Consider the following 55,928-nt stretch of genomic DNA (forward strand, 5'->3'; position numbering starts at 1 on the left):
CTGCTCAGATGGACTCTTTCAAAATCGGCAGCGGCCGAAGTCGGCCAGAAATAGCGGCCTATTTCAGACCTTCCTTAACGCTTACATCACCCAGTGGGAAGTCTCGACAGCTAGTGCAAGCAAACTCGGCACCTACAATGAATAGCCCTGTTGGTCCGCCTCTTCCTCAGGTTCAAGTTAAGACTGGGGAGAGATTTTCTTGGGCCAACGGCTTTGTACAGTACGACAACCAAGTTCAGCAACTGGCTGCGAGTGCTTTGCAGGAGTTACAGTCAAGCCAAGAGTTTAGACGGTATGGCCCTAGCGTCGGGAAACAATACCTCTCGCAAGAATTAACGCGTGCGCTTCAACAATCGCTATTGACTAATTGGTTCTGGGAAGAGGGCTCAACGTCGATACGGTTAGCATTCAGCGCGAATGGTTCCAAATATGAATGGCTCCGTAATGTAACGCTATCTAAAGATCAAGTGGATGCAATGCGGCAGAGCGGAAAATACTACGGTGCGGGATATGGAGTTGTCTTCGGCTCTGAGCTTGTTCCGGTTGGCTCTGCGCAGCCGGGACATAAGGTTGCCGTAGATGGTTCATAGTTACCCAACCTGGCGGTGCAGGGTGCAATTGGCAGTGAAGCTGCATTGAAATGGATTGTTTTAGCCTTCTGCTATAGGTTGTGAACCATTCTTAGCCATATCGGCCACGAAAAAGTGACTGATCAAGAAGGTGGCCGATTCATTTTAATCTTAGGGATGCATATGCGCCGCCCCACCTACTCAACCGAACTGATGAATAATACAAAGTGGCGTGAGATCCTAAGTCTAGTTGGGTGCATGGGTGAAACATTCGAGGTGGCTTATGTCTGGGAGGAGCGCTTTCAGCTCGCATTGCCACCTACGGAAGAACAGCTAAAAGAAAAATATATTGCCGACCCTGGAATAGCAGGTGGCCCGGCTGAATATAGTGAGATTTACTCCATACGTATTCCAAGAAAAATCTGGAGTCAAAACCCGCGAACAGGCGAAAAACTACAAAGCACTGAAAAAAGCGACCGTTTTCTAGTAGAGGCAGCAAAGCTGGGCTTGCTGCCTCTCGAAATAGAGGATGACTTCATATATGTATATGGCTATAGCAAGTAGCCTGGGTTGAACGCAGCGATACCCAGGGGGCAGGGGCATGATGGGTTTCGTTGTACTCAACCCATCCTACGAATGGGCAAGACCGGGCCTGAATATCAAGGAGTGAGTGATGGTGAATTTTGACTGGCACAGCGACCCAATTACCGCCGAAACCCCGGTGACCGAAGGCTATCGGAATACCCAGAACGTGCGTCGATTCCTGACGGCGGCTTGTGGCCCTGGCTTCAAGTTCGATCGTGAGTTCATGGCCTGGATCAAGGATGGAAGGCCCAAGACCATGGGTGAGGTGGCAGCGCAGTGGCGGCTGCGCAATCGAGACTGAACATGGAGGCTCTGGTGCGATCCCGCGAGCTGTCACTGCTGCGGTGGCAATCGCTTTCTTCATTTCAGCAGGCCGTGGTTCTGAGTCTGAGCGTTACGGCGCAGCAGATCGAGTTTGCCGGCACGGTCGAGCGTTCGGTTCAGGTGTGCCAGGCGGATCAGGTCGATGAGATTGCCGGCCTGGCGATCATCGAGGCGAGCAGTGTGATCGGTTTTCTGCTGCTCAAGCGCGGGGCCAGCGCACCCGCCTGGACAGGAGCGAATGCTGTTGCGGTCAGCGCCATGCGTATCGATCTGTCCAGGCAGGGCCAGGGGGTGGGGGCTGCCGCTCTGTGGGCTGTGCCTGGCTGGTTGGCTGAGCATTGGCCTGGGGCAACCGAACTTATCCTGTCCGTGGATGAAGAGAACCAGTTGGCGCGTAACGCTTATGCCAAGGCGGGTTTCGTCGACCTCGGCAAAAGGGAAGAGGGCCGTATTGGCTGGGTGCGCTATATGGCCAGGCCGCTTCGGGGCATTTCGAGTTAGCCATACTGGTTATGACAGTAACCGGCAAATCTCAGGTGCTGCCTGCTGCAGGCAGGAGTAGTGGGATAAGCCTTCCATCCAGTGAACCTGCACCTTGTCGGTCATGACGCGCGCCAGGTAGCGGCTCATGCCGGGTGGTGACCAGTTGTCTGCGCTGCCATGCCAGAGATGAACAGAAGCCGGTTCGTCGAATATGCCTGCGGGCCATGGCGCCAGAAACTGCTCGATATCCCGCGCATAGCCGCCAATTCCCTCGGCAAAGCACTCGGCCAGAACGCGTTGCATGGTCGCCTTGAACTCGGGCTGTTGCGCCAGCTTGGCGTCCGCACCCTGGGCGCAGGCAAATAGCATGCGGTACAGAAGGCCAGGTGAGCGTCTGGCCAGAACGGCCTGAAAACGGCTGAGCAGGCGAAACAGGCTGGGCTGATTGCGCGCCAGGTTGAACACGGCTTTGCCTGCCATGGCTGGCAGAAAATCACCTCGGTCGAGCGGCGCCACGGCCGAGACGAGATGCAGGCTGCTCACCTGGCCAGGCAGGTAGCGGCTGGTTTGCAGGGCGACATGGGTGCCCAGGGAAAAGCCGATGAAGTCGACTGGGGCGCTCGAAGAGGCAGCGTTGATGGCTTGGGCGAGATGCCGGTAGTAAGCCTCGCCCTGGAGGCGCTGCTCGATGGCGAATCTGTCGAAGCAGAGCACGCGCAAGCCGTGCTGCCTTGCCGGGGCGTCGAGCATGCAGGCTTCATGAGGGGAGCCCGGTGCGCCATGGAAATAGACGACGGGCTTGCCACTCGGCTCTCCATATTCCCTGACTTTCATCCCTGTGCTCCGTGATGGGCCGTGCCCGCCCATGCTAATTCAGGCCCCCAGTCGACGGGTGACTTCGCCCAGCTCGCCAGAGAGTTCGTGCAGATTTTGGCTGGCAAGCTGGGTGCGCCCGACGTTCTCCTGGTTGGCACTGGCAATCGCCGTCAGCTCGGTAAGGTTGCGCGAGATGTCTTCGGCCACCGAGGTCTGCTCTTCGGCTGCCGTGGCGATCTGCTGGTTCATGTCGCGAATGGCTTCCACCGCTTCGGTGATGCGCTGCAGCATGGCGCCAGCCTCGGTGACCTGGGTGACGCCCTGTTCGCTGCGTTGCTGCCCGCTTTCGATGGCGCGTACGGCATCCAGGGCACCGGTTTGCACGGTGCTGATGATCTGGTTGATCTCGGCGGTGGACTCGGCGGTGCGTTGCGCCAGATGGCGAACCTCGTCGGCGACCACGGCGAAACCGCGCCCCTGGTCTCCCGCGCGAGCGGCTTCGATGGCGGCGTTCAGAGCCAGCAGGTTGGTTTGTTCGGCGATGCCGCGAATCACTTCCAGCACCTTGCCGATACGGCCACTGTCGCTTTCCAGGCGACGAATGACTTCTGCAGTGTTGGCGATCTCGCCCCGGATGTCGGTAATGGTGGCGATGGTCGACTGCATCACCGTACTGCCCTGGCGTGCCGAGTCGTCGGCATCGTTGGCGGCATGGGCGGCATCTGCCGCATGGCGCGCTACTTCCTGTGCGGTGGCGGACATCTCGTGCATGGCGGTGGCGACCTGATCGGTACGCTCGAACTGTTCGGTCACGCCCTCGTGCATGCGTGCAGCGATGGTGTTGAGCTCGCTGCTGGCGCCGTCGAGATCCTCGGTGCTTCGATGCAGGCGTTCGGTGGTGCTGGCGAGGAAGTCGCGCAGGGTGTTGGCAGCACGAGCCAGCATGCCCAGCTCGTCCTGACGGCTGCTGTCCACGCGTTGGCCGAACTGGCCGTGGCTGAGCTGGTCGACGTGGCCGATCAGGTGGCGGATGGGGATGATCAGGTGGCGATTGACCAGCCACAGGCTGAACATGGCAATGGCCAATGCGGCGACCAGCATGATCAGTGAGCCATTGAAGATGGTTCGCTCGGCACTGGCATTGATCCGGTCTGCCTGCTGCAGGCTTTGTTGGCGGAGCTGTTCGACCAGAGCCGTCATCTGTTCGCTGGCGGCTCGGTCGATGCCTTTGACTGCCTCATCCCCGGCCTGGGGGTTGGCACCGGCCTCGATGAAGGCATCGCGGCCCTGGCGATAACGCTGCCCCAGGTCACGGTGTTCGTTGCGCAGCCGCTCGACCTGAGCTTTCAGCGCTGGGTCGTCGCTGCTTTGCGCCAACTCATCGAGTATGGACTGTACCTTCTGTTCCTGTGCCTCGAACTGGCTCCAGTAGCGTTGCAGGTTGGCTGCATCCTTGCCACGCAGCAGAACGTTCTTCCATTCCTGCACCTGAATCTTGAATTCGAGGTTGGCCGCGTCGATCAGGCGTGTGTACTGCACCGGCCCGTCGAGCAGGTCGCGATAGGCATGAATGCCACTGGAGAGAAAGCTGAAGCAGGCCAGCGCCGTGAGCAGAATCAGCGCCAAGCTGCCACCAATGAGGGACAGAATCTGTGCGCGTAGGGACTTTTGCAGCATGGGAAACACCGTTGAAATGGAAGAAGGGATCAGGCCGACTCTGCCCATAAGCAGTGCCACCATACGGATATCCATTTCGCCGCACCGACTGCATGTTGCACGCACTTGTGCCGGTTATTGGAGCGTAGGTCGGTGTAGAGTTACTGGCCAGGGGACATTTGATAACAGTTTGATGACAAAAATATTTCAATTTGGTGATGCGCAGAACATCGTGTGTACCCGCGCCTGCCGTTCCTGATCAGCAAATGGCCTGGGGGCCAGCGCAGCGATAGCCCCCGGCGTTCGTCATCTTCAAGCGAGTGAGCTTCGAGTCGTCCTGCTGTCGCTCCTACACAAAAGCAGCATCAGGCCAGGCGCAGGTGGTTGTCCCACAGGCCGGCAGGCAGTTGCAGGGCGCTGGCGGTGATGCGTTCGCTGCGGCAGTCGTACAGGCGACAGCGGCCCTGGCCGGAGGTGACGACGAAGCCGTCACGCACGGCGCCGACGCCGGCGCAGTCCGCCAGGGGCACGTCCAGGCGCACTTCGGCGCTGTCCAGATCCCAGACGAAGAAGCGGTTGCCGCGCGGCGCGGTCATGGCCAGCAGGCGCAGGTCGTCATGGATGGCAACGCTGGCGGTGTACTGGTTCATGGCCACGCGCTGCGCTTCGCCGAGGGGGAAGGGCTGGTAGGGCTGGCCGGGGCGCTTGATCGCCAGCAGCGGCACCTTGTCGTGCAGGTCGCCCATGTATTGCTGGCCGCTGACCACGGTGCCGTCGCGGGCCACGGCGAGGTGGCGGATGCTGTTTTGCTGGTCGGCCAGGCGCTCCTGGCTGAGCAGGCTGCCGTCGCGTTTCATCAGCACCAGGCTGGCCTGCATGGCATCGAGGTTCATCTCCACGCGGCTCTCGGCTTCAGTACGGATGCCGCCATTGGCCACCACCAGGGTTTCGCCGTCGGGCATCCAGAGTAGTTGGTGCGGGCCAACGCCGTGGGTGGAGTATTCGCCGGTGCGTTCCAGACGCTGATCCTTGAGAGCATAGGTGCCGAGCACACCACGGCCGGGCTCGCTGGTGTCGTTCTCGGTGGTGTAGACCCACTCGCCGCTGCCATGGAACACCGCATGGCCGTTGAAGTGGCGGCCCTGCGGCGAGTGCAGCGTTTGCAGCAGGCGGCCGTCGCGAGTGTCGATCAAGTAGCTTTCGGTGCTCGGACGGCGACCGACGAACAGCGCCAGCGGCAGGCTGGGGTGCGGCACCACGTCGTGGCAGCGTTCGTTCACGGCGGTGGCGAAGGCGCGTTCACCATCGAGGCGATAGCCCACCGCATAGTGGCGGCCATCGTTGTCGTCACGGGCCGAGAGCAGCAGCGGCTGCCCGCTGGGGCCGAACAGTGTCCAGCCGGCGAAGGCACCGGCGGTGCTGCCGACGCCGAGCAGGGCGGCGAGGCCGAGGAAGGTTCTGCGTTGCATCCGTCAGTCCCCATCGTGAGCATTGAAGCCGATCTGTACCCCGAGGGCTTTGGCTAGGTCGCTTTCCTGCAGGCGATGCAGGCGGTTGAGGCTGTCGTACAGTTCATTCAACTGGCTGCGGCCCTCTTCGTTGGCGAGCAGTTCGCTCAGCGGCAGGTCGAGGGCGGCCAGGCGCTGGCGGGTGTCGAGGTAGGCGGCGTCGATACGCTGGGCCAGTTCCGCCTGGTCGCTGCTCAGCAGCGCTTGCAGACCGTCCTTATTGCTGCCGTGCCAGAGCAATTCGGCGCTGGCCAGGGCCGAGGCGATATTGGCCAGGCTGGCACCACTGCGCCAGGCCTCGGCCTGGTAGGGCTGGGGAATGCCCTTGCTCTGGCGGCCGAGCGGTGCGCCGAGTTTCTTCTTCAGGCCGTCGATGCCGCTGACCTGCACGCGCAGCAGTTCGGCCACGGCTTCCTTGGCATCGGCGTAACGGTCATTGGGAAAGGTCTTGAGCTGGGCGGCCATGCCATTCTTGTCGGCCTGCCATTGCGCGACGATATCCGCGGCCAGGGCCTGCTGGTGTTGCCCGATGCCTTGCAACAGTGGGCAGTAGCGAGCTTTCTGTGCGTCCTGGCTGAGGTCGATGCCATTGTCGAACAGCACGTATTCCGCAGCCGTCAGGCCTTGTACCACGACGCTGGCGCTGGCGAGGTCGGCCTGGTTCAGTTGCGGCTTGCTCTTGAGCAGGGCTTCCACCTGGCGCTGCACCAGGTTCTTCTTGTCCGGCCAGAACTGCACCTGCCAGGCGCGGTTGCCTTCGGCCATGGGGCCGATCATCAGAGGTTGTAGCGCCGACCAGGCGCTCATGGCACCGAGGAAGGCCTGGCGTGCGGCAGGCAGATCCGCCGTGCCGGCGCAGAAGGCCGCGCTACGTTCGGCCAGTTGCCGATCGGCTTCCTGCCAACTGGTATAAGCCGGCAGCAGCACGCCGTCGGCGAGGGCGCCGGTGACCTTGGCGGTCTGATCCTGCTGGCCGCAGCCGACCAGGGCCAGGCCAAGCAGGGAGGCGATCAGGCTCTTGTGCAACATCTCGGGCTCCTTAGAGGGAATTGAGGAAGGCGAGCAAGGCGGCTCGCTCGTTGGCATCGAATTGCAGCACGCGCTGCTTGGCCGCTTCGGCCTCACCGCCGTGCCAGAGTATGGCCTCCAGCAGGTTGCGCGCGCGACCGTCATGCAGGTACTGGGTATGGCCGTTGACCGCCTGGGTCAGGCCGATGCCCCACAGCGGTGGCGTGCGCCACTCGCGGCCAGTGGCGAGAAACTCCTCGCGGCCATCGGCCAGGCCTTCGCCCATGTCGTGCAGCAGCAGGTCGCTGTAGGGGCGGATCAGCTGGTTGGCCAGCTCGGGTTCGGCGGCATCGGCGGCGGTGGTGAAGCTCGGCGTATGGCAGCCCTGGCAGCCGGCCTGATGGAACAGGCTCTTGCCCTCGAGCACAGCGGGCGCATCGACATCGCGGCGCGCCGGTACGCCCAGGTTGCGGCTGTAGAACAGCACGCTGGCGAGGATGTTGTCGCTCACCTCCGGCTTGCCGCCGTTGACCGCCGCCTGGCAGTCGGCCTGGGCCTGGGTGCAGTTGTCATGGGCGATCAGGCTGGTGGTCAGGGCCATGTCGTTGGCGAAGGCTTCGGCGTTCTGCTGGTTGAGGCTGGGCTGGCCAGCCTTCCAGCCGAAGCGGCCGAGCACGGTGCGCTGCAGGGCGCGATCCCAGACCTGATTGGCACGACCGGAAATGCCGTCGCCATCGGCATCGTCCGGGTCGGCATTGGCCAGGATGTCGGCCTCGGGGATGGCCTCGAGCAAGCCCAGGCCGATCATCGGCGGAGCGACACGGGCGGAAAAACGGGTGTCCGGGTGCATCGGGCCATAGCCGAGCTGGCTGATCTGCAACTGCGGTTTGCGCAGTTGCACCTCGCTGCCATCGGCGAACTGCACCAGCACGCTGCTGTAGCTCAGGCGCACCTTGCCTTCGGGGGCGATGCCGGGGTTGGCCATGTCCTGCAGTTGGCTGCCGTAGGTGGGTTCGGGCACCACGCCCTGATGCAGCAACCGTTCGTCATCCTCGGCGGTGGCCGGAATCGACAGGCGCACCAGCATCGATGCGGCGCTGTTCGCATCGGCTTCCGGGGGATGGCCCCGACCGTCCTTGATATGGCAGTTCTGGCAGGCGTTGGTGTTGAACAGCGGGCCAAGACCGTCACGGGCGGTGGTGGAAGCCGGGGCGGGCACCCAGGGATTGCGGAAGAAACTGTTGCCCACCGCGAAGTCCAGGCGCCGGCTTGGCGCCAGGTTGGCCGAGGGCTGGGAAAAGGCGTTGTGATCGAACCTGCGCACCGTGGCGGCACCCGCCGAGAGTGCCTCGCCAGGCTCGGCGGTGGTGAAGCGCGGTTGTTGGTCACAGGCGCTCAGCAGCACCAGCAGAGGGAAGAGACGGAGCAAAGGCGACATCGGTAACGCGATCCGGGTGGCGGGGCGTCAAGATTAGCAGGCTAACTTCATTTAAATAAGATCAATTAGCGTTAACCGCCAGGGCAAAAGGTCGCGCCAGGAGCCTGTGAGGCTGCCAGGGCCGCGCGCCTGTGAGGTCGCGCGGCTGCTGTGGCGGGTTAGTTGATGCGAAAGCGCGCGACCTGTTGCTGCAGGTCGCTGCCCAGGCGTGCCAGGTCGACGCTGGCAGCGGAGGTTTCCTCGCTGGCAGCGGCCGATTGCTCGGCGATGTCGCGGATATTGGAAACGCTGCGGTTGATCTCCTCGGCCACCGAGCTCTGCTGTTCGGAGGCGGTGGCGATCTGCTGGTTCATCTGCTGGATGCGTGACACTGCCTCGTCGATACGGGTCAGCGCGGTACCGGCCTGGCGCGCCGCCTCCACGGTTTCACCGGCCATGCCGCGGCTTTGCGCCATCACGCCCACGGCGTTCTCGGCACCGCTCTGCAAGGTGACCACCAGTTGCTCGATCTGCTGGGTGGATTCCTGCGTGCGCCGTGCCAGGGCGCGGACTTCGTCGGCGACCACGGCAAAGCCGCGGCCTGCCTCACCGGCACGCGCCGCTTCGATGGCAGCGTTGAGGGCCAGCAGGTTGGTCTGTTCGGCAATGCTCTTGATCACATCGAGCACGGTGCCGATGTTGGCGCTGTCGCCCTTGAGACGGGCGATGGCTTCGGCGGAGGCTTCCACGGTGCGCGCCAACTCTTCGATACGGCTGACGGCCTGCTGCACGATGGTGCTGCCCTGGCGGGTCTGGTCTTCGGCGTCGCTGGCCGAGCTGGCGGCGTTTTCGGCATTGCGCGCAACGTCCTGCACGGTGGCGGCCATCTCGTGCATGGCAGTGGCTACTTGGTCGGTTTCCATGCGTTGCTGAGTGACGCCGGCACTGGTCTGCCCGGTGACGGTCGAGAGTTCCTCGGCCGCCGTGGCGAGCTGGGCGATGCCGGAGCCGAGCTTGCCGATCAGGTCGCGCAGACTGAGAGTCATGGCATGCATGGCCTGCATCAGTTGCCCCAGTTCGTCGCGACGGTCACTGTGGATGTCTGCCGTGAGGTCGCCACTGGCCACCTGCTGGGCGATACCCACCACACGTTGCAGCGGGCCGACGATGGCCTGGGTGATGAACAGCGCGCAGGCGACGCCGAGGACGAAGGCGACCACTGCGGCCAGCAGCAGGTTGCGCCTGGCCATGCTGGAGTCGCTCTGCATCAGGTCGCGTTGCATCTGCAGCGACTGCAGTGAGGCGGCGGCGACTTCGCGCGCGCGGTCGGTCATATCCTGCTCGCTCTGCTGCAGTTGGTTCAGGCTGTCCTGTAGTTGAGCGAATTGGCTGCGGTAGTTGGCCATTTGTTCGAGGGCATTCTGCACGTCGGCGCGGGCACTGCTGTTGCCGAGTTCGTCGAGCAGTTGCTGGCCTTTCGCTTCGATCTCGCTGAAGTGCGCTTCGAGTAGCTGGGCGTACTGAGCATCCTTGCGCAGCAGGAAGTCCTTTTCCCGGCGGCGGGCTTCTAGCAGCTCCCGGGCCAGAGTGCTGGCCAGGTTGGCGCGATCGAGCATGGCGATACCGTTCTGGTCGCCTGTGCCCTGAATCTGCACCACAGCCTGCTGACGCAGGGTGGTTTCCAGCTCGGTGAAGAGCTTGAGTGCCGCGCGGGCCGAGTTTTCCATGGCATGCAGGGCATCGTTGCTGAGCTTGCCGGCGGCCTGGAGCTGTACCAGCTCGTTGCGGTAGCTGTCGGCGTCTTCCTGAATCTGGCGCATCAGCGCCTTGTTTTCCGGGCGATCGAGTTCCGCTTCTTTATCGGCCGCCTGTTCATGGAGCTGTTGCGACATCGACAGGGCATCCTGCAGCGCTTTTTCGTCCTGGCGTAGCAGGTAGTTCTTTTCCTGCTGTCGAGCCAACAGCAGATTGGTATTGATTTCGCCGACACCCATCAGGCTATCGATGCGTTCGAGCGTGGTATTGAGGCTGGAGCTGCCAATCCAGACGGTGGCAAGCGTGATGAGCAGAATCAGACCGAAGCCGCCGAGTAATTTCTTGCGCACACTCAGGTCGAGCAGGAGAGAAGTGAGGACGTTCATGATGCTTCCTTGTGCTGTCTGTCGTCTGGCAATGCAAATTGTTTGACGACATTCCCGGTTGGGGGATACCTCTGCGTGGTTGTTGCCTCTTGTCGTTGCGATTGGAGTTTGAAGCGGATGTGACAGTGCTGTGATGACTAGGATCAGGATAGCAGTCGGCGTGCCACCAGCAATTCAGGCCCGTCTTTTTCGACAAGTGGTACTGGAGTGCTCGGTGGGCTCAATCTGGCTTCAGGGAAGGCGGATCCACTACATGCTCCTATGAGGGCGCCTCTAAAGAACTGCCTCGGCTTGGGCTTCAGGCTTCAGCCGTTTATTGCCGCAACGGCCAGCTCACCACGAAGCAGCTACCGCCGTGCGCAGATGGCTGCCAGAACGCCCGTCCGCCGTGGGCCTGGGCGATGGCCTTGACCACCGCCAGGCCCAGGCCGCTGCCACCGCTCTTGCGTGAGCGTGAAGGGTCGCCACGGCGAAAGGCCTCGAAGATGTCGGCGGCCAGGGCACCGTCGATGCCGGGGCCGTCGTCCTCTACGCTCAGCCGGCAGTCGCCGTTGACCTGCTCGAGGCGCACCTGCAGCGTGCCTGGATCGGCATGGCGCAGGGCATTCTCCAGCAGCGCCATCAGCGCCTGGCGGATGCGCACGGCATCGCACTCCACTTGCAGCTCGGCGTCCAGTTCCTGCAGCAGGTGAAAACCCTTTTCCGCCAGCGGCGTGGCGAAGGCCTGTAGCACGCTGGCCAGTTCATCGGCGAGGCGCACGCTGGCCCGTTGCACTTCCAGGTGGCCGCTGTCGTTGAGGCTCAGTACGCGCAGGTCTTCGATCAGGTGGTTGAGGCCTTCCACCTGACGCAGCAGGCCCTCGAACAGCTCGCTGCTGGGGCTGAACACACCTTCGGCCAGGCCCTGCAGGCGGCCACGCAGTATGGTCACCGGGGTACGCAGTTCGTGAGCTATGGCGGCATTCCAGAACTCGCGTTCACGGGTCATGCTCTGCAGGCGTTCGGCCATGGCATTGAAGTCGCGCACCAGTTGCGCGGTTTCGCCCATGGCCTGTTCGTCCAGCGGCGCACGTGCATCGAGCCTGCCCTGGGCCACTTCACGCAGGCTGTGCGCCACCGAGTTCAGCGGGGTGATCAGCCGTCGCGACAGGCGCACGGCGACGAGCACCGCCATGCCCAGCGCGGCGATGATGGTGCAGCCGATCCAGATCATTTCCACCCGCGAGGGCATCCAGGTTTCCGAGATGCTGCCCGGCAGATAGGCCATCGCGATGGCGTAGAACACGTAAGAGCCGAACACCGCGATGAAGATGATGCTCAGCGCCATCACCGCCAGGGACTGGATGAACTGCCGGCGCAGGCCCGGAGTCGGCTTCATGATTCGGCGCCGAAGCGATAGCCCACGCCCCAGACGCTGGCGGGCACGCCCTGGATGTCGATGGCTTCGAGCTTCTTGCGCAGCTTGCTGACGTGGCTGTCCACGGTGCGCTCCAGGGTGTCGCCTTCGGGCAGGCAGTTCTCCAGCAGTTCGGCGCGGCTGAATGCGCGTTTCGGCGCGCGCATCAGGCAGGCCAGCAGCTTGAATTCGGTCAGGGTCAGTTCCAGCGTGTGCGCCTGGCCATCACGAAAGACGCTGGCCTCGTGGCTGTCCAGGTCGATCTGGAACGGGCCGACGCGCAACACCTGAGTGGTCGCTGGCGTGCTTGCCCGCGTGCGCCTTAGCACCGCTTGCACCCGCGCCACCACCTCGGCCGGGTTGAAGGGTTTGACCACATAGTCGTCGGCGCCCAGGCGCAGCCCCATCAGTTTGTCGATGTCCTGGTCGAGCGCGGTGAGCATGATCACCGGGGTGTCGCCACGGGAACGGATTTCGCTGAGCACCTTCCAGCCATCGACGCTCGGCATCTGCACATCGAGCAGCAGCAGATCGGGCTTGAGCGCCTGGTGCAGGGCCAGGGCCTGCTGGCCGTCGCTGGCATGCTGGGTACGCAGGCCGCTGCGCTGCAGGTAGGCGATGAGGATGTCGGCGATCTCGGCTTCGTCTTCGGCGACCAGCACCAGCGCGGAGGTGTCGGGGCTGACGCGTGCGTGGGGATCGGACATGGGCAGGCTCGCAGACGGTGGCTGCGAATGTTATCGCGCCCTCCATGCTTTCTCCACAAAGCCTCGAATCATTCGCAACAGCCGCGCTTCAGACTGCCGCCTCGATCAGCTCCGGCCGGCATCAGGTCGTCCGGGCGTAGCGTGCAACGAGGAGTGGGTCATGGGCAGTAAACAACGGCATCTGGGCATCGTGCTCGCAGGGCTTGCCGTACTGGTACTGGCAGGTTGCGACGCGCAGCCAGAGCAACGCGAAGCAGCCGCGCCGCTGCAGGTGTCGGTGCTGACGCTCGAGGCGCACGAGCTGGCGGTCAGCGAGAACCTGCCCGCGCGTGTGGCCGCCGTGCGCAGCGCCGAGATTCGCGCGCAGATCGGCGGCATCGTGCAGCGCCGCCTGTTCGAGCAGGGCGCCGAGATCGAGGCCGGTGCCGTGCTCTTCCAGATCAACCCGGCGCCGTTCAAGGCCGAGGTCGACAGCGCAGCCGCTGCCCTGCAGCGCGCCGAGGCGACCCAGGCACGGGCGCGGGTACAGGCCGAGCGGCTGCAACCGCTGGTAGCGGCCGAAGCGGTCAGCCGCCAGGTGTATGACGACGCCGTGGCGCTGCGCGAGCAGGCTGCCGCCGACGTGGCTCAGGCCAAGGCGACGCTGGCGCGGCGCAAGCTGGATCTGCAGTTCGCCAGTGTCGAGGCACCGATTGCTGGTCGCATCGATCAGGCACTGGTCAGCGAAGGGGCGCTGGTATCACCCACCGATGCCACGCCCATGGCGCGCATCCAGCAGATCGACCAGGTCTACGTCGACGTGCGCCAGTCCGCCTCGATACTGGGCACGCTGCATCAGCAGGCCGGTTCGGCGACGCGGGAGCTGAACTTGGAGATCCTCGGCAGCGACGGCAAGCCCTTGGGCATGCGTGGGCGCATCCTGTTCTCCGGTATCGAGGTGGATGCCGGCACCGGCGACGTGCTGCTGCGAGTGCTGGTGGACAACCCGCAACGGCGCCTTTTGCCTGGCCTCTACGTGCAGGCGCGGATACCCCGCGCGCATTACCCCGCCGCGCTGAGCGTGCCGCAGCAGGCGGTGAGCCGTACCGCGGGCCAGGCCAGCGTGTGGGTGGTCGACGCCAAGGGCCAGGTAGACCAGGTGCCCGTCGAACTCGGTGAGCTGGTCGAGCGCCGCTACCGCGTGGTGTCCGGGCTCAGTGCCGGGCAGCAGGTGGTGGTCGAGGGCATCGAGCGTCTGAGTCCCGATGCTCAGGTCGCCACGCGCCCGTGGCAGCCTGCCGCCAGCGGCGAACGACTCAGCGCCGTCGCGCGCTGAGTTGGGAGAAAACCTCATGCCGCAGTTCTTCATCAATCGCCCGGTATTCGCCTGGGTCATCGCCTTGTTCATCGTGCTGGTTGGCGTCATCGCCATCCCGCAATTACCCATCGCCCGCTACCCGTCGGTGGCGCCGCCCTCGGTAACCCTGTACGCCACCTACCCAGGCGCCACCCCGCAGACGCTAAACGACTCGGTGGTGAGCCTGGTCGAGCGAGAGTTGTCGGGGGTGAAGAACCTGCTGTACTTCGAGTCCTCGGTGGACACCTCGGGTACCGCGCAGATCACGGCGACCTTCAAGCCGGGCACCAATGCCGAGCTGGCCCAGGTCGACGTGCAGAACCGCATCAAGGCGGTGGAGCCGCGCCTGCCCCAGGCCGTGCGGCAGAACGGCTTGCAGATGGAGTCGGCCGCTTCGGGCTTTCTGATGATGGTCGGCATGACCTCGCCCAACGGTCAGTACGACGAAGTCGCGCTCAATGACTACCTGGCGCGCAACATCGTCCAGGAACTGCGCCGTATCGACGGGGTAGGGCGCGTGCAACTGTTCGGCGCCGAGCAGGCCATGCGTGTCTGGGTCGACCCGAACAAGCTCACCGCCTACAGCCTGACCATGACCGAACTGGGCCAGGCCATCGAGCAGCAGAACGCGCAGATCGCCCCTGGCCGCGTCGGTGACGAGCCGACCCTGCCGGGCCAGCGCCTGACCGTGCCGCTGACCGTGCAGGGGCAACTGAGCACGCCTGAGCAGTTCGCCGCCATCGTCCTGCGCGCCGGTCGCGATGGCGCCAGAGTGGTGCTTGGCGACGTGGCACGGGTCGAACTGGGCGCACAGTCCTATGCCTTTTCCAACCGCGAGAATGGCGTGGCAGCGACCAGTGCAGCCATTCAGCTCTCGCCGGGGGCCAACGCCGTGCGCACTGCTTCGGCCGTGCGCGAGCGCCTGGCCGAGCTGGCGCCGAGCATGCCGGCAGGCATGGCCTACTCGGTGCCGTTCGATACCGCGCCCTTCGTCAAGGTCTCCATCGAAAAGGTCATCTACACCCTGTTCGAGGCCATGGTGCTGGTGTTCCTGGTGATGTTCCTGTTTCTGCAGAATCTGCGCTATACGCTGATCCCGGCCATCGTCGCGCCCATCGCGCTGCTCGGTACCTTTGCGGTGATGCTGCTGGCCGGCTTCTCGATCAACTCGTTGACCATGTTCGGCATGGTGCTGGCCATCGGCATCATCGTCGATGACGCCATCGTGGTGGTGGAGAACGTCGAGCGGCTGATGGCCACTCAGGGCCTGTCGCCGAAAGAAGCGACCGTGCAGGCGATGCGCGAGATCACCGGGGCGATCATCGGTATCACCCTGGTGCTCACCGCCGTCTTCATCCCCATGGCTTTCGGCAGTGGTTCGGTGGGGGTGATCTACCAGCAGTTCACCCTGGCGATGGCCGTGTCGATCCTGTTCTCGGCCTTCCTCGCTCTGAGCCTGACCCCGGCGCTGTGCGCCACGCTGCTGCGCCCGGTCAGTGCCGATCATCATGGCAAACGCGGCTTCTTCGGTGCCTTCAACCGCGCCTTCGAGCGCATGACGGCGAGTTATGGCGCGCGGGTGGCGCGCCTGGTCGGCCGCAGCGGGCGCATGATGGCTGCCTTCGCCGTGCTCTGCGCGGTGCTGGCGCTGGCCACTGCGCAGTTGCCGTCGTCCTTCCTGCCCGAGGAGGATCAGGGCTACTTCATGACCTCCATCCAATTGCCCACGGGGGCCACCAGCGAGCGCACGCTGGACGTGGTCAAGGCCTACGAGGCGCACGTTGCCTCGCGTCCAGGGCTGAGCACCAATCTGGTGGTGCTGGGCTTCAGCTTCGCCGGTTCCGGCCCCAACGCGGCCATCGCCTTCACCATGCTCAAGGACTGGGACCAGCGCAATGGCGCTACCGCCGCCGAGGAAGCCGCGCTGGCGCAGCAGGCCATGGCGAACAACGTCGAGGGCACGGTGATGAGCCTGATGCCGCCAGCCATCGATGAGCTGGGTACCTCCTCCGGTTTCACCCTGTTCCTGCAGGATCGCGCCAACCGTGGCGAGGCCGCGTTGCTGGCCGCGCAGGCGCAACTGCTCGAGCTGGCGGCGCAGAGCGAGGTGGTCAGCGATGTCTACCCCGATGGCCTGCCGCCCGGCGAGAGCATCCGCCTGGAGATCGACCGGCAGAAGGCCGAGGCCATGGGCCTGTCCTTCGCGGCCGTGAGCAGCACGCTGTCGGCGGCCATGGGCTCGCTGTACGTCAACGATTTCCCCAATGCCGGGCGCATGCAGCAGGTCATCCTGCAGGCCGACGCCTCGGCGCGTATGCAATTGGACGACGTGCTCGGCCTGCGCGTGCGTAACGCCAGTGGCGGCATGGTGGCGCTGCGCGAAGTGGTGAAGCCGGTATGGAGCAAGTCGCCGCAGCAAATGATGCGCTTCCAGGGCTTCCCCGCCGTGCGTATCGCCGGCAGCGCCGCGCCGGGCATGTCCAGTGGTGCGGCGATGGCCGAGATGGAGCGCCTGGTGGCGCAGTTGCCGCAGGGCTTCGCCGCGGCCTGGACCGGGCAGTCGCTGCAGGAACGCCAGTCGGCGGCTCAGGCGCCAATGCTGATGCTGCTCTCGGCGCTGGTGGTGTTCCTGGTGCTGGCGGCGCTGTACGAGAGCTGGTCGATCCCGCTGTCGGTGATGCTGGTGGTGCCGCTGGGCCTGCTCGGTGCGGTAGCCGCTGTGATGCTGCGTGGCATGCCCAACGATGTGTTCTTCAAGGTGGGGATGATCACCATCATCGGCCTGTCGGCGAAGAACGCCATCCTCATCGTCGAATTTGCCCGCCAGTTGCACGCCGAAGGCCGCACGTTGATCGATGCTGCGGTGACCGCCGCACGCCTGCGCCTGCGGCCGATCCTGATGACCTCGCTGGCCTTCACCCTTGGCGTGGTACCGCTGATGCTGGCCTCCGGCGCCAGCGCCGAAACCCAGCATGCCATCGGCACCGGGGTGTTCGGCGGCATGCTCAGCGGCACCTTGCTGGCGGTGTTTTTCGTGCCGGCCTTTTTCGTCTTCGTCATTGGCACGCAGGAGCGCGTGAGCGCCTGGCGTGCGCAGCGTGGCCGTGCCGCGCTGAGCCAGGAGAATCTCTGATGCGCCTGTTCCTGACCCTGCCGCTGCTCGCCTGTCTGAGCGCCTGCTCGATGACGCCAACCCTGGAGCGTCCGGTGCCGCCCGTACCGGCGAGCTTTCCCCTGGCGAGCGCGGCACCGGCTGCGAAGTTGCCGACCAGTGCCCTGGGCTGGCGCAGCATGTTCGGCGATGCGCGCCTGCAACGGATGATCGACCTGGCGCTGGCCAACAACCGCGATCTGCGGCTGGCCACGCTCAACGTCGAGGCGATGAAGTCGATGTTCAATATCCAGCAGGCCACGCGCCTGCCGTCGGTGTCGATCGACGCCAACCGCACCCGCGAGCGGACGGCGGCGCAGGGCAACGACGGCCAATCGCGCCGTGAGGTGTCCGACCAGGTGGCCATGAACGTTGGCATCAGCGCCTTCGAGCTGGATCTGTTCGGCCGGGTGCGCTCGCTGTCTGATGCGGCGCTGGCGCGTTACCTGGCCAGCGAGCAGGGCCGCGATGCAGCGCATATCAGCCTGGTCGGGGCGGTGGCCGAGGCTTACTTCGCCCAGCGCCTGGCCGACGAGCAACTGCAACTGAGCGAACGCACCCTGGCCGACTGGCAACAGTCGCTGCAACTGGCGCGCCTGCTCAAGCAGGCCGAGCAGAACAGCAGCCTGGACGTGGCCCAGGCAGAAGGGCAGGTGGCCCTGGCCGAAGCCGACCTGGAGGCGCGCCGTCGTGCTCTGGCGCAGGCGAACAATGCCCTGCAACTGCTGGTGGGCAGCGAGTTGCCGGCCGACCTGCCGGCGGGCTTGCCGCTGGAGCGGCAGTCGGTAATCGCGCAGCTACCGGCAGGCCTGCCAGCGGATCTGCTGCTGAACCGACCGGATCTACGCCAGGCCGAGCAGGCGCTGGTGGCTGCCAATGCCGACATCGGTGCGGCGCGGGCGGCGTTCTTCCCGCAGGTCTCGCTGACCGCATCGTTCGGCTACGCCAGCACCTCGCTGGACGGCCTGTTCGACCCGAGTCGCCAGGTCTGGCGCTTCACCCCGCAGATTTCGCAGCCGTTGTTCCAGGCCGGGCGACTGCGCGCAGAGCTGCGTCTGGCCAAGGTGCGCAAATCCGAGGCTATCGCCCAGTATGAGCGCGCCATCCAGACCGCCTTCCGCGAGGTGGCCGATGCCTTGGCCGGTACGGCCACCTTCGAGCGCCAGATCGAGGCGCAGTTGCGTGCGGTGACGGCCTCCGAGCGGCGCCTGGCACTGTCCGACCTGCGCTACCGTGCTGGCGTCGAAGGGCGTCTGGAACTGCTCGACGCCCAGCGTCAGTTGCAGGCCGCACGGCAGTTGCTGTTGGAGTTGCGTGGCGCAGAAATCGCCAACCGGGTAGCGCTGTACAAGTCGCTGGGTGGCGGCCTGCATGAGCGTGACGGGGCGCAGACTGCCGCTTTCATGGCGGCTTACTAGCTGACCAGCCCCATGCCTAGCTGCTGATGATGCCGGGCCTGCTGCTATTCATGAACCATCCTGGCTGACCGTGTGGGTAACCGCAGCATGCCGCTCACTGGCTTGATGGCGTTCGGCTGCTGGCGGCCTTCGCGAGAGGCTCTGCGGGGGAGGCCGGTAGAAGGTAGAGCGCCACCTACCGGCCATGCTTCAGGCCACGCGGAAGCGACTGATCTGCTGCTGCAGGTCGCTGCCCAGACGGGCCAGGTCGACGCTGGAGGCCGAGGTTTCCTCGCTGGCGGCGGCCGACTGCTCGGCGATGTCGCTGATGCTGGAAACGCTGCGGTTGATCTCCTCGGCCACCGAGCTTTGCTGTTCGGACGCAGTGGCGATCTGCTGGTTCATCTGTTGGATGCGTGATACCGCTTCGTCGATCTGATCCAGCGCAACGCCGGCCTGGCGCGCCGTCTCCACGGTGTCGCTGGCCATGCTGCTGCTCTTGTCCATGACGTTCACGGCACTTTCGGCGCCGTTCTGCAGGGCGGCGATCAACTGTTCGATCTGCGCGGTGGATTCCTGTGTACGGCGTGCCAGGGCGCGGACTTCGTCGGCGACCACGGCGAAGCCGCGGCCAGCCTCACCGGCACGAGCCGCTTCGATAGCGGCGTTGAGGGCGAGCAGGTTGGTCTGTTCGGCGATGCCCTTGATCACGTCGAGTACGGTGCCGATGTTGGCGCTGTCGCCCTTGAGGCGGGTGATGGTTGCCACCGACTCCTCGACCGTTTGCGCCAGGCGTTCGATACGCTCGATGGCCTGCTTCACCACTGTACCGCCCTGGCGGGTCTGCTCCTCGGCTTCGCTGGCCGAATGAGCGGCCGTTTCGGCGTTACGGGCAACGTCCAGCACCGTGGCCGTCATTTCGTTCATGGCGGTGGCGACCTGTTCGGTTTCCATGCGCTGCTGGGTGATGCCGGCGCTGGTCTGCTCGGTCACCGCCGAGAGTTGTTCGGCCGCAGTCGCCAGTTGGGTGATGCCTGAACCGAGGTTGCCGATCAGGTTGCGCAGGCTGCTGGTCATCTCCTGCATGGCCTGCATCAGTTGGCCGAGTTCATCACGGCGGTCGTTCTCGAAGTTCGTGGTCAGGTCACCACTGGCTATCTGCCGGGCGATAGCAACGACATGCTGCAGCGGCCCGACTATCACCTGGGTGATGCCCAGGGCGCAGAGCAGCCCGAGGATGATCGCCACCACGGCGGCGCTGATCAGCATGCTCTTGGCATCGCTCGAGCCGCTTTCCAGCAGCTGCCGTTGCAGTTTCATCGACTGGCTGGAAGCATCGGCCACCTTTTGCGCGCTGTCGTTCATTTCCTCTTCGGAGCGGTCGAGGGCCGCCCTGGACTGCCGCGCGTCGTTGAAATTCTTGTAATAGTCGTCGATCAGCGCAGCGGCCTCTTGCAGGTTTTGCTGGATGTCGTAGCTCGTGCTCATGGCCATGAGCTGTTTGACCTCTTGCTGCATGGAGGCGTAGCGCTCGTCCACCTGTTTGGCGTAGCTCTCATCGCCAAACAGCAGAAAGTTCTTCTCCTGCACCCTGGAGCTCAATATGGCAAGAAGTAGGTCATTAGCCTTGTTGCTCTGCTCGAACAGCGCGGTGCTGAGCTGGTCGTTGCCTTGAGCGATCTGTTCGGTGGTGGCCTTGCGTAGCGCCTGGGTCAACTTCTGGATGCGCTCTATGGCAGTCTGTGCAGACTTGCGCATCTCCTGTTGCTCGGTCTTGTTCAGCGCCGTGGCCTTGCCGACGTTGAGTAGTTCACGGCGATAGCGATCCTGATCCTGCTGCACCTGACGCATCAGCTCCTTGTTCTGCGGCAATTGCAGACGGATCTCGCTTTCCTGTGCCAGCTTGCCGACTTGTTCGGCAAGCTGGATGGCCTTGTCCAGATACTGGTTGTTGCCACGGATGATGTAGTTCTTTTCCTGCTGTCGTGCCTGGTTCAGCTTTCTGTCCATGACGTTGACGTTTTGCAGGTTGTCCATGCGTACCAGGCTGGTATTCAGCGCCCAATGGCCTACCCAGGCCATGCACAGGGTAATCAGCATGAGAAGGCCGAAGCCGGCCGTCAGTTTTTTTCGGACGCTCAGATCGAGCAAGGTGCGGGTCAGTGCGTTCATGGTCTTTCCTGTTTTTTATGGGATTTTTTCGCGCGCAGGTGCGCAGGAAATGCCTCAGCACGCATGCAAGGCTTGGCTGGGCTGTATAAGCGAAACGGGGACAGCGAAGGGGACGGAGGCTGGGTGCTGATCGATGATCTGCCCAGCCGGGTGAGGGACTTGTGGGGCGGGAAAAGGCAAAGCCCTTGCAGACACCCTGCAAATGTTTTTGCCAGCAGAAAGACCTACTGACCAAGTCAGGATAACAGTCGGGCTAATGGTGGCAATATGATTTCATGGGTTCTGCAGAAATTGGCCAGTTATGACCTAAAATTGGCTTTTTACTGGAACATTCGTGCAATTTTCTTCATTTTCTTCCCAGTTCGAGCGAGATGGCGTCAGCACACTGCTGCAGGCTTTCCCGGTAGCGCTCGCGGGCCACGGGGCTGTCCATCACCGCTTCCGGCCCTGACAGGTTGATCGCCGCCACCACGTCGCCACGGTGGTCACGCACGGCGCAGGCGATGGCGGTGGAGTAGTCGGAGCGGTGCATCACCCAGCCGCGCTCGCGGTCGCGTTCGAGCAGTTGTTGCAGCTCGGGCAGGGTCTTCGGCGCGGGCGGCGGGTAGTCGTCCAGGCGTACGTGCTGGTATAGCGTGTCCAGTTCCATGGGCGTCAGGCCGCTGAGCAGCATGCGGCCCATGGCCGTGCAGTGGCAGGGGATGCGCGTGCCGATGGGGATGTTCACCGACAGCCGCTGGGCAGCGAAGGCGCGGCCGATGTAGAGGCTGTCGGTGTGCTCGCGAATGGACAGGTGGCATGACAGCGAGGTGCGGTCGCGCAGGGCATTGAGGTGCGGCATGGCGATGTCCACCAGGTCGCGGCTGGCCAGGTAGGCGAAGCCGTCGCAGAGCACCTGCGGGCCCAGCTCGTAGCTGTTCTTGCCGAGCTTGCGCAGGTAGCCCATGTCGGTGAGCGTGACCAGGATGCGGTAGATGGCCGAGACGCTGACGCCGAGGCGCTCGGCGATGGCGTTGCTGCTCAGGCTGCGCTCGCTGGCGTTGAACATCTGCAGGATGCTCAGGCCCCGCTGCAGCGCGGGGACGCGGTAGTCCAGTTCGTCTTCTTGGATGCCCATGGTTGTCCTCCAGATTCGGTGGTGCGCATGGCGCACCCTACGTTTGGCGCCATGGCCGTAGGGTGCGCCGTGCGCACCTTGGGGGCTCAGGGCAGAGCGTCGATGCCTACCGGCTGTCCACCGAATTCCTGCATGGCGTCGAGCAGCACGCCCCAGAAGTAATGCACCGAGGCGCGGTCGCAGAGAAGGTGCAGGCACGGCACTGCGCCCAGCGGCAGGTTGGCGACGATGACGTTGATCCGCGCCGCCGAGGTCTGCGCTACCTGGCCGACGGCGAAAGCCTGCGCGCTGAGGTCGACGCCGCAGAGCTTGGCCATCACCTCGGCTCCGCAGGTGCCTGTGAGCACCAGCCAGGCGTGGCTGTCCTGGCGCGGCAGGAGGTACTGGCCGGCGCTGGCCTGCCACTGGCTTTCTTCGCACTGCGCTTTGCTGCCGGCATCGTGCAGGCTGCCGAGCAGCAGGTACTCGGTTTGCGACAGGCGCAGCACATGGCTGCCATCGGCCTGGCTCAGCGCCTGGTTGGGCGCTTGCGGTAGCTGGTAGCCCAGCGCGCCCAGGTAGTCGGCAGCCGCCGGGCCGCGCAGGCCGTAGCGGGCGAGGCTGGTCAGGTCGATGAGCGCGCAGTGGCCCAGCAGGGCGCTTTCGTCGCCCTGGCCGTAGGTGGTGACGATGCAGCTCTCGCCGAACGGAGCGAGAGTGGTGCCGGCCTGCAGTCGATATAGAGGGCTGCGTGCTGCGAATTGATTGGCTTGGAGGGTCATCTCACAGCTCCTGACGTTGGCTTTCAGGGTCATAGAAGGGCAGTTGCACCACCCTGGCCTGCACCACCTCGCCGCCTTCGACGCGGATCGGCAGGCGCTGGCCCGGCGCGGCCTGGTCGGGCGCGCAGTAGGCCAGGCCGATGATCTGGCCGAGGGTTTGCGAGTACTCGCAGGAGGTGACGTTGCCGCTGATGTCCGGCCCCTTGAGCACCAGATGGCCTTCCAGCGGCTGGCTGCTGCCCTTGGGCAAGGTGAAGCCGACCAGCTTGCGGATCGGCGGCTGCGCTTCGAGGATCTGCACCGAGCGCTTGCCGACGAAGAACGGCTTGCTGCGAGCGATGGCCCAGCCCATGTCGATCTCGGCCGGGCTGGTCATGCCGTCGGTGTCCTGGCCGATGATGACGTGGCCCTTTTCCAGGCGCAGCAGGCGCTGCGTCTCGACGCCGAACGGGCGAATGTCGAACTCCCGACCGGCTTCCATCAGCGCATCCCACAGGGCTTCGCCGTAGCGCGCCGGGACGTGGATCTCGTAGCTCAGTTCACCGACGAAACCGACCCGCAGCAGGCGGGCGGGAATACCCGCCACCGTGCCCAGGCGTACCGCCAGGTAGGGGAATCCCTCGGCGGACAGGTCGACATCGCCGCACAGCTTGGCCAGCACCTTGCGCGAGTCCGGCCCGGCCAGGTTGACCGCTGCCAGCGCGGCGGTGACGTTGGTGATGTCGACGTTCAGGCGCCACTGTGCGTTCCACTTGAGCATCTGCTGGTAGACGCGGTCGACACCGCTGGTGGTGGCGCTGACGTAGAAGTGCTCGTCGGCGAAACGTGCGCAGACGCCGTCGTCGATCACCACGCCGTGCTCGTTGGTCATCAGCGCATAGCGCGAACGGCCCACCGGCTGCTTGGCGAAGGCGAAGGTGTAGAGGCGGTTGAGCAGCTCGGCGGCGTCCGGGCCGCGCACGTCGAGGCCGCCCAGGGTGGAGACGTCGATCAGGCCGACCTTCTCGCGCACCTGGCGCGCCTCGGCCTGCATGCAGGCTTCGCGTTCTTCCGGCTTGCCGTAGTAGGCCGGGCGCTGCCAGATGCCGGCGGGCATCATCTTCGCCCCCAGCTCCAGATGGCGTGCGTGCATGGCGGTTTGCCGATACGGATCGAAGCCACGGCCGGCGACCTGCGCCAGGGTTTCCGGGCTGAACGGCGGGCGCGCGGTGGTCACCCCGGTTTCGCTGACGCTGCGGCCCGTGGCCTGGGCCACCAGGCGTGCGGTGGGCAGTGCCGAGTGGCGACCCTGCGAGGGGCCCATGCCAACGGTGGAGAAGCGCTTGACCAGTTGCACGTCGCGGTAGCCGATGCGGGTGGCGTTGACGATGTCGCGCACCTGTAGGTCTTCGTCGAAGTCGACGAAATCCTTGCCTTTCGGGTGCGGGAAGATCGGCCAGGGGAAGTTGACTCGCGGCTCGGCTGGCAGCTCGCGCAATGGCTGACTGGTTTCCAGGCCGAGAGCGGCGAGTGCGCGCAGGGCGCCGTTGGCGGCATCGATAAGCAGCGCGTCGAGGGCGTTGCGGCCATTGACCGAGCCGACCACCTGCAGCCCGCTCGGCAGGCCGGACAGGCTGAAGCAGGCACTGGCGTCGTCGTAGGCCAGCTTGCCGCCGGCCTGGCACAGCAACTGGTACACCGGCATGTAGCCGGCGGATATGCACAGCAGGTCGCAGTCGATGCGCAGGCCGCTGCCCGCCACCTTGCCTTGGCCGCTGATGCGGCGCACGTCCACGGCGTTCAGGTGCTTGTCGCCCAGCGCTTCATAGACCGTGCTGCCGGCATGACAGGCGACGCCACGGGTTTGCAGGGCGGTGGCCAGACTGCCGTCATCGGCACGTTCGCGCATGTCCACCAGGGCGGCGACCTCGACACCGGCATCGAGCAGGTCGAGGGCGGCCAGGTAGCCGTCGTCGTTGCCGGTCAGCACCACGGCGCGCTGGCCCGGCTTGACCGCGTAGAGCTTGATCAGGCGCTGCGCGGCGCTGGTCAGCAGCACGCCGGGCAGGTCGTTGTTGCGAAATACCACCGGCTGGTCGAAGGCACCCGCCGCGACGATGCACTGGCGGGCGCGCACCTTGTACAGGCGCTTGCCCTGGATCACCGGCAGGTAGTGGTCGGTGAACCAGGCGTTGCAGGTGGCTTCCTTGAGGATGCGGATATTGGCGTGGCCTTCCACGGCGGCCAACAGTTCGGCACGCAGCTCGGCGGCACGTTTGCCTTCGACATCGAATCGCGCCCAGGCCAGCGCGCCGCCCAGATAATTCTGCTGTTCGATCAGCAGCACCTTGGCCCCGGCGTTGGCAGCGGTCAGCGCCGCGCACAGTCCGGCTGGGCCGGCGCCGATCACCGCCAGATCGGTGAACAGGAAAGCCTTGTCGTGGTACTGCGGCTGCAGCTCGAGGTTGAGCACGCCGAGGCCGGCTTTCTTGCGGATCAGCGGTTCCCAGACCTTCCACATGCCCTTGGGCTTGTAGAACGAGCGGTAGTAGAAACCCACCGGCATGAACTTGGAGAAGTGTCCGAGCAGAGCGTCGCGATCCTTGTCCAGGCTGCCGTTGTAGTTCTGCGCGCTGACTTGCAGGCCGCCAGACAGCGGCTGCATATCGGCCAGCACGTTGGGCTCGTCCGGCAGTTGCACCAGGGTGTTGGCGTCCTGCCCGGCCATCGACAGCGGGCCGCGCGGGCGGTGGTACTTGAATGAGCGCGACAGCAGCCAGCGCTGATTGGCCAGCAGGGCGCTGGCGATGCTGTCGCCGGCCAGGCCCTGATAGGTGGTGCCCTCGAAGTCGAAGCTGACCGGGCGCTTGCGGTCGATCAGCAGGCCCAGCGGGGCCGGCAGGCGGACATCGGCGCTCATGCGCTCACCTCCTGGGGTTTGGCAGGCGCGGCGAAATCGATGCGGCGGTCGAACAGTTCCTTGGGGTCAAAGGTGCGCAGGATCTCGTCACTGACGGTGTGGCGCTCGGCCAGGAACCAGTAGCTGGAGGCGTTGTGCATCCACCACTCGGTGACGACGCCGGCGATGTTCTCGCTGTTGAACACGTAGTCGGCCCATTCGGCGTCCGAGCAGGTGTTCGGGTCGGGCATGCGCTTGAGTTCGCCGCCATAGGTGAATTCGTTGATGTTGCGAGGCCCGTTGAGCGGGCAGGGCATGATCTTCATGGGTTCAACTCCTTGACGAGCAAGGCCGGGGTAATGGGATCGTAGGAGCGAGCTCTGCTCGCGAACCCAAGCGAAACAAAAGCTTCGCGAGCAGAGCTCGCTCCTACAAAGGAATGCATCAGTGGCTCGCAGCCGTGGCGCCCATCTCGTTGACCTGGCGGAAGGCCGAGAAGCGCTCAAGTGCGAAGGGTTGGATCAGCGCCGGGGTCTTGCCGGTGGCGACCAGCTCGGCCATCGTCCAGCCACAGATCGGCGTGGCCTTGAAGCCCCAGGTGCCCCAGCCGGCGTCGAGGTAGTAGTTGTCCAGCGGCGAGCGGCCCATGATCGGGCTGTAGTCCGGTGTCATGTCGGTGCTGCCGGCCCACTGGCGCATCAGCTTGGCGCCGGCCATGAAGGGGAACATCTCGATGGCGTGGGCCAGCAGGCTTTCCTTCAGGTCGAGGGTCGAGCGCGTGTTGTACAGCGGGTAAGGGTCGGAGCCGCCGCCGAAGACGATCTCGCCACGGCTGGTCTGCTGCACGTAGCAGTGCAGCGCCGAGGAGCTCACCAGCGGGTCGAGGAAGGGCTTGAACGGCTGGGTGACCATGGCCTGCAGCGGGTAGGTGTGGATCGGCGCCTTGATGTTCAGCTTGTTCATCAGCAACGAGCTGGCGCCGGCTACCGCCTGCACCACGCAGCCGCAGCGCACGTCGCCACGGTTGGTCTTGACCGCCGTGACCCTGTCGTTCTCGACGATGAAGTCCTGCACCTCGGTGAGCTGGTGGATTTCCACGCCGCGCTTGGCCGCCTGCTTGGCGTAGCCCCAGGCCACGGCGTCGTGGCGCGCGGTGGCGCCGTCGATGTGCCAGAGCCCGGCGAGCACCGGGATATGGCCAGGGTCTAGGTTGAGGCAGGGCACCAGTTCACGGATCTGTTGGCGGTCGATCATCTCGGTGCGGCCACCGAAGTGCTTGTTCACCTCGGCGCGCTGGCGGAAGGCGCGCACGGTGGCGTCGGTGTGCGCCAGGGTGAGCTGGCCACGCTCGGAATACATGATGTTGAAGTCGAACTCGTTGGATAGCTCCTTGAACATCCGCACCGATTCGGCATAGAAGCGCACACCTTCGCTGGTGAGGTAGTTGGAGCGGATCACCGCCGTGTTGCGCGCGGTGTTGCCACCGCCGAGGTAGGACTTCTCCAGCACCGCGACGTTGGTCACGCCGTGGTACTTGGCCAGGTAATAGGCGGTGGCCAAGCCATGGCCGCCACCACCGATGATGACCACGTCATACGCCGGCTTGAGTTCCTTCGGCGCAGGCAGGTCGGCCTCCACGGGGTATTCCGAGGACAGGCCGTACTTGAGCAGGGCAAGGGGCATTGCGGTTACTCCTGTGGCGGCAGGCCGTGTTGCTGGTGGGCGGCGAGCAAGGTGTTGTGCATCAGCATGGCGATGGTCATGGGGCCGACGCCGCCGGGCACCGGGGTGATGGCCGAGGCCACCGGCAGCACGGCGTCGAAGTCGACATCGCCGACCAGGCGCGAGCGGCCGTCTTCCTCGATGCGGTTGATGCCGACGTCGATCACTACCGCACCGGGTTTGATCCAGTCGGCGCCGATCATCCGGGGCCGGCCGACGGCAGCGACCACGATGTCGGCCTGGCCGCAGAGTTTCTCCGGCTTGACGCTGCGCGAGTGCAGCACAGTGACGCTGCAATTGGCGGCCAGCAGCAGCGCCGCCATCGGCTTGCCGACGATGTTCGAGCGGCCGACCACCACGGCATGCTTGCCGGACAGATCGCCGAGGGTGTCGCGCAGCAGGCGCATGCAGCCGGCCGGGGTGCAGGGCGTGAGCACCGGGCGGCCCTGGCTGAGGCCGCCGACGTTCTCGCTGTGAAAACCGTCGACGTCCTTGGCCGGGTCGATGGCCTGCAGCACGCGGGTTTCATCGATATGTGCCGGCAGCGGCAACTGCACCAGGATGCCGTTGACCGAGGCGTCGGCATTGAGCCCGGCCACCACTTCCAGCACCGCTTCGGCGCTGGCGTCGGCGCCCAGGCGATATTCCAGCGAGCGGATGCCCACCTCGTTCGCGCGCAACACCTTGTTGCGCACGTAGACGTGGCTGGCCGGGTCATCACCGACCAGCACCACGGCCAGCGCCGGCTCGATGCCCTGGGCCTTGAGCACGGCCACGTCAGCGGCGACCTCGGCGAGCACACGCGCGGCGGTGGCCTTGCCGTCGATCCGTTGCGCGCTCATCGGAAGATCACCGTCTTGTCGTGGTTGAGGAACACGCGGTGCTCGAGGTGATACTTGACCGCCTTGGACAGGGCCACGGTCTCGGTGTCGCGACCCACCGCCACCAGGGCGTCGGGGGTGTAGTTGTGGTCCACGCGCTGCACTTCCTGCTCGATGATCGGGCCTTCGTCGAGATCCGAAGTGACGTAGTGCGCGGTGGCACCGATCAGCTTGACGCCGCGCTCATAGGCCTGGTGATAGGGCTTGGCGCCCTTGAAGCCGGGCAGGAAGGAGTGGTGGATGTTGATGGCGCGGCCGGAGAGCTGCTTGCACAGATCATCCGAGAGGATCTGCATGTAGCGCGCCAGCACCACCAGATCGGTCTTGGTCTCGTCGACGATCTTCAGCAGCTCGGCTTCCTGCTGGGCCTTGGTGTCCTTGGTCACCGGCAGGTAGATGAAGCGGATGCCCTCGCGCTCGGCCATCGGCCGCAAGTCGAGGTGGTTGGAGACGATGGCGGTGATCTTCATCTGCAACTCGCCCTTCTGGTGGCGATAGAGCAGGTCGGCCAGGCAGTGGTCGTACTTGCTGACCATCAGCAGCACGCGCATCGGCTCGCGGGTGTCGTGCAGCTCCCAGCTCATCGCGAAGCGCTCGGCGACCTCGGCGAAGCCGTTCTCGATCTGCTGGATATCGCCGGCGAAACCTTCGTTGAAGCGGAATACCGCGCGCATGAAGAAGGCACCGCTGACCTCGTCGTCGAACTGCGCCATTTCGCTAATGTAGCAACCATGGTCGGCGAGGAAGGACGTTACGGCGGCGACGATGCCGGATGTAGCCGGGCAACTGATCTTGATCACGTATGGGTGCTTGGCGTGCTGCATGGCGAATCCTCTGCTGGGGGCTGCGGCAGGAAAATCTTCATGAATGAAATGATCGTTCGTCTATGAAGAAAAATTACTGTGACGAATCTATTTTTCACGTTGGTGATTTTTATAAGTGAATGGGCAAGGCGTGTCCATGCTTGTTAGGAATTTTTTTATCCTTTCAGGAAATATATGAGTGGCGGTCACGCGCGCGTCTTATCGGGCCAGTGCCGCCGCTCAGCCCCTAGAGCCGCTCATAGGCGAAGGGGCGTGGATCGACCAGCGGCGTGCTACCGTCGATCAGGTCGGCCAGAAGATGGCCGGTACCTGGCGCAATGCCGAAGCCATGGCCGGAATAGCCGGTGGACAGGAACAGCCCCGGCAGCCGTTCGACCGGGCCGATCACCGGAATGGCGTCCGGGGTGACGTCCATCACCCCGGCCCAGCTCTGCTCGACGCGCATCTGGCGGAAGAAGGGGAAGGCAGCGGCCATGGCTGTGCGTGCTTCGGCCAGAATCGCCGCAGAGGGCTGCGGATCAAGCACGCGGCAGCGCTCGAAAGGGCTCTCGCTGTCCATGGCCCAGCGCCTGGGCTGGCGCAGCTCTTCCAGAAAGCGACCGTCCAGGCGCAGGCGCACTTCGCGAAACTGCTGGCTCAGCGCGGGTAGAAAATCGCTCAGGTAGCGGAAGCTGTCCGGCGTGATCGGTGCCAGGTTGCCGTTGCGCTGGGCAATCGTATAGCCGCCGTCGGCGCGCTTGCGAAAGGCGTAGCGGCTGGCGCCCACGGCCAGCTCCGGGCCACTGGCCATAGGCGCTGTGCGCAGCACCGAGGCCACCACCTTGAGTTGTGGCAGGCGCAGGCCAAGGTTGGCGCAGAACAGCGTCGACCAGGCGCCACCGGCCAGCACCACGCTGCTGCAGTTCAGACGGCCACGTTCGCTGTACAGACCGGTGACCTTGCCCGCTGCGATATCCAGGCCGCGCACCGCACAGCCGGTGACGATGCGTGCGCCCAGGCGTTGTGCGGCGCGGGCGATCACGGCACTGGCGCGGTGCGGTTCGGCGCGGCCATCGCTGGGTGTATGCAGCGCGCCGCTCCAGCCGGCAGCGGCGCCTTCGGGCATCACCCGCAGCAGCTCTTTGCCTTCCAGCAGCCGCGCGTGCACGCCATGGGCGCTGGCGGCCTGCAGCCAATCGGCCTGCTGTTGCAACTGGCGCGGGTTTTCGCAGGCGTAGAGCACGCCGCTACGGCGAAAACCCAGGTCTTCGCCAAGCTGCGTCTGCCAGGCATCCCACAGGTGCAGGCTGGCCATGGCCAGGGGGATTTCGGCCAGGTCGCGGCCCATGCTGCGGCACCAGCCCCAGTTGCGCGAGGATTGCTCGGCGCCGATCAGGCCCTTTTCCAGCAGTGTCACGGCGATACCGCGACGGGCCAGCCAATAGGCGGTGCTGACGCCGATGATGCCGCCGCCGATGATGGCCACTTCGGTGCTTTCCGGCAGCCTGTCACTGGCCACCTGTTCGATCTGCGGATACATGCACGTTCTCCAGGGTAGGGTGCGCTGCGCGCACCGAAGGAAGGTGCAGCGAGCATGCCCAGGCCGCAGGGGCGTGCAATTTGCATCGCGCTGGCCAGCCTTCTTTTATCAGCATGTGAGAAATGCCATGAGTGGTACCCAGACCCTGGAGCGGGCCTTTCTGCTGTTGCGCGCCATCGCTGCGACCGGCCAGCAGGGCGCTAGCCTGGACGAACTGCGTGCTGCGCTTGGCTGCTCGCAGGCCACCACCTACCGGCTGCTGCAGTATCTGCGTCGCCAGGGCTTCGTGCGCGCCGCGCCGCAACGCGGGCGCTACGTGCTGGGCTACGAACTGTTCGCCCTCGGTGCCCAGGCCGGCAATGCCAGCGCCTTGCGTGAGCGGGCGCGGCCGGTGCTGTTGCGTCTGGCGCAGCGCTTCGGCGATAGCTTCTTTCTACTGGTGGCAGACGGTCATCAGGTGCTGTGCCTGGACATGCTGGCCGGCGCACTGCCGGTGCAGAGCTACAGCGGCGCGGTGGGTGGGCGTATCCCCATGGGTGTCGGCCAGGCCTCGCAGGTGCTGCTGGCCTGGCTCGGGCGCTGCGAGCGCAATGAGATCCTCGCCCACAACGCCGCCACGTTGCGCCTGGACTATGGCCTGGAGGTAGAGCGCGTCGCCGCCAGCCTGCCCAGCGTGAAACGCCTGGGCTACGCCAGCGGCCTGGTGGACAAACGCCTGCCGGGCTACACCGGCCTGGCGGTGCCAATCCTCGATGGCGATGGCCAGCCGCTGGGCGCCCTCAGTTGTGCACTGGCGCGCCCGCGCATGACCGATGCCCGGCGTCAGGCGCTGGCGCAGGCCATGCAGGAAGAGGCGCAACGTCTGGTGAGCGACGCGTTCGGCGCTGCCAGAAGCTGAGCCGGGGCTCGGCTCAGGCTAGCAGGCCGTTGAAAAACGTAAGCGAGGCAGGCAAGACAAGGCAAAAACAGCCGAAAAAGCGCAGTTTACGCGCTGTAAATGAGCATTTTGAGGCTGTTTTTAACGCAGTATTGCCAACGCAGGTAGTTTTTCAACAGCCTGCTAGTGCGTCGCTTCGGCCTGGGCGAACACTTCCTTGGCGGCAGCCAGGCCATTGAGGGCAGCGGGAAAGCCGGCATAGACCGCCATCTGCATGATGGTTTCGACGACTTCGGCGCGGCTCACGCCCACGTTGAGCGCGCCCTGGATATGCACCTTGAGTTGCGGGGCGGCATTGCCCAGTGCCGTGAGCGCCGCGACCACGGCGATTTCCCGGCTCTTCAGATCCAGCCCAGGCCGGGAGTAGATGTCGCCGAAGGGGAATTCGATCAGGTAGCGGGCAAAGTCCGGAGCGATGTCGCTCAGACTCTCCAGCACGGCTTCACCGGCGTGGCCGTCTATTTCTCTGAGTTTGGCCAGCCCACGTTCATAACGGTCTTGGGGATTCATCGTCAGCTCCTTCAGGGGTGGGTGTGGGCGACGCCAGGGCTAGTTCCAGCGAGCGGTAATGCTCGATCTTTGCCTGCAAGGCCTGCGCGGCGCGGTGCATTGCCTCGATCTCGGCAAGCACATCGGTCAGGTGGCCCTCCAGCATCAGGCGACGCTCCTTCACCGTGGAGTCGCCGGCGCCACGCAGTGTCGCGAAGGTCTGCATCTTGCCGATCGGCATGCGCGTGGTGCGCAAGCGCAGCAGGAATTCGATCCAGGCCATGTCCGCTGTCGCATAGCGTCGTTGCCCTCCAGCGGCTCGAGCGACCGCCGAGATCAGGCCGATGCGCTCGTAATAACGCAGGGTGTGCGCCGTCAGGCCGGTACGTCTGGCGACTTCATCGATGCTCAGGTGTGATTTCATGGAGCGATCCTAAGGTCTGTTGACGTTTCGCGCCGAAACGCCAACAGACCTTAGAGGTTGGAGCGCACTCTAAGTCAATGAATTTTGCAGCCTGATGTTCACCCGCGCTGCCGTGGCCCGCTCTTCGGGCTGGCCGAGTTTCTTTCGCCAGGCTCGGCGAGGGCAGGTCGATGCTGGATGCCATTGCCGGCGGCGCTGAGCAGCAGGTTCGATCTCTTACCGATTGCCTGCCGGCACGCGCAGGAAGCGCTTGCGAAAGGCGGCCGGCGAGATGCCGACCCGCTGGCAGAACAGGCGGCGGAAGGAGTTGCTGTCCTCGTAGCCCACGCGGCTGGTGATGGTCTCGAAGCTCTGCCGGGTGGTTTCCAGCAGCTCCTTGGCCTTTTCCAGGCGCAAGGCCTGCAGATAGGCCAGCGGCGTATGGCCGGTGGCTTCCTTGAAGCGGCGCTTGAAGTTGCGCACGCCGAAGCCGAAGCGTGCGGCCAGTTCGTCGATGCCGCAGGGCTCGGCGAAGTGCGCTTCCATCCAGTCCTGCACGCGCAGGATCGCTTCGTCGCCATGGCCGCGTGGCATCGACCAGCTTATGTAGACCGACTGCTCGCTGCGCACGTTGTCGATCAGCAGGTAGCGGCTGCACTGCTGCGCCAGCTCGCGCGAGGCGAAGCGACGGATCAGGTGCAGCAGCAGATCCATCGCCGCACTGGCGCCGGCGCTGGTGATCAGCCGGCCGTCTTCGCAGAGGATGCGCCGTTCGTCCACACGAACCTTGGGGTAGCGGCGCCGCAGCAGGTCGGCGAAGGCCCAGTGGGTGGTGGCTTCGACACCATCGAGCAGGCCCGCTTCGGCGAGCATGAAGGTGGCGGTGCACATCGAGGCGACGACCGCGCCTTGCTCATGTTGACGGCGCAGCCAGTCACGATAGTGCCCGAAGGCAGGTAGTGCCTCGCGCAGGCTGAAGAGAAAGCCGGGGATCAGTACCAGGTCGGTGTGCTCTACAGCATCCAGCGCCATGTCCACCGGCATGGCTCGACCCTGTGCGCTGGACACCGGCTGCCCGTCCAGCGAGGCCAGGCTGAGGGTGAAGGGCGCTGCGGCCGGCAGGGCGAAGCGATTGGCCGCATCCAGCACTTCCAGGGCAAGGGCGGCACTGGCCAGCGAGCTGTGTTCGGCCAGAATCAGGGTGATGTGCATGAAGGCGCTCTTGCGTAAATGGCATGCTATTAGTCATTTCTGCATCTACTCTACCGCAAGCCTCCTACTTAGAGTGCGGCACCCATTATTCAAACAGGTGTTTGTCGTATGAACCTATGGTTTCGCCTTCTGCTGATGTTGCTGCGCCGCCCCTGGCGCAGGCCGGTGCCAGGGCTCGCCACCACCGTGGTACGCATGCGGGTCTGGCCGCTGGATCTGGACTTCAATCGGCACGTCACCAACGGTCGCTACTTCACCCTGGCCGATGTCGGGCGCATGGATTACGTGTTGCGCAGTGGCGCCTTTCGCGTGGCCCTGCGCCACCGCGCGCTGCCCATAGTCGGTGACGTATGGGGCAAGTTCCGCCGCGAGCTGAAGCTGTTCGAGCGTTTCGAGGTTCACACGCGCATGCTCGGTTGGGACGACAAGTGGAGCTTCGTCGAGCATCGCTTCGTCAAGGATCAGCGGGTAATCGCCGTGGTGATCATGCGCGGGCTGTTCCGTGGGCCGAAGGGCAATGTCGCGCCTGCCGAATTCGCCCGTGAGCTGGGCCTGGACGAGCAGTCACCGGCGTTGCCCGATTGGCTGCAGCAGTGGTCGGCCAGTTGCGACGGGATGAGCCAGCAACTGCGGGAAACCGAGCGCCCATGAGCGCCGCTGCTCAGTCCGTCCCGTAGTTCATGATCGACAGCAGGCGGATCGGCACCTTCACCAGCTTCTCTGGCCCGTGCGGCACTTCGCCGTCGAAGGTCAGGCTGTCACCGGCCTGCATCTGATAGAGCTGGTTGCCGTGGCGGTAGACCAGCTCGCCTTCGAGCAGGTGGAGGAACTCGGTGCCAGGATGGGCGAAGGTGGGGAACTCCTCGCTGGCGTCGTCCATGCTCACCATATAGGCCTCGAAGCTCTTCTTCGGCCCACGGGTATGGTTGAGCAACTGGTAGGTGTGGCCCTTGTCAGTGCCGCGACGCACCACTTCCAGGCCTTCGCCAGCCTTCACCAGCAAGGCGCCGCCGCCTTGCTGGTCGTACTGGCTGAACAGCTTGGACATGGGCATGCCCAGCACGTCGCACAGGCGGCTGAGAGTATCGAGGCTGGTGGAGACCTGGGCATTCTCGATCTTGCTTAGCATGCCCTGGCTGATACCGGCGATGCGCGCCACATCGGCGATCTTCAGCTCCTGGGCCTGACGCTGGCGGCGAATCTGCATGCCCAGGTATTGCTCGAGCTTGAGGCGGGGTGGCGGTTCGGGAATGGTCGTCATACAGGCCTATTTCTTCTAAGAATAAAAAGTTCGCACCAGGAATGTGCGGGATGCCTTGCTTCGGTGCGTTTTTCGTTCGGAACTTTCCTCGTATGAAAGCATTTTTCCTTCCCATATAGAAGAAAGACGCGGGCTGTGGCCAGGCATGGCGTCAGGGTGGTCAGTTGGCAAGCTGCTTGCATTTCTTTTGGGGAAATTAAAATTCCCCAGCGGAATAATGGCGACGCCAGCGGAGGCCCCAACCATGTTGCCCAGCGAAACCCAGAAAATCATCGACCAGCACGGCATCAAGTACGTGCTGGCTCAGTTCGTCGATATCCACGGTGCGGCCAAGACCAAGTCGGTGCCGGTCGCGGGCCTCGAGGCGGTGGCCGAGGAGGGCGCCGGCTTCGCCGGGTTCGCCATTTGGGGCATGGGCATGGAGCCGCACGGCCCGGACTTCATGGCCCGTGGCGATCTTTCCACGCTGATGCCGGTGCCCTGGCAGCCGGGCTATGGCCGCGTGGTGTGCATCGGCCATGTCCATGGCCAGCCCTGGCCCTACGACACCCGCTATGTGTTGCAGCAGCAGGTGGCGCGCCTGAGCGAGCGTGGCTGGACGCTGAATACCGGGCTGGAGCCGGAGTTCAGCCTGTTTCGCCGCGATGCCGAGGGCAAACTGTGCCCGGTGGATGCCAGCGACAAGCTGGAGAAGCCCTGCTACGACTACAAGGGCCTGTCGCGTTCGCGCGCCTTTCTGGAAAAACTCACCGAGTCGCTGCAGCCGGTGGGCTTCGACATCTACCAGATCGACCATGAGGACGCCTGCGGCCAGTTCGAGATCAACTACACCTACAGCGATGCCATGGAGTCGGCAGATCGCTTCACCTTCTTCCGCATGGCCGCCGGCGAGATCGCCAACGACCTGGGCATGATCTGCTCGTTCATGCCCAAGCCGGATCCGCGCCGCGCCGGCAACGGCATGCACTTCCACCTGTCGATCGGCAATGGCACCAGCAAGAACCTCTTCCATGACGCCAATGACCCGAGCGGCATGGGCCTGTCCAAGCTGGCCTATCACTTCCTCGCCGGCCTGCTGGCCCATGGCCCGGCGCTGTGCGCCTTCGCCGCGCCGACGGTGAATTCCTACAAGCGCCTGGTGGTCGGTCGCTCTCTGTCCGGTGCGACCTGGGCGCCGGCCTTCATCGCCTACGGCGACAACAATCGCTCGGCGATGCTACGCATCCCTTATGGGCGCATCGAGTTCCGCCTGCCGGATGCCGGCTGCAATCCCTACCTGGTCACCGCCGCGATCATCGCCGCCGGCCTCGACGGCATCGACCGCCAGCTCGAGCCGGGCGCGCCCTGCAACGAGAATCTCTACAACCTGAGCCTGGATGAGATCGCCGCACGCGGCATCAAGACCCTGCCGCAGTCGCTCAAGGAAGCCTGCGACGCGCTGCAAGCCGACTCGTTGTTCCGTGAAGTGCTGGGCGCGGAGGTGGTCGACGAGTTCCTCAAGCTCAAGCGCATGGAATGGGTCGAGTACAGCCGCCACGTCTCCGACTGGGAGATCGAGCGTTACACCGAATTCTTCTGAAGCGCCAAGCCACAAGCTTCGAGCCGCAAGCAAAGCGGTGCGAAGCTTGGCACGGCGTCCGTATCAACTCGGTCAGCTTGCCGCTTGAGGCTTGCAGCTACCGAACGCAGTGAGGACTGCTCTTATGTGTGGAATCGTAGGTCTGTACCTGAAGAACCCGGCGCTGGAGAGTCAGCTCGGCGCGCTCTTCGAGCCCATGTTGCTGGCCATGACCGACCGTGGCCCGGACAGCGCCGGCTTCGCCATCTACGGCGACGAGGTGAGCGACGGCTGGATCAAGCTGACCCTGCAAAGCACCAGCGCCGGCTATGACTTCAAGGCTCTGATGGGCGAGCTGGAGGGCCGTCTGGGCTGCTCGCTGGACTGGTTCCAGAACGCCAGCGCCGCCGTGCTCAAGACCAATGCCGATGAAGCGGCGGTACGTGCCGTGCTGGCTGAGCTGGCACCGAGCGTACGGGTGATGAGCGTCGGCCAGAGCATCGAGATCCTCAAGGGCATGGGGTTGCCCAAGGACATCGCCGAGCGCTTCTCGCTGGCGAAGATGCAGGGCAGCCACATCATCGGCCACACCCGCATGGCCACCGAGAGTGCGGTGACCATGGAAGGCAGCCACCCGTTCTCCACCGGCCAGGATCTGTGCCTGGTGCATAACGGCTCGTTGTCCAACCACTTCCGTCTGCGCCAGGAGCTGCGCCGCCACGGCATCGAGTTCGAGACCGAGAACGACACCGAGGTCGCCGCTGGCTACCTTACCTGGCGCCTGCGCCAGGGCGATTCGCTCAAGCAAGCGCTCGACCATTCGCTGGAAGATCTCGACGGCTTCTTCACCTTCGCCATCGGCACCCGCGATGGCTTCGCGGTGATCCGCGACCCCATCGCCTGCAAGCCGGCGATCCTCGCCGAGACCGACGACTACGTGGCCATGGCCTCCGAGTACCAGGCCCTGTCGACCCTGCCGGGTATCGACAAGGCCAAGGTGTGGGAGCCGGAGCCGGCGACCATGTATATCTGGGAACGCAGCGCCTGATTTCGCGAATTGGAGACCGAACCATGAAAACCATCGACCTTTCCAGCGCCACCGTGCGCGACCTGAATCAGGCGCTGCACGAGCAAGCCAAGACCCTCACCGAGCGCGAGTGGGTGGTGAGCAACCCGGGTGGCAAGCACAACCTCGCCGTGGGCCTGAACGAAGCGCTGAGCGTGGAGATCGACGGCCACGCCGGCTACTACTGCGCCGGCATGAACCAGAAGGCCAGCGTCACCGTGCATGGCAACGTCGGTGTCGGCGTGGCCGAGAACATGATGAGCGGCATGGTGCGCATCAAGGGCAGCGCCTCGCAGTCGGCCGGCGCCACCGCCCATGGTGGCCTGCTGGTGATCGAAGGCGACGCCGGCGCGCGCTGCGGCATCTCGATGAAGGGTGTGGACATCGTGGTCGGCGGCAACATCGGCCATATGAGCTGCTTCATGGGCCAGGCGGGCAGGCTCGTCGTATGCGGCGATGCCGGTGATGCGCTGGGCGATTCGCTCTACGAGACGCGCATCTACGTCAAGGGCAGGGTCAAGTCGCTGGGTTCGGATTGCATCGAGAAGGACATGCGCCCCGAGCATCTGGAAGAACTGGCCGAACTGCTCAACCGCGCCGGCTTCGACGAAGACCCGGCCAGCTTCAAACGCTACGGCTCGGCCCGTCAGCTGTACAACTTCAAGGTGGACAACGCTTCGGCGTACTGATCCCGCAGCGTCTGGTGCGCGTAGCGCACCCTACCGATTACCGAGGCCCGTAGGGTGCGCTATGCGCACCATCGCCCGAAGAGGAATTTGCAATGAGCGAAAAAATCACCCCGGTGCTGCGCGAGTCCGCCACCTTCGACCGTCTGTCCATCCAGGAAATCCAGCGTGCCGCCGAAACCGGCATCTATGACATTCGCGGCGGCGGCACCAAGCGCAAGCTGCCGCACTTCGACGACCTGCTGTTGCTCGGCGCCTCCATGTCGCGCTACCCGCTGGAAGGCTACCGCGAGAAATGCGGCACCGACGTGGTGCTGGGCAACCGCTTCGCCAAGAAGCCGATCCACCTGAAGATTCCGGTGACCATCGCCGGCATGAGCTTCGGTGCGCTGTCGGCCCAGGCCAAGGAAGCCCTCGGTCGTGGCGCCAGCATCGCCGGCACCAGCACCACCACCGGCGACGGTGGCATGACCCCGGAAGAGCGTGGTCAGTCGCAGCACCTGGTCTATCAGTACCTGCCGTCGCGCTACGGCATGAACCCGGATGACCTGCGCAAGGCCGATGCCATCGAGATCGTCCTCGGCCAGGGCGCCAAGCCGGGCGGCGGTGGCATGCTGCTGGGCATGAAGGTCACCGAGCGCGTCGCCGGCATGCGTACCCTGCCGATTGGCGTCGACCAGCGCAGCGCCTGCCGTCACCCGGACTGGATCGGCCCGGACGACCTGGCGATCAAGATTGCCGAACTGCGCGAAATCACCGACTGGGAAAAACCCATCTACGTCAAGATCGGCGCCAGCCGCCCCTACTACGACGTCAAGCTGGCGGTGAAGTCCGGTGCCGACGTGATCGTCCTCGACGGCATGCAGGGCGGTACTGCCGCGACTCAGGAAGTGTTCATCGAGCACGTCGGCATTCCTATTCTCTCGGCCATTCCACAAGCCGTGCAGGCCCTGCAGGAGATGGACATGCACCGCAAGGTGCAACTGATCGTCTCCGGTGGCATCCGTACCGGCGCCGACGTGGCCAAGGCCATGGCCATGGGCGCCGATGCCGTGGCCATCGGCACCGCCGCGCTGATCGCCCTCGGTGACAACCATCCGCGCCTGGACGAGGAGCTGAAGGCCATCGGTTCGGCCGCCGGTTTCTATGACGATTGGCAGAACGGCCGCGACCCGGCGGGCATCACCACTCAGGATCCGGAGCTGGCCAAGCGCCTCGATCCGGTGGCCGCCGGTCGCCGCCTGGCCAACTACCTGCGCGTGCTGGTGCTGGAGGCGCAGACCATGGCCCGCGCCTGCGGCAAGTCGCACCTGCACAACCTCGACCCCGAGGATCTGGTGGCGCTGACCGTGGAGGCCGCCGCCATGGCCCGCGTACCGCTGGCCGGCACCAACTGGGTGCCGGGACAGGTGCAATACTGAGGCGCCATGCGCTCATCCAATCGCCAATGAATTCGCTCCTACGCAGGCACGGTAGGAGCGGATTTATCCGCGAAACTAGATTGTCAGCGGCTCTTGGGGGGCGATTCGTGCCGCCAGCGTCATGCCGGTTTGCCGGGCTCTGCTTGGCCACGCTTGCGCTTGGGGTTGCTGCCGCGTCTTGGCTTGGCATAGACGGCAGGTTTTTCTCCCAGCGAGGGCACAACAGGCACGGCCGGGGCCTGGCTCAGCCCCAGGCGCAGGCCGAACTTACGCAGGATGCCATCCAGGGTGTTGAGGGTGGGATTACCCTTGTCCGTCTCGATCTGATACAGCGCGCGGCTCGACAAGCCGCACATGCTGGCGAAGCTTTCCTGATCCAATCCTGTCACTTCCACGCGCAGCCGGCGGATCGCCGTGCCGAGGCTTTGTTCGCCGCTGAGCTGGCGTTGCAGGATGTCTTCGAGCAACTGCTTGCGTTGTTCGTGGCTGATGGTTCTCATCGCAGTCCCCACTCGGCCAGGCGTTTGTCCAGATTGTTCAGTGGAATGGAGGGCGCCTTGCGCACCTCGGCTGGCAACTCGGTCAGCAGATCCGGTAGCGCGCGGAAATGCTCGGCGGCTTCGCGCAATCTCTGGAACAGCGTATCGGCGTCGAGCCGGTCGGCGAAATAGTTGCAGATCGTCCGCCAGTCCGGGTTACCCAGATGCTCCGCTTGCCACTTGGTCGCGCGGGTGATGCCTTCTGGGTCGAGCACCATGGGCGCCAGGTCATAGATGGGCGCCAGCTCGAAGCGTTGTGCATGCCTGAGGATGGCCATATTGCGCCCGTGGTTGTCGGAGTTGCCGAGGATGCGGTTGAGCAGATCGCGGCGCAGGTATTCGAGAATCAGTGCCTCCACTTCGTCATCCTGGCCGTTGCTGCGCCACAGTTGCATCAGGCGGGCGAGGACATCCTCGTGTCTCATGCGCGAACCCGGAATGCAGTTGCCACACAGCGAGTAGACCGACTCCATGGCGATTCTGCGCACCCTGCCGTTGTCGATCTGCCGGTCGAAGCGTGGCATCCACAAGCTGGGTCTCTGCGCTTCTTCGAGTGCCAAGCCATCCATGGACAGCGTGTCGAGGCCCAACTGGGCGATGGCCCGATAGTAATGGTACTCGGCGCGCAGAATGTTCTTGTCGCGCTCGCTGACCTGATTGCGCGCGAACTTCACCAGCCAATGGCGCTGGGTCAGCTCGTCGGCCAGCATGGCATCGGCGTGCAACGCACCGTGGTGATCCTCGCTCATGAGCAATTTGGGCGCCTCGCCCTGTGCCCCCGTGGCGCCACCCAGAGCGGCCCCGGTTTCGTAGGCGTATTCGAGAAAGTCGTTGCTGCGCTCCACGATGTCCTGACGGGCAAAGGCTTCCCGGCGTGAGACAGGCAAGTGCTCGTAGGCTTCCTTGATGCGCAGATGGCCGACTGGCGCGGGTGTACAGCGCCCCAGCAGAAAGAGATCCATGTCCAGGTCAGCGGGCTTTTCGCTGCCGAAACGGGCGATCAGCGATCTGCGCGCGGCCCCCGCCGGGATGATGTCGTAGACGAAGGGGGGGTAGCCTGTGCTGTCGACCGGGTTCCAGCTCAACGGGAGATTGACGCTGACGGCAGGCTCGAGCGGTGTTTCCATGTGCTCGAGGAAGTCGAGCAGATAGGGCTGCTCATACGCCACGCTGCAGGGCGATGCCTGAGAGCGCAGGGGGGCGTCGACGGTCAGGGTCATGGCGTCGTGCCAATGCCCATCAAGATAGGTCTGGATCGTGAGCTGTGCGGCCATGATGGGAGCTGCTGATCAGATTTATGATGCGGGTTAATTTAGGTTTCTTGAGCTATATAGGCAATATAGTTCTGATTAAAGGTCGATTTAGGTTGTTTTTCAGTATTTTAATGCTGATTTATGTCTGTTATTTGCCTGATGGATGCACGATCCAATGAAATTCGCGGCAGGCACGGCACTGCAGTGGGGGATTCGACTCTATGGATGATTCCTTACCGCTTCGTCCAACTCCTGCCATACGAGCGTCTTCAATTGGATAACAACCATCACGACCGGCGTAATGCCCTCTCTCTGGACTGGCTGAATTTCTTCCTCGCCGATGTGCGCGACGGCCTGGGGCCATACCTGGCGATCTACCTGCTGGCCGTGCACAAGTGGGAGCCGGCCAGCATTGGGCTGGTGATGAGCCTGGCGGGTGTCAGCGCGCTGCTGACGCAGACACCGGCTGGTGCCCTGGTCGACAGGACGAAGGCGAAAAGGGCGGTGGTAGCCGCTGCCGCGCTGGTGGTCACCGGCAGTTGCCTACTGTTGCCCTGGCTGACCTCGTTTGGCTGGGTGGCCGTGACCCAGACCATCAGCGCCATCGCCGGCTCGGTCTTTGCCCCGGCCATTGCCGCGATTTCCCTGGGCATCACCGGGCCGCGTGCTTTCACCGGCCGCATTGGGCGCAACGAGAGCTTCAACCATGCCGGCAATGCCTGTGCCGCGCTGCTGGCCGGCGGTTTTGCCTATTTGTTCGGCCCGGTGGCGGTGTTCTATCTGATGGCGGCGATGACGGTCGGCAGCATCGTCGCCGTCAGCCGGGTGTCGGCTCGCGCCATCGATCATGAAGTGGCCCGTGGTTTCGTACCGACTTTGCCCCATGAGCAGGCCTCCGGCTGGCGCGTGCTGCTGGGCAACCGGCCATTGCTGATATTCGCGTTGTGCTGCGCGCTGTTTCACCTGGCCAACGCTGCCATGTTGCCGCTGGTCAGCCAGAAGCTGTCGGAGGTCAATTTGCAGATGGCCACGCCGCTGACCTCGGCCTGTATCGTCGCCGCGCAACTGGTGATGGTGCCGATGGCCATGCTGGTGGGGCTCAAGGCTGATCGCTGGGGGCGCAAGCCGCTATTGCTGGCAGGCTTTCTGATTCTGCCGCTGCGCGGTGCGCTCTATACCCTGTCCGACGATCCCTACTGGCTGGTGGCCGTGCAGTTGCTCGACGGCATTGGCGCCGGTCTGTTCGGCGCGCTGTTGCCCATCGTGGTCAAGGATCTGACCCAGGGCACCGGGCGCTTCAACGTCAGCCTCGGGGCGCTGTCCACGGCGTTCGGCCTTGGCGCCGCGCTGAGTCCCGGCCTCGCTGGGTTGGTGGTGCAGGGCGCCGGCTACGATGCGGCGTTTCTGACCCTGGCCGGTATCGCCGCGCTGGCTTTCCTGCTGCTGTGGCTGGGGATGCCGGAAACTCGTGAGGCGAGAGTCATCGCCGACCAGAAGGAGCCCGCCGTGGTTCCAGGCGAGACGCTCGGCTAGTCGAGCTGGCGTGCCATGACCAGGGTGCGCTCGTCGCCGTCTATGACTTCACGCAATACCGTGAAACCGAGCTGCCGATAGAAACCCTGGGCTGTCAGCGAGGAGGGAACAAGCAGTTCGCTGACGCCTTGCTCGCGGGCGAGCCGCTCCAATGCCAGCATGAGCCTGCGCCCGATGCCTTGGCCTTGTCTGTCCGGTGCGACGAAGACCGATCTCACCACCTGCCCGTCGAGGCTGGCGGTGCCGAGCACCTGCTGATCCCTCGTGGCAACCAGAACCTGGCGGGTGGCGACCAGCCTTTCGACTTGCTCGGCAGTGAAGTTCTGCGCCACCTTGGCGATCACGTCTGGGCTGTAATCCCTGGCATTGCTGATGCGCAGGGCTGCGACGATGACGCTGCTGATGGCGGGGGCATCAGTTGGCTGTGCGGCACGGATCTCGACGGTCATTTCGTCTGCTCGTCCTCCAGGCTTCCCGGTTCGTTCACTAGCGGAAACGGTTGGTCTCGATAGGCCGGGGCTCTCAGGCTGAACCATAGCCTGTGATGGTAATGCGGCGCCATCTCTCGGGTGAGCTGCGTACGAGTGCTTTACTTCCATCAATGGTTCTCTTAATTTGGAACTGGTCATTTCCAATTGAGCAGTGCCATGACCTTGTCTTCGCCTTCATCGAGACCCGCTCGCCCGCGTGGTCGGCCACGCGAGTTCGATCTGCACAGCGTGCTGGATCAGGCCGTGCGCGTGTTCAGCGAGCGTGGCTACCACGGCACCTCGATCAGCGATCTGGCGCATGCCACAGGGCTGGCTCAGGGCAGTCTGTACAAGGCCTTCAAGGACAAGCAGGCCATCTTCCTCGCTGCCTTCGAGCACTATCGCGCGCAACGCAGCGAACAGCTGCGCCAGGCGATGGGCGAGCAGGGCACTGGCCTGGAGCGGCTGCGGCGGGTGCTGGTGTTCTACGCCGACTCCGCGCAGGGCGCCCAGGGCCGGCAAGGCTGTCTGGTGGTCGGCAGCATCGCCGAACTGTCGACCTTCCCCGCGCCGGTTGCACGGCATATCCAGAGAGCGCTCAAGCGCAACGAGACCTTGCTGGCCGATCTGCTCCGGCAGGGTCAGGAGGATGGCTCCGTTGCTTCTCATGTGGATATCGAGGCCAGTGCTCGCACCCTGTTGTGCCTGGCTCAGGGCATGCGTCTGGTGGGCAAGGCGGGGCGCACTCGGGCAGCCATGCATAGCGTGGTGGATGCGGCGTTGACCATGCTGCGTTGATTTTTTCTTTATTTAGGAATCGAACGATTCCGATTTGTGGAGGTGCTTATGAACATCGCTTTTCTCGGGCTCGGTACCATGGGCTTGCCGATGGCGGCCAATCTGCTGGCTGCCGGTCATGCCGTACGCGGCTGGAACCGCTCACCAGCCCCTACGCAGAAACTGGCTGAGCAGGGCGGCATGATCGCGCTGACGCCTGCCGAGGCGGTGGAGGGCGTGGACGTACTGATCTCGATGCTGGCAGACGACGCAGCCACGCGCGCCACGCTATTGGACAAGGAGGCACTGGCCGCGCTCAAGCCCGGCGCCATTCACCTCAACATGGCGACCATCTCCGTCGCTCTGGCGATCGAACTGGCGGCGCTGCATCAGGCGCGCGGGGTCGAGTACATCGCCGCTCCGGTGCTCGGTCGGGTGAACGTGGCCGAAGCAGGGCAGCTCAACATCCTGGCGGCTGGCCCGCGCGCGGCGTTGCTGGCAGCACAGCCATTGTTCGACGTGCTGGGGCAGAAGACCTGGGTGTTGGGTGAGCGGCCCGAGCAGGCCAATGCCGCCAAGCTGGCGGTGAATTTCATGATCGCCAGTGCCATCGGCACCATGGGCGAGGCTGCGGCCCTGGCTCAGGGACACGGGGTGGCCAAGGCGGAGTTTCTCGAACTGATCACCTCGACTCTGTTCGCCGCGCCTGTCTACAAAGGTTATGGCCAGGCCATCGCCGATGAACGCTTCGAGCCCGCCGGTTTCAAGCTGGCACTGGGCTTGAAGGATGTGCGCCTGGCGCTGGAGGCAGCGGAGCAGGCCAACGTGCCGTTGCCCTTGGCCAGCACGCTGCGCGATGCCCATATCGAGAGCCTGGCGCATGGCGAGGGGCATCTGGATTGGGCCGCGCTGTCACGTACGGCCGCCCGGCGCGCCGGGCAGGAGTGAAACGCCAGGCTCTGGCCGGCACGTCAAGCAAGGCCAGAGCCTGAGAGTCGATCAGTTTACCTTGAAGCGCCCCACCAACTGCTGCTGATGATCGGCCAGGCTGGCCAACTCGCGACTGGTCACGGCGGTCTGTTCGGCGGCGGCGCTGACCTGGATGACCAGGTCGTTGATGTCGTTGACGTTGCGGTTGATCTCTTCCGACACCAGGCTCTGCTCCTCGGCGGCGGAGGCCACCTGGATGTTGCGGTCGCTGATGCTGGCGATGCCATCGGCGATCTGCACCAGCAGTTCGCCGGCCTTGACCACGTTGCCGGCGCTGGCCTGCGCCTTGTCGAGGGTTTCCTGCATGGAACTGGCGGCGCGGTCCGAGCCGCTCTGCAGGTTGCTGATCATCTGCTGGATGCTGACGGTGGAGTCCTGGGTCTTCTGCGCCAGTTGCCGTACCTCGTCGGCGACCACGGCAAAACCTCGGCCCTGTTCGCCGGCACGGGCCGCTTCGATGGCGGCGTTCAGGGCCAGCAGGTTGGTCTGTTCGGCAACGCCGCGGATAACGTCGAGCACCGAGGAGATGGCATCGCTCTCTTTCTTCAGCTCGATGATGATCCGTGCGGTCTGCTCGGCCTGGGTCGACAGGGCCTGCACCAGGCGCACGGTGTTCTCGATCTCGCTCTTGCCCTGCAGGGTATCGTCGTTGACCTGGCGCGACATCTCGGCCGCTTCGGTGGTGCTGCGGGCCACGTCCCTGACCGTGGCGCTCATCTCGTTGATGGCGGTGGCCACCTGATCGGTGCCCTGGCGCTGCTGGGCCACGTTCTGGCTGGTCTGCAGAGCGGCAGTCGAGGACTCTTCGGCAGCGGTGGCCACCTGTGCTGCGGTGCCGCCGATTTCCTGGATCACGTCCTTGATCTGCTGCGCCATGTTGTCGAGGTTATGGGCGATCACGCCGAACTCGTCGCGGCCATCGTAATGGGTATGGGCCGTGAGGTCGCGTTTCGACAAGGCGACCAGGGTGTCGTTGAGGTCGCTGACGGCTGATTGGATATTGCGGATGATCAGGTAGGACAGCAGCACCACTGCAGCCAGTACCCCGAGTATGGCGCCGATGGTCAGCCACAGACTGCGTGCGGCTTCCTCATAGGCGTGCGCGGCGAGGGCGCCGACGTTCTGGCTCAGCTCGTTTTCCACCTGCACCATGAGGTCTATGCGCGCGGTGGAGAGCTGGAACCAGTCGGCTGGTTTGACGTTCAGCGCTTCACCCAGGGGCGTTTCCAGGGCGGTGCTGCGCATAGCGATCGCGGCCAGCGCGTCGGGTTGCTGCAGGGCCTCGTCGAGATGGCGCTTGAACTCCACTGCCGCCCTGCGCTGGAAGGCATCCTGATAGGCCATGAACTCGCCGATGTTGTGGCTCAGGCGTGAGAGCAACTCGGCATCGATCTGGTTGCGGCTGTAGGCCAGGCCCAGCAAGGCACGTTCACGGCCGGCACGCTCCTTCATCTCCACGAACTGGTTGAGTGCGCCGAGGGCGCGCAGGATCTGCGGCTCGCTGACACGGGCCTCCAGCGACTGGGTGTAGCCGATCAATGCCTTGATCAACGCGGTATAGCGGGTGCCGGATTCGCTGCTGTCGATCGATTGACCATCGACCTGCTGGCGCAAGGCACCGATCGCAGCGAGGTCTTTCATGACCTGTTCCAGGCCTGCGCTGGCATCCGCCGACAGGCCTTGCATCTGCTTGGCTGCGGCATCGCTGTCGAGGCGAAACTGCTTCAGCGCGTCGCCCATGGCTGTCCCTTTGCTGCCCAGGAACACGCCGCTGGCACCCCGCTCGCGCTGCAGGGCGGTAACCACCTTGCTGATTTTCTGCGCGGTCTCGATGGCGCGCACGGTGTGCTTCATCTCGCTCAGCGTCTGGTATTTGCCGGCGACGTACACGGCAGAGAAGGCCAGGAAGCCGAACAAGGGAAATATGAGTATGAGCAGGAGTTTCACGCTCAACGGGGCATTCTTGACCATCTTCATGAACCTATCATCTGGATTGAGGTGTAGCGGGCGAGGGCAGGCCAAGGGTTCGCGGCCATGCGGGCATGCGGGGCGTGTGCCCCGTTGCCGGCGGAGGTGTTGCTGTGCTGGGTTGCATCTGCTTTCGACATGGGGGTATCGGTCGTCCTGACGTGCGTCTGGTTCAGGCGCTTCCCGAGGCGCGGGTGCGCTCTCGAGTCTCTCCTATGAACAGCTCATCGTGCGCTGGGCGGGTTTCTTTAGCGAAGCCTGCCCAGCGGTCTGGCAAGCCGCAATCGTGCAAAGGTCGAACGAGCCGGTAGCGCTAGGGCGAGGCACCCGTTCCGCTTGCCGACATGCTCAAGGGTGAGATTAGACACAATCGCCCAGTGTGCCTTGACGAGGGGCAATGAAGCGTCGTTCTACCCGCAGTAGCGGGTAAATGTCAGGAGGCCTTCAGGCAACTGTGTCGCGCGCTGAGCTCAGCCGACCTGAGCCTCCGGTAGCGGCACGCAGGTCCGGTTGCGCCCCTGTTGCTTGGCCCAGTAGAGCAACTGGTCGCACTGTGCGAAGAGTTCTTCGGCCTGCTGTACACCAAGTGAATGCGTGGCGCAGGCGCCGATGCTGAATGGTCAGGTGCATCAGGGCGTCGGGGCGGTGTCGATGCTCGATGGCGAGGCTGGCCCTGTTCTTCACCGATCAAATCCATTGTTCATTACAAGCCGCCGTGCGCCGTGACGGCGCGCCTTGCCCTGCGCTTGTGCAGTGCTGCCGGCCACACCGGTGTGCGGGACACGGCGCGGCCAGCAAGGCTGCGGACTGACGGGAATGGCACAATCCATGCTTTCCTTGTGAGAACAAAAAGTTCTCCAAGGGAATGTTCTCTGGAGCAAACCGACCACCGCCTTGCGCTTACCCGGAGGCCTACTGATGACCGCATCCCATTCCGCCCCTCTGCTCAGTACCCCGTGTTATGCCCGCGCGGTGTCGAAACAGCCTGCCAACCAGCGCATCCTGGTGGCGCAGCAGGCGAGTGCGGCCATCGCGCCGCACGAGGAACTGGCCCCGGCGCGCCTGCTGTGCCTGGGCGAGCCCCCGATGGACGGCCCCGAGCAGGAGGGGCTGCCCAGTATCGAGGCGTTGTACCTGCGTCTGCAGATGCTGCTGGAGCAGGCCCAGGCCGGCACCCGGCTGTATGTGATCGGCGATGAAAGCTTTCTCTGGCACGTACAGCGCCTGGCGCGGCAGGCCGGCCTGCTCGGCGACGAGATCGAGCTGATCAGGCAGGGCGTGCGGCGCCGCCTGTATTGCGTGCACTGTGGGCATTTCCAGGACATCGGCAGCGAAGGCGAATGCACCTGTGGCCAGTGTCGGGTGAAGTTGTTCGTCCGCGAGCATTTCTCCCAACGCCTCGGCGCCTACATGGGCGTCTGCATCGACCCGGACAGCCCCTATGCGGCGGAGGTGCAGGCATGAGCGCGATGATCGAGGTACAGGTCATCGATGTGCGCCAACTGACCCCGGTGGTGCGCGAGTTCAGCCTTGCCGCTGTCGATAGCGTGCTGCCGGGCTTTTCCTGCGGCAGCCATGTGCAGGTGGTGTTGCCCATCGAAGGGCGCACGCTACGCAATGCCTATTCGTTGCTGGGCGATCCACGCGAGACCGGCGTGTATCGCATCGCCGTGCGCCTGCAGGAGGCTTCGCGTGGCGGTTCGCGCTACCTGCACGAGCAGGTGCGGGTCGGCGACCGTTTGCAGATCGGTGCGCCAAGCAACCTGTTCGCCCTGCATTCGCAGGCCCGTCATCACATCCTGGTGGCCGGTGGTATCGGCATCACGCCGTTCATGGCCTATCTGGCTGAGCTGCAGGCCAGTGACGCCTCCTTCGAGTTGCATTACGCCTATCGCAGCGGCCTGACCGATGCCTACGCCAGCGAGCTGCGCCAGCGCCTGGGCGAGCGCTTCCACGGCTACGACGCCGCTACCGGCCAGCGCCTGGACTGCACCAGCCTGTTCGCCGGCAAGCCGCTTGGCAGCCATCTCTACGTCTGCGGCCCGCAGCGTCTGCTCGATGAGCTCAAGCTGCTTGCCGCCGCTCATGGCTGGTCGGCCGGGCGCCTGCACTGGGAGGCCTTCGCCGCGCCCGAGCCCGGCCAGCCGTTCAGCGTTGAGCTGGCGCGCAGTGGCCAGCGCCTGCAGGTGCCGGGCGATCACAGCCTGCTCGAAGCGCTGGAGGCCGCCGGTGTCGAGGTGCCCAACCTGTGCCGGGGCGGGGTGTGCGGGCAATGCACCACGCGCTATCTGAGTGGCGAGGTGGAGCACCGCGATCACTACCTGGATGAGCAGCAGCGCGGCGCAGCGCTGATGCCCTGTGTTTCCCGTGGCGGCTGCTCCGGCACGCTGCTGCTCGATCTCTAGGGGCGCATGCCCCCAACGCTTGCTCATGGTGCGCACAGCGCACCCTACAGGAGAGAGTCATGCCCGTCGTGATGAAACAGTTGGAAACCTATCGGGACGATTTCACCTTCAGCAACAGCCCGCAGGCCATCGCCCGTTTCCCCTTCCCCTTTGCCGAGGACAGCTACATGTACTCGGTCAACCTCGAGCCGGCCACGCCGCGCGAGCCGGGCTCGGTGTTCGAGCACTGGTTCGACATCGACGAACACTACCTCTCGGAGATGGCCGAACGCGCCTGCGTGCTGGAGAAGGATCCGCAGCGCTGCCTGGTGCTGCCGCACATGGCGCAGGCTGCCTGGGACACCCTGGAAATGCTGATGGAGCACCTGGCCGCCGACTACCCCGAGCATTTCGCCCTGCAACGCGAGGGCGACCAGTGGCTGTGGATAAACCGCCCGCTGGGCATCGAGCAGCGCTTCACCTTCGGCGATGCCAGCACCTTGCCGTTCGAGCCGCTGGAGTACATCACCCGCCAGGTGCAGGGCGACTTCGCCGTGCTCGACCAGCGTGACGGCGACCTGTTCATGGACGCCGGCATGGTCACCTGTCCGGCGGACTGGTCGATCAAGTTCGACGCCGGCATGAGCTTCAAGCAGTGGCACGCACCGGTGCCGGGCGTGGCGCATCAGCTCGGCGTGTTCGACCGCGCGCTGAAGTACCTGCTGAACATCCAGGTCGGCCAACCGGTGCGCCGCCTGAACTGGACCATGACCATCAACCCGCGCCTGGACACCTCATCGGAGACTTTCCATGAATGGGGTCATGAGCGCGGCCTGGTGACGGCAGAGAACGTCGCGCGCCTGGTGCACCTGCGCGTCGAGCTGCAATTCATGCCACGCCTGCCGCGCAGCAATGCGCTGCTGTTCGGCATCCGCACCTACCTGATCAGCCTCGAGGAACTGGCCAGCAACCCGGCCTGGGCCTGCCGCCTGCACCGCGTATTGCGCGACCTGCCGGACGAGATCGCCGACTACAAGGGCCTGACCCGCTATCGCCAGACCATGGTGGATTGGCTGCGCCAGTTCGATCCGCAGGCCCAGGCCGCCTGAATCTCCCCCGGCCCCTCTCCCACAAGTGGGAGAGGGGAGACAGAACCCTGCCTGCCTGAGCAGGCTCAACGACGCACAACAGGAGACACAGACATGGCCAATTCCTGGCGTATTTCCGCCCTTGCCGAGCGTCACCGCGCACTGGGTTCCAAGCTCGAGGACTGGAGCGGCATGGGCACCGCCTGGACCTATGCCAGCGACCTGGCCGACGAGCACGAGGCGATCCGCACCCGTGCCGGGCTGATGGACGTGTCCGGGCTGAAGAAGGTGCACTATGTCGGCCCGCATGCCGAGAGCCTGCTGGATCAGGCCACCACCCGCGACATTTCCAAGGTCTACCCGGGCAAGAGCGTCTACGCCTGCATGCTCAACGAGGCCGGCAAGTTCGTCGATGACTGCATCGTCTACCGCACCGGCCCCAACGCCTTCATGGTGGTGCACGGCTCCGGCAGCGGTCACGAGATGCTGCTGCGTTCGGCCCAGGGCCGGCAGGTGGCGGTGCTGTTCGACGACGACCTGCACGACCTGTCGTTGCAAGGCCCGCTGGCGGTGGATTTTCTCGCCGAACACGTGCCGGGCATTCGTGAGCTGCCGTACTTCCATCATATGCAGACCCGGCTGTTCGAGCGCCCGGTGATGATCTCGCGCACCGGCTACACCGGCGAACGCGGCTACGAGATCTTCTGCAAGGCCGCCGACGCGCCGGCGATCTGGGACGGCATCCTGGAGAAGGGCAAGGGCCTGGGCATAATCCCCTGCGCCTTCACCGCGCTGGACTGGTTGCGGGTGGAGAGCTACCTGCTGTTCTTCCCCTACGACAACTCGGAGATGTATCCCTTTGCCGATCAGCCCGCTGGCGACACGCTCTGGGAACTGGGTCTGGACTTCACGGTGTCGCCAGGCAAGCAGGGCTTCCGTGGGGCCAACGAACATTACCGCCTGCAGGGCAAGGAACGCTTCAAGATCTTCGGCGTGCTGCTCGAAGGCGACAAGGCCGCCGAGGCCGGCGACACCCTGTGGGCCGATGGCAAGCAGGTGGGGTTGATCACCTGCGCCATGTACTCGCGGTTGTCCGGCAAATCCATGGCCATCGCCCGCCTGGACGTGCCCTATGCCGAACAGGGCGTGCCGCTGCAGATCAAGGGCAGCCTGACGGTCAATGCCATCGCCCATACCCTGCCGTTCGATGACCCGGAGAAGAAGAAACGCACCGCCAAGGGCTGAAGCGAGTCGCTCGGGCCATGGCCCGATTCGTCTGCAAGGAGGGCACATGGCCTGGTTGAATGGCTGGGGATTCTTGCTGTTGGCGGGGCTGTGCGAGGTGTTCTATGCCTCGATCATCCCGCGTACCGACGGTTTCACACGGCTGTGGCCGAGCCTGTACTGCGGCTTCTTCCTGCTGCTCAGCATCTACCTGCTGAGCCTTTCCGTACGCGTGCTGCCACTCGGGGTGGCGTACGCCGTGTGGGTCGGTATCGGCACCCTTGGCACGGTGGCCTACGGCGCGCTGTTTCTCGGTGAAAGCCTGAACCTGCTGCGCAGCCTGTGCCTGCTGATGATCATTGCCGGCATCGTCGGCCTCAAGCTATTCACCCCCGATCCCCTGACCTGAGGAGCCGCCCATGCGTGTGCAGGTGTTGCAGCACGTACCCTTCGAGGATGTCGGCAGCATGGCCGACTGGTTCCAGAACCATGGCGCCGAGCTGCGCTATACCCGCTTCTTCGAGGCTGATGCGCATTTGCCGAAGCCTGAGGACTGCGACCTGATCGTCGCCATGGGCGGGCCGATGAGCGTCAACGACGAGGCCACGCTGCCCTGGCTGATCGAGGAGAAAGCCTTTCTGCGCCAGGCCATCGAGGCTGGAGTGCCGGTGCTCGGCATCTGCCTGGGCGCGCAGTTGATCGCCAGTGCGCTGGGTGCTCGCGTGCAGCCCAACACTGTGGCGGAGATCGGCTGGTTCCCGGTGTGGCGGGCCGAATCGGTTGACGAGGGCTGCTTCGTCTTTCCCGAGCGTATCGAGCTGCTGCACTGGCACGGGGAAACCTTCACCCTGCCCGAGGGAGCCAGGTTGCTGGCCTCCAGCGAGGCGTGCAGGCACCAGGCGTTCCAGATCGGGCGTCGGGTGATCGGCCTGCAATGCCACCCGGAGATGACCCCACGGATCGTCGCCGACCTGCTGGACGAATGCGCCGACGAACTCATGCCTGGCCCCTGGGTACAGACGCCCGAGCAACTGGCAGCAGAACCGCGGCGCTACGTACCGGGCAACGCGCTGATGGCGCGGCTGCTGGATTACCTGCTGGGCTGAACGCTGCACGGCCGTTGAGCCGCGCAGCAGCAGCAGCGGTCAGAGGCGGAAGTGGGCGATGTTGCCGCGCAGGGCTTCGCTGGTGCGCGCCAGGCTCTCGCTCTCCTGCTGTGCATGTTGGAAGGCGTCGGCCGATTGCTCCGTGCTGTCGCGCACCGAGACGATGCCACGGCTGATCTCTTCGGCCACTGCGCTTTGTTGCTCGGCCGCCGTGGCGATCTGCTGGTTCATGCCATTGATGCGCTCGATCATGCTGACGATGCGCGCCACCGCCTCACCGGCTTCGGAAACTCCGGAAACCGATTGCGAACTGGAACTCTGGCAGCGCTCCATGTAGCGCGCGGTTTCGTCGGCGATGCGTTGCAGGTTGGCGATCAGCCCCTCGATCTCGGTGGTGGCTTCCTGGGTGCGCCGGGCCAGGCTGCGCACTTCATCGGCAACCACGGCAAAACCGCGGCCGGCCTCGCCAGCACGGGCCGCTTCGATGGCGGCGTTGAGCGCCAGCAGGTTGGTCTGGTCGGCCACCGACTTGATCACGTCGAGCACGCTGCCAATATTGCTGCTTTCGGTCTTGAGGCGATTCATGGCTTCGCTGGAGCTGTCGATCACCTGGGCCAGCTCGCCGATCAGGCTCACCGCATGGCCGGCCTTCTGCTGGCTTTGCGCGGCGGCCTGGTCGGCCTCGCTGGCGGCTTGCGCGGCGGACTCGGCGTTACGGGCCACGTCTTGCACGGTCGCTGCCATTTCGTGCACGGCGGTGACGATCTGCTCCACTTCGCGCTGGGCTTGAGCCACGCTTTCGGCGTTGCGCAGGCTCGACTCGCTCAGCTCCTGGCTGGAATGAGCCACGGTGCGCGAGGAGCTGTCGATGTCCTGGGTCACCTGGCGCAGGTTCTGCTGCATGCGCTGCAATGCGGCGAGCACGCTGTTCTCGGCGCTGTTCAGGCTTTTTTCCATCGTGCGCAGGTCGCCTTCGGCTACACGTTGGGCGATCTGGTTGAGGTCACCCGGCTCGGCGCCCAGTGCGCGCAGCAGGTAACGGCTGATCAGATGACCGAGCATGGCGGCGAGCAGGAAGCTGATGACGGTGATGGCGATGAGGATGTTGCGTTGCTTGAGTGCGTGCGCTTCGTTCGCCAGGACATGTTGCTTGGCCAGTTCGGTCGCTTGCTGGAGGTATTGCTCGACGGTGCCGGTCAGTTCTTCGAGCAGCGGGGTGCATTGCTCCTTGACCATGCGCTTGGCTTCGACATCCTCGCCATTGAACAGGTGTTCGGCAATTTCATGAGCGACCTTGCGATAGCGTGTCTCCAGCTCTTCGATGCGGGAAAACAGCCCGTGTTCCTGTTTCGATACCCCGGTTTGCGTGGTCATCGCCTGGCGCAGTGCAGCCAGCTTGTCGGCGACGTCCTGCTCGTACTTCTCGATCAGCGGACGTTTTGCCCCGCGCTCGGACGGCTCGGTATTGAGCGCCAGATTACGCAGTGCGACGGCCCTGTCCTTGACGGCATTGCTCAGCTCGTTGGCCAGCCGTGTACGGGTTTCGATCCCGTTGATGTAGTCGGCGAAGTCCCTGTCCGCTGCTGTGATGTTGTAGAACGAGACGCCCGCTATCAGCAGCAGCAGTGCCAGGAGGCAGCCATAGCTGGCATACAGTAGCGTTCGGATGGAAAAGCGAGTGTTCTGGGACGACATAAGGGCACCTGCCATGAACGTGTTTCTTATGGGCGGATTGTTCTGATGCACGCAAGAACAAGGGCCGCAGCTTATTCATGCATCCTGCGTCCATCCGCACGCCCTCGAGCGGGGCTGTCGTGTGAAGTGAGGCTCCTGGATCGATCGCCAGGCGATCGGTCGCGTTCGTTGGTATGGCCTTGAACGCGGTGTAAGAAATGGAGTTGGGAGTCCGGGGCAAAAGGCAGGAGGGCTTCGAGGTTCGTATGGCGGTGCGCCAATTTAGCTCGGGCTTTCCTGACATGCCGCTTTCCAGGTAAGCGGTCATCCTTGAAATCGAGTCTAGAACAGATATCGCAATGGCGCTTCGCTACTTTTGTATAGCGATATGCCATCTTCATTGAACATGTTGTGCAAGATGTTACCGAGCGGTGCAGGTGGGCGCCCGAAGGTGTGTAGGCAGGCCAGGAAATCAAGCCTGGGTAACAGGCCATCGCCATGCCATGGCAATCGCTGGTGACGACCTGCGCAAAGGCTGAGGCTCGCCGCCGGCTTGTTGGCGGGCCTTCCGACGAAGCGGACAGGGCCCTGATGAGGTCATCAGGCACGGGCCAGGCTGCGTGCATCATGAATGCCAGCGGCGAAGCGCCATTGGCTGTCGTCATAGACCTTGCCCATCCAGCGTTGTACCAATTCGCGATAGGCCGGTTGCGTGCGGTAGTGGGCGATGAACTGGTCGATGCTGCTCAGCAGCGCGGCATTGCTCGGCTGATTGGCCACGGCGGCGGAGTAGTACCACAGACTGGGGCTGAGGTTACCTGGCAGGATTTCCAGGCGTCCGCGCCAGGGGCTGCGTTCGCCCTGGCAGGCCCAGTGGTAGATCGGCAGATCGACGGCGAAAGCGTCCACCGTGCCGTCGGCCAGGCAGTCATGGATCAGGCTCTGGTCGCTGTAGGCCAGCAGATTGGCCAGCTCGACCTTGCCGCCCGGCTTGTGCCGGTTGGCCTGCCAGCGCAGGCCACGTTCTTCCAGGGTGGCCATGGCGGCCGGGTCGTTGATACAGCCGAGTACCTTGTCGGCCAGATCCTCGACGCCCTGGATGCGCGTGTCGCCGGCACGCTTGGCCAGCACGTAGGGCAGGAACACATAGGGCATGGAAAAGGCCACTCGGTCATAGCCGGGCATCGGTGGCATGGCGCTCCATACCAGGTCGGCCTCGCTCTCGCGGCGTTGCGCACCGGCCTCCAGCAGTTGCAGGCAGCGGTCCCAGGGGTGTTCGATGAAGCGGCACTTGACCCCCAGCCAGCGCGCGAAGGCCCGCGCCAGTTCGGCATCCAGCCCTTGTAGTTCGGCACCTGGTTCGCTGCGGAAGGACAGACCCTTGAACGCAGGCTCGATGGCTACGCGCAATTCGCCGCGGGCGCGGATGTCGGCCAGGCGATCGTAGTCAGGGTCGAGTTGCAGGCGTTCCTCGTGCAGCAGGCGTTGCAGGCCTTGCTTGGGCTGCGTGCTGGCGTATAC

At 64.4% G+C, this 55,928-nt stretch carries 48 protein-coding genes and 2 pseudogenes (1 of these 50 running past the window's edge); 21 read left to right on the forward strand and 29 right to left on the reverse strand.

What is annotated here, in order from left to right:
* Positions 1 to 704: 704 nt before the first annotated feature.
* The 3 genes from ACSVIK_RS00005 (at position 705) to ACSVIK_RS00015 (ending at position 1,979) form a co-directional block, all read left to right on the forward strand.
* Positions 705 to 1,133 (forward strand): hypothetical protein, encoded by a 429-nt coding sequence (locus ACSVIK_RS00005; protein WP_442442324.1) that lies wholly within the window; start codon positions 705 to 707, stop codon positions 1,131 to 1,133.
* A 112-nt stretch (positions 1,134 to 1,245) separates the two neighbouring features.
* Positions 1,246 to 1,455 carry a DUF6434 domain-containing protein gene (locus tag ACSVIK_RS00010; RefSeq protein ID WP_442442582.1) on the forward strand — a complete coding sequence of 70 codons (210 nt, stop codon included), beginning with the start codon at positions 1,246 to 1,248 and terminating at the stop codon, positions 1,453 to 1,455.
* 2 nt (positions 1,456 to 1,457) lie between these two features.
* Positions 1,458 to 1,979, forward strand: a complete 522-nt coding sequence (locus tag ACSVIK_RS00015) for a GNAT family N-acetyltransferase (RefSeq protein ID WP_442442325.1) — start codon at positions 1,458 to 1,460, stop codon at positions 1,977 to 1,979.
* A 9-nt stretch (positions 1,980 to 1,988) separates the two neighbouring features.
* Here ACSVIK_RS00015 and ACSVIK_RS00020 read toward each other — a convergent pair whose 3' ends face one another.
* From ACSVIK_RS00020 to ACSVIK_RS00060, 9 genes and pseudogenes are all read right to left on the reverse strand, one after another.
* Positions 1,989 to 2,828, reverse strand: a complete 840-nt coding sequence (locus ACSVIK_RS00020) for an alpha/beta fold hydrolase (protein ID WP_442442326.1) — start codon at positions 2,826 to 2,828, stop codon at positions 1,989 to 1,991.
* Between the two features lie 6 nt (positions 2,829 to 2,834).
* Positions 2,835 to 4,454, reverse strand: coding sequence for a methyl-accepting chemotaxis protein (locus ACSVIK_RS00025; protein WP_442442327.1), 1,620 nt, complete (start codon positions 4,452 to 4,454; stop codon positions 2,835 to 2,837).
* A gap of 344 nt (positions 4,455 to 4,798) precedes the next feature.
* The gene (locus ACSVIK_RS00030; RefSeq protein ID WP_442442328.1) at positions 4,799 to 5,902 is read right to left on the reverse strand and encodes a DUF1513 domain-containing protein; all 1,104 of its coding nucleotides are present in this window, start codon (positions 5,900 to 5,902) and stop codon (positions 4,799 to 4,801) included.
* Between the two features lie 3 nt (positions 5,903 to 5,905).
* Positions 5,906 to 6,970: an imelysin family protein gene (locus ACSVIK_RS00035; RefSeq protein WP_442442329.1), complete on the reverse strand. Its 1,065-nt coding sequence runs from the start codon at positions 6,968 to 6,970 to the stop codon at positions 5,906 to 5,908.
* A gap of 10 nt (positions 6,971 to 6,980) precedes the next feature.
* Positions 6,981 to 8,399 (reverse strand): di-heme oxidoreductase family protein, encoded by a 1,419-nt coding sequence (locus tag ACSVIK_RS00040; protein WP_442442583.1) that lies wholly within the window; start codon positions 8,397 to 8,399, stop codon positions 6,981 to 6,983.
* Between the two features lie 146 nt (positions 8,400 to 8,545).
* Positions 8,546 to 9,430, reverse strand: a complete 885-nt coding sequence (locus tag ACSVIK_RS00045) for a methyl-accepting chemotaxis protein (RefSeq protein WP_442442584.1) — start codon at positions 9,428 to 9,430, stop codon at positions 8,546 to 8,548.
* Positions 9,404 to 10,507 (reverse strand): annotated as a pseudogene (locus ACSVIK_RS00050) (methyl-accepting chemotaxis protein); the annotation flags it as partial. The gene ACSVIK_RS00045 and the pseudogene ACSVIK_RS00050, both read right to left, overlap by 27 nt.
* A gap of 313 nt (positions 10,508 to 10,820) precedes the next feature.
* Positions 10,821 to 11,885, reverse strand: a complete 1,065-nt coding sequence (locus ACSVIK_RS00055) for an ATP-binding protein (protein ID WP_442442330.1) — start codon at positions 11,883 to 11,885, stop codon at positions 10,821 to 10,823.
* Positions 11,882 to 12,610, reverse strand: coding sequence for a response regulator (locus tag ACSVIK_RS00060; RefSeq protein ID WP_442442331.1), 729 nt, complete (start codon positions 12,608 to 12,610; stop codon positions 11,882 to 11,884). Before ACSVIK_RS00060 ends, ACSVIK_RS00055 begins: the two co-directional genes overlap by 4 nt.
* A 160-nt stretch (positions 12,611 to 12,770) precedes the next feature.
* Between ACSVIK_RS00060 and ACSVIK_RS00065 the strand changes: the two genes are divergently transcribed.
* From ACSVIK_RS00065 to ACSVIK_RS00075, 3 genes are read left to right on the forward strand one after another with little or no spacing between them, the layout of a single operon-like run.
* Positions 12,771 to 13,925 (forward strand): efflux RND transporter periplasmic adaptor subunit, encoded by a 1,155-nt coding sequence (locus tag ACSVIK_RS00065; protein WP_442442332.1) that lies wholly within the window; start codon positions 12,771 to 12,773, stop codon positions 13,923 to 13,925.
* A 16-nt stretch (positions 13,926 to 13,941) separates the two neighbouring features.
* A complete protein-coding gene (locus ACSVIK_RS00070; protein ID WP_442442333.1) occupies positions 13,942 to 17,079 on the forward strand; it encodes a multidrug efflux RND transporter permease subunit in 3,138 nt (1,045 codons plus the stop codon).
* Complete coding sequence (locus ACSVIK_RS00075; protein WP_442442334.1) at positions 17,079 to 18,515, forward strand: efflux transporter outer membrane subunit; 1,437 nt, start codon at positions 17,079 to 17,081, stop codon at positions 18,513 to 18,515. Before ACSVIK_RS00070 ends, ACSVIK_RS00075 begins: the two co-directional genes overlap by 1 nt.
* A 189-nt stretch (positions 18,516 to 18,704) precedes the next feature.
* Here ACSVIK_RS00075 and ACSVIK_RS00080 read toward each other — a convergent pair whose 3' ends face one another.
* The 9 genes from ACSVIK_RS00080 to ACSVIK_RS00120 form a co-directional block, all read right to left on the reverse strand.
* Positions 18,705 to 20,666, reverse strand: a complete 1,962-nt coding sequence (locus ACSVIK_RS00080) for a methyl-accepting chemotaxis protein (RefSeq protein ID WP_442442335.1) — start codon at positions 20,664 to 20,666, stop codon at positions 18,705 to 18,707.
* Positions 20,667 to 21,012: 346 nt separating this feature from the next.
* The gene (locus tag ACSVIK_RS00085) at positions 21,013 to 21,783 is read right to left on the reverse strand and encodes an IclR family transcriptional regulator (RefSeq protein ID WP_442442336.1); all 771 of its coding nucleotides are present in this window, start codon (positions 21,781 to 21,783) and stop codon (positions 21,013 to 21,015) included.
* A gap of 86 nt (positions 21,784 to 21,869) precedes the next feature.
* Positions 21,870 to 22,544: a sarcosine oxidase subunit gamma gene (locus ACSVIK_RS00090; protein ID WP_442442337.1), complete on the reverse strand. Its 675-nt coding sequence runs from the start codon at positions 22,542 to 22,544 to the stop codon at positions 21,870 to 21,872.
* Between the two features lies 1 nt (position 22,545).
* Positions 22,546 to 25,443, reverse strand: coding sequence for a 2Fe-2S iron-sulfur cluster-binding protein (locus ACSVIK_RS00095; RefSeq protein ID WP_442442338.1), 2,898 nt, complete (start codon positions 25,441 to 25,443; stop codon positions 22,546 to 22,548).
* Complete coding sequence (locus tag ACSVIK_RS00100; protein ID WP_442442339.1) at positions 25,440 to 25,748, reverse strand: sarcosine oxidase subunit delta; 309 nt, start codon at positions 25,746 to 25,748, stop codon at positions 25,440 to 25,442. Before ACSVIK_RS00100 ends, ACSVIK_RS00095 begins: the two co-directional genes overlap by 4 nt.
* Positions 25,749 to 25,866: 118 nt before the next feature.
* Entirely contained in the window at positions 25,867 to 27,105 is a 1,239-nt protein-coding gene (locus tag ACSVIK_RS00105; protein ID WP_442442340.1) for an FAD-dependent oxidoreductase, read from the reverse strand.
* A 5-nt stretch (positions 27,106 to 27,110) separates the two neighbouring features.
* Positions 27,111 to 27,986 carry a bifunctional methylenetetrahydrofolate dehydrogenase/methenyltetrahydrofolate cyclohydrolase FolD gene (gene folD / locus ACSVIK_RS00110; RefSeq protein WP_442442341.1) on the reverse strand — a complete coding sequence of 292 codons (876 nt, stop codon included), beginning with the start codon at positions 27,984 to 27,986 and terminating at the stop codon, positions 27,111 to 27,113.
* A complete protein-coding gene (gene purU, locus ACSVIK_RS00115; protein ID WP_442442342.1) occupies positions 27,983 to 28,849 on the reverse strand; it encodes a formyltetrahydrofolate deformylase in 867 nt (288 codons plus the stop codon). Before purU ends, folD begins: the two co-directional genes overlap by 4 nt.
* Positions 28,850 to 29,075: 226 nt before the next feature.
* Positions 29,076 to 30,368: an NAD(P)/FAD-dependent oxidoreductase gene (locus ACSVIK_RS00120; protein WP_442442343.1), complete on the reverse strand. Its 1,293-nt coding sequence runs from the start codon at positions 30,366 to 30,368 to the stop codon at positions 29,076 to 29,078.
* 127 nt (positions 30,369 to 30,495) lie between these two features.
* On the opposite strand from ACSVIK_RS00120, the gene ACSVIK_RS00125 reads away from it, so the two are divergent.
* Positions 30,496 to 31,266, forward strand: coding sequence for an IclR family transcriptional regulator (locus ACSVIK_RS00125; protein ID WP_442442344.1), 771 nt, complete (start codon positions 30,496 to 30,498; stop codon positions 31,264 to 31,266).
* A gap of 162 nt (positions 31,267 to 31,428) precedes the next feature.
* Here the strand turns inward: ACSVIK_RS00125 and ACSVIK_RS00130 are convergent, their stop codons facing one another.
* From ACSVIK_RS00130 to ACSVIK_RS00140, 3 genes are all read right to left on the reverse strand, one after another.
* A complete protein-coding gene (locus ACSVIK_RS00130; RefSeq protein WP_268181984.1) occupies positions 31,429 to 31,815 on the reverse strand; it encodes a carboxymuconolactone decarboxylase family protein in 387 nt (128 codons plus the stop codon).
* Positions 31,793 to 32,218, reverse strand: coding sequence for a MerR family transcriptional regulator (locus ACSVIK_RS00135; protein ID WP_442442345.1), 426 nt, complete (start codon positions 32,216 to 32,218; stop codon positions 31,793 to 31,795). Before ACSVIK_RS00135 ends, ACSVIK_RS00130 begins: the two co-directional genes overlap by 23 nt.
* Positions 32,219 to 32,434: 216 nt before the next feature.
* Positions 32,435 to 33,409, reverse strand: a complete 975-nt coding sequence (locus tag ACSVIK_RS00140) for a GlxA family transcriptional regulator (RefSeq protein WP_442442346.1) — start codon at positions 33,407 to 33,409, stop codon at positions 32,435 to 32,437.
* A 108-nt stretch (positions 33,410 to 33,517) separates the two neighbouring features.
* Here ACSVIK_RS00140 and ACSVIK_RS00145 point away from each other — a divergent pair, with 108 nt between their 5' ends.
* A complete protein-coding gene (locus ACSVIK_RS00145) occupies positions 33,518 to 34,060 on the forward strand; it encodes a thioesterase family protein (protein ID WP_442442347.1) in 543 nt (180 codons plus the stop codon).
* Positions 34,061 to 34,070: 10 nt separating this feature from the next.
* Here the strand turns inward: ACSVIK_RS00145 and ACSVIK_RS00150 are convergent, their stop codons facing one another.
* Complete coding sequence (locus ACSVIK_RS00150; protein WP_442442348.1) at positions 34,071 to 34,670, reverse strand: helix-turn-helix domain-containing protein; 600 nt, start codon at positions 34,668 to 34,670, stop codon at positions 34,071 to 34,073.
* Between the two features lie 244 nt (positions 34,671 to 34,914).
* Here ACSVIK_RS00150 and glnT point away from each other — a divergent pair, with 244 nt between their 5' ends.
* From glnT to ACSVIK_RS00170, 4 genes are all read left to right on the forward strand, one after another.
* Entirely contained in the window at positions 34,915 to 36,249 is a 1,335-nt protein-coding gene (glnT, locus tag ACSVIK_RS00155) for a type III glutamate--ammonia ligase (protein WP_442442349.1), read from the forward strand.
* Between the two features lie 124 nt (positions 36,250 to 36,373).
* Positions 36,374 to 37,276, forward strand: a complete 903-nt coding sequence (locus tag ACSVIK_RS00160) for a class II glutamine amidotransferase (protein WP_442442350.1) — start codon at positions 36,374 to 36,376, stop codon at positions 37,274 to 37,276.
* A gap of 23 nt (positions 37,277 to 37,299) precedes the next feature.
* Complete coding sequence (locus ACSVIK_RS00165) at positions 37,300 to 37,983, forward strand: protein glxC (RefSeq protein ID WP_442442351.1); 684 nt, start codon at positions 37,300 to 37,302, stop codon at positions 37,981 to 37,983.
* 92 nt (positions 37,984 to 38,075) lie between these two features.
* Positions 38,076 to 39,401, forward strand: a complete 1,326-nt coding sequence (locus ACSVIK_RS00170; protein ID WP_442442352.1) for an FMN-binding glutamate synthase family protein — start codon at positions 38,076 to 38,078, stop codon at positions 39,399 to 39,401.
* 119 nt (positions 39,402 to 39,520) lie between these two features.
* Here ACSVIK_RS00170 and ACSVIK_RS00175 read toward each other — a convergent pair whose 3' ends face one another.
* Positions 39,521 to 39,901 carry a helix-turn-helix domain-containing protein gene (locus ACSVIK_RS00175; protein WP_442442353.1) on the reverse strand — a complete coding sequence of 127 codons (381 nt, stop codon included), beginning with the start codon at positions 39,899 to 39,901 and terminating at the stop codon, positions 39,521 to 39,523.
* Positions 39,898 to 41,214 (reverse strand): type II toxin-antitoxin system HipA family toxin, encoded by a 1,317-nt coding sequence (locus ACSVIK_RS00180; RefSeq protein WP_442442354.1) that lies wholly within the window; start codon positions 41,212 to 41,214, stop codon positions 39,898 to 39,900. Before ACSVIK_RS00180 ends, ACSVIK_RS00175 begins: the two co-directional genes overlap by 4 nt.
* A gap of 252 nt (positions 41,215 to 41,466) precedes the next feature.
* Between ACSVIK_RS00180 and ACSVIK_RS00185 the strand changes: the two genes are divergently transcribed.
* Entirely contained in the window at positions 41,467 to 42,726 is a 1,260-nt protein-coding gene (locus tag ACSVIK_RS00185; protein WP_442442355.1) for an MFS transporter, read from the forward strand.
* Here the strand turns inward: ACSVIK_RS00185 and ACSVIK_RS00190 are convergent.
* The gene (locus ACSVIK_RS00190) at positions 42,723 to 43,175 is read right to left on the reverse strand and encodes a GNAT family N-acetyltransferase (protein ID WP_442442356.1); all 453 of its coding nucleotides are present in this window, start codon (positions 43,173 to 43,175) and stop codon (positions 42,723 to 42,725) included. The two genes, ACSVIK_RS00185 and ACSVIK_RS00190, sit on opposite strands and share 4 nt — an antisense overlap.
* Positions 43,176 to 43,373: 198 nt before the next feature.
* Between ACSVIK_RS00190 and ACSVIK_RS00195 the strand changes: the two genes are divergently transcribed.
* Both ACSVIK_RS00195 and ACSVIK_RS00200 read left to right on the forward strand, forming a co-directional pair.
* Complete coding sequence (locus ACSVIK_RS00195; RefSeq protein ID WP_442442357.1) at positions 43,374 to 43,994, forward strand: TetR/AcrR family transcriptional regulator; 621 nt, start codon at positions 43,374 to 43,376, stop codon at positions 43,992 to 43,994.
* Between the two features lie 48 nt (positions 43,995 to 44,042).
* Positions 44,043 to 44,921, forward strand: coding sequence for an NAD(P)-dependent oxidoreductase (locus ACSVIK_RS00200; RefSeq protein WP_442442358.1), 879 nt, complete (start codon positions 44,043 to 44,045; stop codon positions 44,919 to 44,921).
* A gap of 51 nt (positions 44,922 to 44,972) precedes the next feature.
* Here the strand turns inward: ACSVIK_RS00200 and ACSVIK_RS00205 are convergent, their stop codons facing one another.
* Both ACSVIK_RS00205 and ACSVIK_RS00210 read right to left on the reverse strand, forming a co-directional pair.
* Positions 44,973 to 45,839 carry a methyl-accepting chemotaxis protein gene (locus ACSVIK_RS00205; RefSeq protein ID WP_442442585.1) on the reverse strand — a complete coding sequence of 289 codons (867 nt, stop codon included), beginning with the start codon at positions 45,837 to 45,839 and terminating at the stop codon, positions 44,973 to 44,975.
* A pseudogene (locus tag ACSVIK_RS00210) lies at positions 45,834 to 46,940 on the reverse strand (nitrate- and nitrite sensing domain-containing protein); the annotation flags it as partial. The pseudogene ACSVIK_RS00210 and the gene ACSVIK_RS00205, both read right to left, overlap by 6 nt.
* 909 nt (positions 46,941 to 47,849) lie before the next feature.
* On the opposite strand from ACSVIK_RS00210, the gene ACSVIK_RS00215 reads away from it, so the two are divergent.
* From ACSVIK_RS00215 to ACSVIK_RS00240, 6 genes are all read left to right on the forward strand, one after another.
* On the forward strand, positions 47,850 to 48,395 hold the full coding sequence (locus ACSVIK_RS00215) for a dimethylamine monooxygenase subunit DmmA family protein (RefSeq protein WP_442442359.1): 546 nt from the start codon (positions 47,850 to 47,852) through the stop codon (positions 48,393 to 48,395).
* Positions 48,392 to 49,336 (forward strand): PDR/VanB family oxidoreductase, encoded by a 945-nt coding sequence (locus tag ACSVIK_RS00220; protein WP_442442360.1) that lies wholly within the window; start codon positions 48,392 to 48,394, stop codon positions 49,334 to 49,336. Before ACSVIK_RS00215 ends, ACSVIK_RS00220 begins: the two co-directional genes overlap by 4 nt.
* A 59-nt stretch (positions 49,337 to 49,395) precedes the next feature.
* On the forward strand, positions 49,396 to 50,424 hold the full coding sequence (locus ACSVIK_RS00225) for a heme-dependent oxidative N-demethylase family protein (RefSeq protein WP_442442361.1): 1,029 nt from the start codon (positions 49,396 to 49,398) through the stop codon (positions 50,422 to 50,424).
* 93 nt (positions 50,425 to 50,517) lie between these two features.
* The gene (locus ACSVIK_RS00230) at positions 50,518 to 51,648 is read left to right on the forward strand and encodes an aminomethyltransferase family protein (RefSeq protein ID WP_442442362.1); all 1,131 of its coding nucleotides are present in this window, start codon (positions 50,518 to 50,520) and stop codon (positions 51,646 to 51,648) included.
* Between the two features lie 46 nt (positions 51,649 to 51,694).
* Positions 51,695 to 52,036 carry a DMT family transporter gene (locus ACSVIK_RS00235; RefSeq protein WP_442442363.1) on the forward strand — a complete coding sequence of 114 codons (342 nt, stop codon included), beginning with the start codon at positions 51,695 to 51,697 and terminating at the stop codon, positions 52,034 to 52,036.
* Positions 52,037 to 52,046: 10 nt separating this feature from the next.
* The gene (locus tag ACSVIK_RS00240; protein WP_442442364.1) at positions 52,047 to 52,733 is read left to right on the forward strand and encodes a type 1 glutamine amidotransferase; all 687 of its coding nucleotides are present in this window, start codon (positions 52,047 to 52,049) and stop codon (positions 52,731 to 52,733) included.
* 39 nt (positions 52,734 to 52,772) lie between these two features.
* Here the strand turns inward: ACSVIK_RS00240 and ACSVIK_RS00245 are convergent, their stop codons facing one another.
* Together ACSVIK_RS00245 and ACSVIK_RS00250 are read right to left on the reverse strand one after the other, a co-directional pair.
* A complete protein-coding gene (locus ACSVIK_RS00245; protein ID WP_442442365.1) occupies positions 52,773 to 54,428 on the reverse strand; it encodes a methyl-accepting chemotaxis protein in 1,656 nt (551 codons plus the stop codon).
* Between the two features lie 579 nt (positions 54,429 to 55,007).
* Positions 55,008 to 55,928, reverse strand: partial view of a methyl-accepting chemotaxis protein gene (locus ACSVIK_RS00250; RefSeq protein ID WP_442442366.1) — the 3' portion only. The gene runs 873 nt beyond the window's last position; 921 of the gene's 1,794 nt are visible here — the last part of the coding sequence; its start codon lies off the right edge, out of view; it ends in the stop codon at positions 55,008 to 55,010.

It is taken from the genome of Pseudomonas sp. NCHU5216 (assembly GCF_052156495.1).
In the GTDB taxonomy this organism is placed as follows: Bacteria; Pseudomonadota; Gammaproteobacteria; order Pseudomonadales; family Pseudomonadaceae; genus Aquipseudomonas.

What these genes read in the sequence shown, in the direction of transcription:
- ACSVIK_RS00235 (WP_442442363.1), top strand. Translation starts at nt 51,695, where the DNA reads ATGGCCTGGTTGAATGGCTGGGGATTCTTGCTGTTGGCGGGGCTGTGC.
- ACSVIK_RS00215 (WP_442442359.1), top strand. Translation starts at nt 47,850, where the DNA reads ATGACCGCATCCCATTCCGCCCCTCTGCTCAGTACCCCGTGTTATGCC.
- ACSVIK_RS00170 (WP_442442352.1), top strand. Translation starts at nt 38,076, where the DNA reads ATGAGCGAAAAAATCACCCCGGTGCTGCGCGAGTCCGCCACCTTCGAC.
- ACSVIK_RS00060 (WP_442442331.1), bottom strand. Translation starts at nt 12,610, where the DNA reads ATGTCCGATCCCCACGCACGCGTCAGCCCCGACACCTCCGCGCTGGTG.
- ACSVIK_RS00090 (WP_442442337.1), bottom strand. Translation starts at nt 22,544, where the DNA reads ATGACCCTCCAAGCCAATCAATTCGCAGCACGCAGCCCTCTATATCGA.
- ACSVIK_RS00145 (WP_442442347.1), top strand. Translation starts at nt 33,518, where the DNA reads ATGAACCTATGGTTTCGCCTTCTGCTGATGTTGCTGCGCCGCCCCTGG.
- ACSVIK_RS00070 (WP_442442333.1), top strand. Translation starts at nt 13,942, where the DNA reads ATGCCGCAGTTCTTCATCAATCGCCCGGTATTCGCCTGGGTCATCGCC.
- ACSVIK_RS00035 (WP_442442329.1), bottom strand. Translation starts at nt 6,970, where the DNA reads ATGTTGCACAAGAGCCTGATCGCCTCCCTGCTTGGCCTGGCCCTGGTC.
- ACSVIK_RS00080 (WP_442442335.1), bottom strand. Translation starts at nt 20,666, where the DNA reads ATGAACGCACTGACCCGCACCTTGCTCGATCTGAGCGTCCGAAAAAAA.
- ACSVIK_RS00065 (WP_442442332.1), top strand. Translation starts at nt 12,771, where the DNA reads ATGGGCAGTAAACAACGGCATCTGGGCATCGTGCTCGCAGGGCTTGCC.
- ACSVIK_RS00245 (WP_442442365.1), bottom strand. Translation starts at nt 54,428, where the DNA reads ATGTCGTCCCAGAACACTCGCTTTTCCATCCGAACGCTACTGTATGCC.
- ACSVIK_RS00180 (WP_442442354.1), bottom strand. Translation starts at nt 41,214, where the DNA reads ATGGCCGCACAGCTCACGATCCAGACCTATCTTGATGGGCATTGGCAC.
- purU (WP_442442342.1), bottom strand. Translation starts at nt 28,849, where the DNA reads ATGCAGCACGCCAAGCACCCATACGTGATCAAGATCAGTTGCCCGGCT.
- ACSVIK_RS00100 (WP_442442339.1), bottom strand. Translation starts at nt 25,748, where the DNA reads ATGAAGATCATGCCCTGCCCGCTCAACGGGCCTCGCAACATCAACGAA.
- ACSVIK_RS00095 (WP_442442338.1), bottom strand. Translation starts at nt 25,443, where the DNA reads ATGAGCGCCGATGTCCGCCTGCCGGCCCCGCTGGGCCTGCTGATCGAC.
- ACSVIK_RS00175 (WP_442442353.1), bottom strand. Translation starts at nt 39,901, where the DNA reads ATGAGAACCATCAGCCACGAACAACGCAAGCAGTTGCTCGAAGACATC.
- ACSVIK_RS00130 (WP_268181984.1), bottom strand. Translation starts at nt 31,815, where the DNA reads ATGAATCCCCAAGACCGTTATGAACGTGGGCTGGCCAAACTCAGAGAA.
- folD (WP_442442341.1), bottom strand. Translation starts at nt 27,986, where the DNA reads ATGAGCGCGCAACGGATCGACGGCAAGGCCACCGCCGCGCGTGTGCTC.
- ACSVIK_RS00200 (WP_442442358.1), top strand. Translation starts at nt 44,043, where the DNA reads ATGAACATCGCTTTTCTCGGGCTCGGTACCATGGGCTTGCCGATGGCG.
- ACSVIK_RS00240 (WP_442442364.1), top strand. Translation starts at nt 52,047, where the DNA reads ATGCGTGTGCAGGTGTTGCAGCACGTACCCTTCGAGGATGTCGGCAGC.
- ACSVIK_RS00075 (WP_442442334.1), top strand. Translation starts at nt 17,079, where the DNA reads ATGCGCCTGTTCCTGACCCTGCCGCTGCTCGCCTGTCTGAGCGCCTGC.
- ACSVIK_RS00105 (WP_442442340.1), bottom strand. Translation starts at nt 27,105, where the DNA reads ATGCCCCTTGCCCTGCTCAAGTACGGCCTGTCCTCGGAATACCCCGTG.
- ACSVIK_RS00165 (WP_442442351.1), top strand. Translation starts at nt 37,300, where the DNA reads ATGAAAACCATCGACCTTTCCAGCGCCACCGTGCGCGACCTGAATCAG.
- glnT (WP_442442349.1), top strand. Translation starts at nt 34,915, where the DNA reads ATGTTGCCCAGCGAAACCCAGAAAATCATCGACCAGCACGGCATCAAG.
- ACSVIK_RS00225 (WP_442442361.1), top strand. Translation starts at nt 49,396, where the DNA reads ATGCCCGTCGTGATGAAACAGTTGGAAACCTATCGGGACGATTTCACC.
- ACSVIK_RS00150 (WP_442442348.1), bottom strand. Translation starts at nt 34,670, where the DNA reads ATGACGACCATTCCCGAACCGCCACCCCGCCTCAAGCTCGAGCAATAC.
- ACSVIK_RS00190 (WP_442442356.1), bottom strand. Translation starts at nt 43,175, where the DNA reads ATGACCGTCGAGATCCGTGCCGCACAGCCAACTGATGCCCCCGCCATC.
- ACSVIK_RS00125 (WP_442442344.1), top strand. Translation starts at nt 30,496, where the DNA reads ATGAGTGGTACCCAGACCCTGGAGCGGGCCTTTCTGCTGTTGCGCGCC.
- ACSVIK_RS00140 (WP_442442346.1), bottom strand. Translation starts at nt 33,409, where the DNA reads ATGCACATCACCCTGATTCTGGCCGAACACAGCTCGCTGGCCAGTGCC.
- ACSVIK_RS00085 (WP_442442336.1), bottom strand. Translation starts at nt 21,783, where the DNA reads ATGGGCATCCAAGAAGACGAACTGGACTACCGCGTCCCCGCGCTGCAG.
- ACSVIK_RS00195 (WP_442442357.1), top strand. Translation starts at nt 43,374, where the DNA reads ATGACCTTGTCTTCGCCTTCATCGAGACCCGCTCGCCCGCGTGGTCGG.
- ACSVIK_RS00120 (WP_442442343.1), bottom strand. Translation starts at nt 30,368, where the DNA reads ATGTATCCGCAGATCGAACAGGTGGCCAGTGACAGGCTGCCGGAAAGC.
- ACSVIK_RS00220 (WP_442442360.1), top strand. Translation starts at nt 48,392, where the DNA reads ATGAGCGCGATGATCGAGGTACAGGTCATCGATGTGCGCCAACTGACC.
- ACSVIK_RS00045 (WP_442442584.1), bottom strand. Translation starts at nt 9,430, where the DNA reads ATGCAGGCCATGCATGCCATGACTCTCAGTCTGCGCGACCTGATCGGC.
- ACSVIK_RS00015 (WP_442442325.1), top strand. Translation starts at nt 1,458, where the DNA reads ATGGAGGCTCTGGTGCGATCCCGCGAGCTGTCACTGCTGCGGTGGCAA.
- ACSVIK_RS00030 (WP_442442328.1), bottom strand. Translation starts at nt 5,902, where the DNA reads ATGCAACGCAGAACCTTCCTCGGCCTCGCCGCCCTGCTCGGCGTCGGC.
- ACSVIK_RS00205 (WP_442442585.1), bottom strand. Translation starts at nt 45,839, where the DNA reads ATGGCGCAGCAGATCAAGGACGTGATCCAGGAAATCGGCGGCACCGCA.
- ACSVIK_RS00025 (WP_442442327.1), bottom strand. Translation starts at nt 4,454, where the DNA reads ATGCTGCAAAAGTCCCTACGCGCACAGATTCTGTCCCTCATTGGTGGC.
- ACSVIK_RS00135 (WP_442442345.1), bottom strand. Translation starts at nt 32,218, where the DNA reads ATGAAATCACACCTGAGCATCGATGAAGTCGCCAGACGTACCGGCCTG.
- ACSVIK_RS00160 (WP_442442350.1), top strand. Translation starts at nt 36,374, where the DNA reads ATGTGTGGAATCGTAGGTCTGTACCTGAAGAACCCGGCGCTGGAGAGT.
- ACSVIK_RS00230 (WP_442442362.1), top strand. Translation starts at nt 50,518, where the DNA reads ATGGCCAATTCCTGGCGTATTTCCGCCCTTGCCGAGCGTCACCGCGCA.
- ACSVIK_RS00020 (WP_442442326.1), bottom strand. Translation starts at nt 2,828, where the DNA reads ATGGGCGGGCACGGCCCATCACGGAGCACAGGGATGAAAGTCAGGGAA.
- ACSVIK_RS00055 (WP_442442330.1), bottom strand. Translation starts at nt 11,885, where the DNA reads ATGAAGCCGACTCCGGGCCTGCGCCGGCAGTTCATCCAGTCCCTGGCG.